Below are 56918 nucleotides of genomic sequence, written 5' to 3' on the forward strand. Positions count from 1 at the left end.
CGGTCCGACGACATGTCCATGCCGTAGACCTCCCACGGCGTGGTTTCCAGGATGCGGCGCGTCAGGTGATGGCCGATAAAGCCGTTGACGCCGAGGATCAGTACTTTCTTGCCTTGCATTGGATTTGACGAATGGCAGGGGAAATCGGGAGGCGCCGGCGCGGCTAGCGCGCGCCGGCGAGGGGGAAGTTGGCGACGGCCACGCGCCGCCAGTCGCGCGCGACGACATGCATCGGCACGCGCGCGCTCAGTTCAGAGAATGCCTGCGGCGAGAGCAGCGCGATGGCACGCGGGCCATGCTGCCAGGCATCGACGAAGGCATCGAGGGTCGGCAGCCACTTCTGCGGCTCCTGTCCGGCGCCGAACGCGAGCTCGTCGGCCTGCGCCACCATGGTGAGCGGATGGCGCAGGTAGAAGGGCAGGGTATGGTCGAGCATGCCGACGCCATAGAGCGGCATGCCGGGGCGCAGCACGCGTTCGATCGGCGCCACCATGTCGATGCCCGAGGCGGAGCGGCCGATCGCTTCATGGCCCAGCAATGCGGTGGAGAATGCCAGCAGCATGCCGAATGCATAGGCCGTGATGCTGGCCAGGCGGCCATGCCGCCGCAGCAGCCACAGCCCGATGGCGGCGCTGGTAATCACCAGCGCGAATGCCAGCGCCACCCATGCGGCATACGCGCGGTACAGCGCGTTGGGGGTGTTGTTGGAATCCAGCGTGGCCACGACCGGGCTTGCCAGCAGGCCGATCGCGCCCACCGCCAGCATGGCGCACAGCTGCCTGCGCCAGGGTTGGTCACCGGTCCGCGCCAGCGCTGCGCCCGCCAGGATCGCCAGTGCGGGAAACAGCGGCAGGATGTAGCCGGGCAGCTTCGAGCCCGACAGGCTGAAGAACACGAAGATCGACACCGCCCACAGCCCTGCCATCAGCGCAGGCTGGAACGGCCTGGACCCACCCGCGGCAACCACGCCGGTACGCTGCCCGACCGCGCGGACCATGCCGGGAACCAGCCCGAGCCACGGCAGGAAGCCGCCCACCAGCAGCGGCACGAAGTACCACAGCCCGCCCTTGCGCGCATGCACGGTCGAGGTGTATCGCTGCCAGTGCTCGTGGATAAAGAAAAAGCGCAGGAATTCCGGATTGCGCCGCGCCACCAGCCAGTACCAAGGCATCGCCACCAGCAGCATCAGGGCGATGCCGGCCGGCGCATGCAGGCGGCGCCACCGTGCGAGGTCGCGCGTCACGCAGGTGTACACCACCAGCACCAGTCCCGGCAGCGCCAGCCCGACCAGCCCCTTGGTCAGCACCGCCACGCCCATGGCCGCCCAGCACGCCAGCATCCAGCCGCGGCGTGCCGGCGCCGTGGCGTGCGGATGCTGGGCCAGCAGCATGCACGCGAGCACGCAGGCCATGCTGCCGGACAGCGTCATGTCCAGCGTATTGAAGTGCGCGGCGAGGTTCCACATGGGCGCGCTTGCCAGCACTAGTCCGGCCAGCAAGCCCGCACGCGCGCCGAACCAGCGCGCGGCGGCCAGCATCGATATTCCCAGCCCGGCGATGCCGGCCAGCGCCACGCACAGCCGCGCCTGCCAGTCGCCGATGCCGAACAGCGCGTACGACACCGCCGTGGCCCACATATGGAACGGCGGCTTCTCGAAGTACTTCAGCCCGTTGTAGCGGATCGTGACCCAGTCGCCCGTGCTCAGCATCTCGCGGGCGATCTCGGCATAGCGGCCCTCGTCGGGCCCGAGCAGGTGGCGCACGCCCAGCGTGCCGAACCAAAGCAGCGCGAACGCCAGCACCACCAGCCCGAGCGTCACCGCGGGCACGCCCGCCAGCCGCGTGGCATGCCACGGCGCGGCGGGCCGGGCGCTGATGAGCCCAGGCTCGGCGGCGAGGCGGTCGGAACGGTGCATGATGCGCAAACGGCTCGGCGTGAAAGGGAAGGGTGGGTGGTGGCGCGCGTGGCGGCGTGCAGGCGCTCGGCGGCAAGGCCATGTCCACGCTGACGGCCCGCGCCGCGTTGAACAGCGGGGCGCCTGCAAAGTGAGCGCAGGATAGTTCGCGAACCTTAATGGCACATTAAGGCGGGGCGCGCACAATACCGTGATACGTCCGGGTCACCCGAGAAAATGAGAATCCTTATTGTTGAAGACGACCCGATGCTGGGTGACGGGCTGCGGCGCGGCCTGCAGCTGCTCGACTATGCGGTCGACTGGTTCAGCACCGGCACCGAAGCCGACCATGCGCTCGGCGTGGTCCACTACGATGCCGTGGTGCTGGACCTGGGCCTGCCAGGGGAAGACGGCATGTCACTGCTCGCGCGCTGGCGTGCGCGCGGCAGCCGCATCCCGGTGATCGTGCTGACCGCGCGCGATGCGATCGACAGCCGCATCGGCGGCCTTGACGCCGGTGCCGACGACTACCTGGTCAAGCCGATCGCGCTCGATGAGCTGGCGGCCCGGCTGCGTGCCGTGACCCGCCGCGCCGCGGGCCTGTCGTCTCCAGTGTGGAAGCACGGCGCGCTGGAATTCCATCCGGCCGCGCGCCAGGCGTACTGGCAGGGCAAGCCCCTGGAGCTGACCAGCCGCGAAGCCATGCTGCTGGAGCTGCTGCTGGCGCACCCCAACCGGCTGCTGACGCGCGACTTCCTGCGCGACAAGCTCTACGACTGGCAGGGCGGCGTTGAAAGCAACGCGCTGGAAGTCCATATCCACCACCTGCGCCGCAAGATCCATCCGAAGATCGTGCGCACCTTCCGCGGCGCCGGCTACACGCTGGGCGCGGCCGAGGATTGCACATGACGTTGCAGCGCCGGCTCATCCTTGCGGTGCTGATCGCCGCGCCGGTGGTGTGGCTGTTGACCATCGGCATGACCTACGTGCGCGCCCGGCACGAGATCAATGAACTCTATGACACCGACATGGTGCGCATGGCGCTGCAGATGCATTCGGTGGTGCCGCTGGTGGATGTCGCCGCGGCGCCGTCGCGCACCCGGCTGCCAGAGCTGGTCGAGGGCGACCAGGGCGATGCGGGCCTGGGCGATCTCGCCATCGCCGCCTGGCTGCCGGACGGCAAGCCCTTGCATATCGATCCCGAGGGCGACCTGCTGCCGCGTGCGCCAGGAGTGAAGGGCTTTACCGACGTCACCATCGACAAGCAGTCCTGGCGGCTTTACTACCTCGATGATCCCGACACGGGCTGGCGCGTCTGCGTGGGCCAGCAACTGGCCGAGCGCAATGAGCTGATCCTGTCCTATATCGCCGCGCAGGTGCTGCCGTGGGCCGCAGGCCTGCCGGTGCTGATCGGCCTGTTGATCTGGTTCATGCGGCGCGCGATGGCGCCGGTGCGCGCGTTGTCGACCGATATTGAAGGCCGCGCCCCCCAAGACCGCCGGCCGCTCAGCCTGCAGGCAGTGCCGGGCGAACTGGTGCCGCTGGTGCACGCCATGAACCGCCTGCTGGCGCGCGTGTCGGATTCGATCGAGCATGAACGGCGCCTCACTGCCGATGCTGCCCATGAGATGCGCACGCCGTTGGCCGCGCTGAAGGCGCAGTGGGAAATCGCCGAGCGTTCGGCCGATGACGCCGAGCGCGCGCAGGCACGCGCCAACGTGGCCACCGGCATCGACCGCATCAGCCGGCTGGTGTCGCAGCTGCTGACGCTGAGCCGGCTGGAAGATGCTGCCGGCCTGCCGTCACGCCAGCCGGTCAACTGGATCCCGGTGGCGCAGCAGGCGCTGTCGGACTGCCTGGCTCTGGCGCAGCGGAAGCAGGTCGACGTCGAGCTGGAGTGGCCCCCGGAAGGGCAGGCGCCATTGCCGGTGGCGGGTGACGCCAACCTGCTGTCGCTGCTGCTGCGCAACCTGCTCGACAACGCCATCCGCTACAGCCCGCCGGGCGCGCTGGTGACCATCGATTTCCGGCCCGACAGCGTCACGGTGCTCGACCAGGGCCCGGGCGTCGCGCCTGACGTGCTGGCGCGGCTGGGCGATCGCTTCTTCCGTGGCGGATCGGGGCAGCGCGAGCAGGGCCACGGCCTCGGCATTTCGATCGCGCAGCGCGTGGCGCGGCTGCATGGGCTGGAGATTGCGTTCGCCAACCGCACCGATGGCGCCGGCAAGGGCCTGGCCGTTCGGATCGCGCACGGCGGCTGAAAACGACGACGCCCCGCACGGTCGCCCGTGCGGGGCGTCATGCCATCGGCTTGCGGGCTAGCGCTTGAGCTTGGCGAAGGCCGCGGCCATGGCGCCGGCCGGTTCCGCCTCGCGGCGGCCGCCGTTGAAGCCCTTGCCGCCGCCGTTGCGTTGGCCGCCGCGGTCACCACGGTCGCCGCCGGCACGCGCCGCGGCCTGGCCTGGCTCGTCGTCCAGGCGCATCGACAGGCCGATGCGGTTGCGCTTGACGTCGACCTCCATCACCTTGACCTTGACGATCTGGCCGGCCTTGACCACCTCATGCGCGTCCTTGACGAACTTGCTGGACAGTGCCGAGATGTGGACCAGGCCGTCCTGGTGCACGCCGATATCGACAAAGGCGCCGAAGGCTGCCACGTTGGTGACCACGCCTTCCAGCACCATGCCGGGCTGCAGGTCCTTCACGTCTTCCACGCCTTCCTGGAAGGTTGCGGTCTTGAACTCGGGGCGCGGGTCACGGCCCGGCTTTTCCAGCTCGGACAGGATGTCGCGCACGGTCGGCAGGCCGAAGGAGTCGTCGGTGAACTGCGTCGGAGACAGGCCGCGCAGCGCGTCGCGGTTGCCCATCACGTCGCGCAGGCCCTTCTTGACGTGTTCCAGGATGCGCTGCACCACCGGATACGCTTCCGGGTGCACCGAGGAGCGGTCCAGCGGATTGTCGCCGTCGTTGATGCGCAGGAAGCCGGCCGCCTGCTCGAAGGTCTTGTCGCCCAGGCGCGGCACCTTTTTCAGCGCATCGCGGTTGGCGAAGGCGCCATTGGCGTCGCGGAACTCGACGATATTGCGCGCCAGCACCGTGTTCAGGCCCGACACGCGCGCCAGCAGCGGCGCCGAGGCGGTGTTGACGTCCACGCCCACGGCGTTGACGCAGTCTTCGACCACGGCGTCCAGCGCCCGCGCCAGCTCGCGCTGGTTGACGTCATGCTGGTACTGGCCCACGCCGATCGACTTGGGATCGATCTTGACCAGTTCGGCCAGCGGATCCTGCAGCCGGCGGGCAATCGACACCGCGCCGCGCAGCGACACATCCAGGTCCGGGAATTCCTTGGCGGCCAGTTCCGACGCCGAATACACCGAAGCGCCGGCCTCGCTGACCACGATCTTGGTCAGCTTCAGCTCGGGCATCTGCTTCATCAGGTCCTGCACCAGCTTGTCGGTTTCGCGGCTGGCGGTGCCGTTGCCGATCGACACCAGCGCCACATTGTGCTGCCTTGCCAGGCGCGCCAGCGTGGCGAGCGAGCCGTTCCAGTCGCGGCGCGGCTCGTGCGGGTAGATGGTGGCGGTGTCCAGCAGCTTGCCGGTGCTGTCCACCACGGCGATCTTGCAGCCGGTGCGGATGCCCGGGTCGACGCCCATCACCGACTTGGGCCCGGCCGGCGCGGCCAGCAGCAGCTCATGCAGGTTGCGGCCGAACACCTTGATGGCTTCGTTCTCCGCGGTTTCGCGCAGCTGTGTCAGCAGTTCGGTTTCCAGGTGGGGCTGCACCTTGACGCGCCAGCACCAGCGGCATACGTCGCCCAGCCACTTGTCGGCCGGGCGGCCCAACTGCTGGATGCCGACATGGCGCGCGATCATGCCTTCGCACGGGTGCGGCACCATCGCGTCCTGTTCCTCGCCCAGGCCCAGCTTGACCATCAGCACGCCCGCGTTGCGGCCGCGGAACAGCGCCAGCGCGCGGTGCGACGGCACCGTGCGGATGGTCTCGCTGTAGGCGTAGTAGTCGCGGAACTTCTCTTCCTCGGCGGTTTCCTTGCCTTCCATCACGGTGGAGGACACCACGCCGTTGGTCCACAGGTGCTCGCGCAGCTTGCCCAGCAGTTCCGCAGTCTCGCCGAACTGCTCGGACAGGATGTCGCGCGCGCCGTCCAGCGCGGCCTTGACGTCAGGCACGCCGCTGTCGGCGGTCGGGTTGCCGTTGACGTACCTGGCGGCCTCGGCCTGCGGATCCAGCGTGGGATCGGCCAGCAGTGCCAGCGCCAGCGGCTCCAGCCCGCATTCGCGCGCGATCTGGGCGCGGGTGCGGCGCTTGGGCTTGTAGGGAAGGTAGAGGTCTTCGAGCGCCTGCTTGGTTTCGGCGGCCTCGATGGCGGCCTGCAGCTCGGGCGTCAGCTTGCCTTGCTCCTGGATCGACGCGAGGATGGCAGCGCGGCGGTCTTCCATGTCGCGCAGGTACAGCAGGCGCTCTTCCAGGTTGCGCAGCTGCGTGTCATCGAGGTTGCCGGTCACTTCCTTGCGGTAGCGGGCGATGAAGGGCACGGTGGCGCCTTCGTCGAGCAGCGCCACGGCCGCGGCCACCTGGCGGGGCTGCACGGACAGTTCAGCCGCGATGAGCGAGACGATCTTTTGCGAGACGGATGCGGGCAGGTTGGACATCGGAGAGCGCGGCGAGAAACGCAGTCAGTCGAAAGCGGGGCATTTTGCCACAAGCGCGCAAGGGATTCGCCAGGGCGCGCAGCGGGTGCGGGGCGGGCGGCGTCCCGCGCACGTCCGCAACGGCCCGGCAGGGCGGGCCGGTGCCCGGCCCGGATGCTAGAATCCGGTCATGACCGTCAAGTCCCGCCCGGCCGCCGCCAAGGCCACCATCCTGGCCATGCCAACCTTCGCCAACGTGCCTGAAACTTCCCTGTTCCGCTTCGGCCGCCTGGCTGCACTGGCCGTGGCTGCATGCGCCGTGCTGATGCCGCTGCGCGAGGCGCGCGCCCAGACTTCCGCGCCCGCGGCGCCACCCGCCGCCAACGGCCAGCGCGACTTTGCCGCCGAACGCAAGGCCGTCGAGGATTCGCGCGCCTGGACCAACTACCGCTTTGCCGCCGCCGAGCGCGAGTGCTACGGCAAGTTCTTTGTCAACCACTGCATCAACAGCGCCAAGGAAGTCCAGCGCGAGGAGCTGCAGGTGCTGCGCAAGCGCGAACTGGAGGTAGGCGAGGCCGAACGCGCCTACCGCGCCGCCGAGCGCGACCGCGAACAGGCGCTGCGCCGCGCCGAGTTCGAGGCCAGCCAGCCGAAGCGCTCGGCCAGCGAGCAGTCCAGCCGCGATGCCTTCCAGAAGAAGCAGCAGGAACAGCAGCTGCGCGAGGCGCAGCGCCAGGGCGAGGCGCCGCAGCGTGCCGCCAATGCGCAGGCGTACGAAAAGAAGCAGTCTGACTTCGATGCCCGCATGCAGGAGGCCCAGCAGAAGGGCGCCGACCAGGCCCGCCAGCGGCAGGAGAATGTCAAGGCATACGAGGCCAAGCAGCGCGACCTCGAACGGCGCCAGAAGGAGCTGGAAGAGCGCCGCGCCAAGGCGAAGGAGCAACAGGGGCAGGCATCGGCGCCGCGCCCGTTCGGCTTTTGAGGTCCGGCACCGTGACTGCGCAGCGGAGGCATAGATGGACAGCAACCTGAATACCCTGGAGCGGCGCATCATGGAGTTGCAGATCGAGCACCGCGACCTGGATTTCCTGATCGACCGCCTTGCCAACGATGCCGTCCATGACGAACTGCAGCTGCGCCGGCTGAAGAAGCGCCGCCTCAAGCTGAAGGACGCCATCACGCTGCTGCAGCTGCAGCTCGAACCCGACGTGCCGGCCTGAGCGCATTCGCGCCAGGCTTGCCGATCGCCGCCGGCGCTGTCCGGCGGCCCATACAACATTCTCCCCCTGCCTTGTCCGATCTTCCAGATTCTCCTGAGCCGTCCGAAGCCGTCAGCCTGACCGACGCCGGGTCGCCCGCGCCTGCCGCGCCCGCCGACGACGGCGCCAGCCGCGGCGCGGAACTGGCCACCATCTTTGCCGATACCGGCACGCTGGCCCAGGCGATTCCCGGCTACCGGCCGCGCGCCTCGCAGCACAAGATGGCCGAGGCCGTCGCCGACGCGATCGTGCAGAACGATTCCGTCATCGTCGAAGCGGGCACCGGCACCGGCAAGACCTACGCCTACCTGGTGCCGGCGATGCTGTGGGGCGGCAAGGTGATCCTGTCGACCGGCACCAAGAACCTGCAGGACCAGCTCTTCCTGCGCGACATCCCCACGGTGCGCCATGCGCTGAACGTGCCGGTCTCGGTGGCGCTGCTCAAGGGCCGCGCCAACTACGTCTGCCACTACCACCTGGAACGCGCGCAGGCCAACGGCCGCCTAGCGTCGCGCCAGGATGCGGCGTGGCTGCGCGACATCGGCCGCTTCATCAAGGAAACCTCCACCGGCGACAAGGCCGAGCTGGCGTCCGTTCCCGAGAACGCGCCGGTATGGCAGATGGTGACCTCCACGCGCGACAACTGCCTGGGATCGGAATGCCCGCATTACAAGGAATGCTTTGTGATGCGCGCGCGCAAGGAAGCGCAGCAGGCCGACGTGGTGGTGGTCAACCATCACCTGTTCTTTGCCGACGTGGTGCTGCGCGACACCGGCATGGCGGAACTGCTGCCGGCCGCCAACACCGTGATCTTCGACGAAGCCCACCAGCTGCCCGAGACCGCCACGCTGTTCTTCGGCGAGACGCTGTCCACCAGCCAGCTGCTGGAAATCGCCCGCGATACCGTGGCCGAAGGCCTGTCGCACGCGCGCGATGCGGTGGACTGGGTTGCGCTGGCCGCGCCGCTGGAGCGCGCCGCGCGCGACCTGCGCCTGGCCTTCAGCAAGGACAATGCGCGGCTGGCGCTGGGCCAGATCGAGGCCGACCGCCGTATCGCCGAGCCTTTCAACGAAACGCTCGATGCGCTGGACGAAGCCCTGTCAGACTTCGTCGAGATGCTCGAAAGCCAGGCCGAGCGTGCCGAATCGCTGCAGCAATGCCACCGCCGCGCGCTGGAGCTGGCCAACAAGCTGGCCGCGTGGCGCGCCGATGCCGCGCCCGCGCCGGCACCGCAGCCGACCGAGGGCGACGGCGAAGCCGCGCCGGCGCTGCCCGCCGGCCCTGAAACCGTGCGCTGGGTCGAGGTGTTCTCGCATACTGTGCAGCTGCACCGCACGCCGCTGTCGATCGCGCCGATCTTCACGCGCCAGCGCGACGGCCAGCCGCGCGCCTGGGTTTTCACCTCGGCGACGCTGTCGGTGAAGGGGAATTTCACCCACTACGCGGCGCAGCTGGGGCTCGACAAGGACCGCTCGCTGACGCTGCCCAGCCCGTTCGATTACGCGAAGCAGGGGCTGCTCTACGTGCCGCGCGATATGCCGCAGCCGCAGTCGCCGCAGTTCACCGACGCGGTGGTGCAGGCGGCATTGCCGCTGATCGAGGCCGCCGGCGGACGCACCTTCCTGCTGTGCACCACGCTGCGCGCCGTGCAGCGTGCCTCGGACCTGCTCTATGACGCGTTTGCCGAGCGCGGCCTGAACCTGCCGCTGCTGGTGCAGGGCCAGGCCAGCCGCACCGAATTGCTGGACCGCTTCCGCGAGCTGGGCAACGCGGTGCTGGTCGGAAGCCAGAGCTTCTGGGAGGGCGTGGATGTGCGCGGCGAGGCGCTGTCGCTGGTGATCATCGACAAGCTGCCGTTCGCGCCGCCCGACGACCCGGTGCTGGCCGCGCGCATGGAAGTGCTGCAGAAGAAGGGCCTGAGCCCGTTTGCCGTGCACCAGCTGCCGCATGCGGTGATCACGCTCAAGCAGGGGGCGGGGCGGCTGATCCGCTCGGAATCGGACCGCGGCGTGCTGGCGATCTTCGATACGCGGCTGGTCGAGAAGCCCTATGGCCGTCAGATCTGGCAAAGCCTGCCGCCGTTCACGCGCACGCGTGAGGCGGCGACGGTGGTGCGGTTCCTGGAGTCGCTGCGCGGTCCTGGCAAGGAGGCCGCGGCAGCGGACTGATCGCACAGGTGCCGGAAAAAGAAAAACGGGACGTATCGGAGGATACGTCCCGTTTTTTATGGCCTCTGGCCAGCCGGCGTCAGAACACTTCCCACCAGGACTTGTCCTTGCGGCGCGCGCCGTACTTGATGAAATCGCTGTCCGGGAAATTGCGCTCCATCACGCGTGCGGTGTCGTCGCGCAGGTCCTTCATTCCCATCGCGTCATATGAACGGACCATGATGTACAGCGCTTCTTCGTTGGCCGGAGCGCCGTCATAGTCCTTCAGCGCCTGCTGGGCGCGGTTGACGGCGGCGAGGTATGCGCCGCGCCGGTAGTAGTAGCGCGCGGCGTGCACTTCGTGCTGGGCCAGCGAGTTGACGATGTACTGCATGCGCAGCGTGGCGTCGGGGGTGTACTTGCTTTCCGGGTAGCGCGTGATCAGCGTATTGAACGCGTCATAGGCGGCGCGCGCGGCCTTGGGGTCGCGCTCGCTCAGGTCCTGGCCCGAGAAGCGGCCCAGCCAGCCCAGGTTGTCGTTGAAGTTGATCAGGCCCTTGAGGTAGTAGGCGTAATCGATATTGGGATGGTTCGGGTGCAGCTGGATGAAGCGGTCCACCGCGGCCAGGGCTGCTGCTGTTTCACCATCCTTGTAGTTGGCGTAGGCGGTATCGATCTGGGCCTGCTGTGCATAGCGCCCAAACGGATAGCGGCCTTCGAGCTTTTCATACAGCTTGACGGCACGCGTGTAGTCGCCGCCATCCAGCGCATCCTTGGCTTCCGAATATAATTTGTTGGCCGACCAGCCTGCGGTCTCGTCGGGTTGGTCCGCCAGCAGGCCGCATGCAGACAGCATGACGCAGCCGCCTGCGAGCAGAACCGCTCCAATTGTCGTGCGCCAGCGCGCGCGTTTCATGCTCTGCAATTGCATGGGCAATCGTATCCCGGATGAAGAAAAATAGCGTCAAGCATTATAGCCCAAGCCCCCAGCCCAACCCCGAAGCAGGAGCTGGCGTGGGAGGACTTCCACCAGAACGGGTGCGCGCAGCCGCGTCCGTGGCCGATTTCGAGGCCCATCCAGAGGAATTTGAAGACCTTGCCGAGGTGCCGCCCGGCGGCGCGGCGGCTGCCGAGCCGGCCGTGACCCTGTCGCTGGAGGTGGACAGCGCCTCGCATGGCGAGCGGCTCGATAAATTGCTCGCGCGTCACTTCAGCGAGTTTTCACGCAGCCGCCTGCAGCAGTGGATCGAAAGCGGCGCGGTGCGTGTCGACGGCCACGTGCGCCGTCCGCGCGACGCCGTGCAGATGGGCAACCGCATCGAAATCCAGCCGCAGGCCGCACCGGAATCGTCCGCTTTCTCGCCCGAGGACGTGCCGCTGGACGTGGTCTATGAAGACGACACCCTGCTGGTGATCAACAAGCCCGCCGGGCTGGTGGTGCATCCGGCTGCCGGTAACTGGAGCGGCACCGTGCTCAACGGGTTGCTGCACCGCGACCCCGGCGCAGCGTTGCTGCCGCGCGCGGGCATCGTGCACCGGCTCGACAAGGAAACCTCCGGCCTGATGGTGGTGGCGCGCTCGCTGACCGCGCAGACCGACCTGGTGCGCCAGCTGCAGGCGCGCACGGTCAAGCGCACCTATATCGCGCTGGTGTGGGGCCGCACCTATGACGAGGGCACCATCGACGCGCCCATCGGCCGCGACCCGCGCGAGCGCACGCGCATGGCGGTCGTGCATACCGCCAGCGGCAAGCCGTCGCGCACGCATTTCCGCACGCTGGCCACGGTGCCGCTGGGGCGGGGCTTCGTGTCGATGGTGATGTGCAAGCTGGAGACCGGCCGCACGCACCAGATCCGCGTGCATTTCGAGTCGATCGGCCACCCGCTGGTGGGCGACCCGGCCTACTTCCGCGCCACGCAGCGCGGGCAGCGCCCGGCGGTCCGCGCACCGCTGCCGGTGCCGTATGAGCGCCAGGCGCTGCATGCGTACCAGCTCGGCCTGGTGCATCCGGCCACCGGCAAGCGCATGTCGTGGACCGCGCAGCCGCCGCAAGACCTGCAGGCGCTGATCGATGCGCTGGATTTTGAAAGCGCGCAGGCCGACGAGGAAGAAGAAGGCTGGGACGAAGTCTGGGAAGGCGGCGAGGCCCACTGGGAATACGCTGGTGATGACGAGGACGACGATGACGATGAGCGCAGCGCCTGATCGCGCCTGGCTGGTCCCTGACTGGCCCGCGCCGGCGCGTGTGCGCGCGTTGTCAACCACGCGCCAGGGCGGTGTCAGCAAGGGCCCGTACGGGCTTGCCGGCGGCGCCCCCGGCGGCCTGAACCTGGGCACCCACGTTGGCGACGACGCCGCCGACGTGGCGCGCAACCGCGCGCGGCTGGCCGCCTGCCTGCCGTCGATGCCGCAATGGCTGGAGCAGGTGCATGGCTGCGCGGTCGCCACGGTCGACCATGTGGCGGCCCCGGGCGCGCCCGTGCCCCAGGCCGACGCGAGCCTGGCGGTGGTACCCGGCCAAGTCTGCGCCGTGATGACGGCGGATTGCCTGCCGGTGCTGCTATGCGATGCGCAGGGGACGGTGGTGGGCGCCGCGCATGCGGGCTGGCGCGGCCTGTGCAGCGGCGTGATCGAAGCCACGCTGTCACGGATGCAGGCCGCTGCCGGTGCCGCGCGCTGGCTGGCATGGCTGGGCCCGGCCATCGGCCCCGATGCGTTCGAGGTGGGTGCCGAAGTGCGCGATGCCTTCCTGGCCCAGGCACGCGCCGATGAACAGGTCGCGGTTGCCGCAGCCTTCCGCCCTGGTGCCCCGGGCAAGTACCTTGCCGACATCTATGCGCTGGCGCGCACGCGCCTGGCGCGCGCCGGCTGTACCGAGGTCTACGGCGGCGACGCCTGCACCGTGGCCGACGCCGGTCGCTTCTACTCCTATCGGCGCGATGGCGTGACCGGCCGCATGGCCAGCCTGGTCTGGCTGGCGGACTGAGCCCGCCGCTGCCTCACTCGTCCTTGCCCCTGGCCGCCTGTGCGCGCTCGGCTTCAGCCTTGCGTCGGCGGCGGCCGGGCGTGCCCATGATGTAGAGCACCAGCGCCACCGGCGCCATGCCATACATCAGGAAGGTGGCAACGCCTGCCACCACGTTGTGCTCGGTGATCGCCATCATCAGCGCCACGTAGAGCCAGCCAATGGCCACGATGTACATCAAAAATTCATCCTTCTCGCCTATGCTCTGGGGCCTCGGCAGATGCGAGCGCTGCATACCGTCCGGTAGGTCGGGAAGCGTGCAGTGCCGAGGCGGATTCCCGCATTGACAGCGCGTGCGTTGCAAGGCAACAATGGACTCAAATGTCTCGGAATCGCTGACGATTCCCAGGTTTCTCCGGCAAGCATAGCGCATGGCGTCTCCATGCGAGGATGTCGCGCTTGCCGGATAAAAGGGGAGCCGCTATCGGAATGGACGCAAGCCACGGCCGCAGCAGGTGCGGTCGAGGGCTTCCAGCCAGTTCCAGGGCAGATGTGCCGGCAGACCCTCCCGCTTTGGGGAGGCGCAAGCCGGGTCCATTCGGATAGCATCTCCCCATGCAAAGTGCCGGCCAGGGCAATGCCCGGAGCCGGTTCGAATAGTGACGGCAGAGAGACAATCAAATCATGGCGACCGGCAAAGGCGCGGCAGCTTCCACGCAGGAAGGCAAGTCCCAACCATTCAAGTTCACGCCGGGGCCATTCGATCCGGCCACATGGCTGGAATGGTCCCGCCAGTGGCAGGGCACTGAAGGCAACGGCCACGCGGCCGCGTCCGGCATTCCGGGCCTGGATGCGCTGGCAGGCGTCAAGATCGCGCCGGCGCAGCTGGGTGATATCCAGCAGCGCTACATGAAGGACTTCTCAGCGCTGTGGCAGGCTATGGCCGAGGGCAAGGCCGAGGCCACCGGTCCGCTGCACGACCGGCGCTTCGCCGGCGACGCATGGCGCACCAACCTCCCATATCGCTTCGCTGCCGCGTTCTACCTGCTCAATGCGCGCGCCTTGACCGAGCTGGCCGATGCCGTCGAGGCCGATGCCAAGACCCGCCAGCGCATCCGCTTCGCGATCTCGCAATGGGTCGATGCGATGTCGCCCGCCAACTTCCTTGCCACCAATCCCGAGGCGCAGCGCCTGCTGATCGAGTCGGGCGGCGAATCGCTGCGTGCCGGCGTGCGCAACATGATGGAAGACCTGACGCGCGGCAAGATCTCGCAGACCGACGAGAGCGCGTTTGAGGTCGGCCGCAATGTCGCGGTGACCGAAGGCGCCGTGGTCTTCGAGAACGAGTACTTCCAGCTGTTGCAGTACAAGCCGCTGACCGACAAGGTGCACGCGCGCCCGCTGCTGATGGTGCCGCCGTGCATCAACAAGTACTACATCCTGGACCTGCAGCCGGAGAGCTCGCTGGTGCGCCATGTGGTGGAGCAGGGACATACGGTGTTTCTGGTGTCGTGGCGCAATCCGGACGCCAGCATGGCCGGCAGCACCTGGGACGACTACATTGAGCACGCGGCCATCCGCGCCATCGAAGTCGCGCGCGACATCAGCGGCCAGGACAAGATCAACGTGCTCGGCTTCTGCGTGGGCGGCACCATTGTCTCGACCGCGCTGGCGGTGCTGGCCGCGCGCGGCGAGCACCCGGCCGCCAGCGTCACGCTGCTGACCACGCTGCTGGACTTTGCCGACACCGGCATCCTCGACGTCTTTGTCGACGAGGGCCATGTGCAGTTGCGCGAGGCCACGCTGGGCGGCGGCGCCGGCGCGCCGTGCGCGCTGCTGCGCGGCCTTGAGCTGGCCAATACCTTCTCGTTCCTGCGCCCGAACGACCTGGTGTGGAACTACGTGGTCGACAACTACCTGAAGGGCAACACGCCGGTGCCGTTCGACCTGCTGTTCTGGAACGGCGACGCCACCAACCTGCCGGGGCCGTGGTACTGCTGGTACCTGCGCCACACGTACCTGCAGAACGAGCTCAAGGTACCGGGCAAGCTGACCGTGTGCGGCGTGCCGGTGGACCTGGCCAGCATCGACGTGCCGACCTATATCTACGGCTCGCGCGAAGACCATATCGTGCCGTGGACCGCGGCCTATGCCTCGACCGCGCTGCTGGCGAACAAGCTGCGCTTCGTGCTGGGTGCGTCGGGCCATATCGCCGGTGTGATCAACCCGCCGGCCAAGAACAAGCGCAGCCACTGGACTAACGATGCGCTGCCGGAGTCGCCGCAGCAATGGCTGGCCGGCGCCATCGAGCATCACGGCAGCTGGTGGCCGGACTGGACCGCATGGCTGTCCGGGCAGGCCGGCGCGAAACGCGCCGCGCCCGCCAACTATGGCAATGCGCGCTATCGCGCAATCGAACCCGCGCCTGGGCGATACGTCAAAGCCAAGGCATGACGCTTGCATGAGTGCCGGCGTGCGTCATGCACGGCGCCGGCAGGCTTGCAGGTTCCCTCCCGTTTCCATTGAAAGGACTACACAATGACTGACGTTGTCATCGTATCCGCCGCCCGCACCGCGGTCGGCAAGTTTGGCGGCTCGCTGGCCAAGATCCCGGCACCGGAACTGGGTGCCGTGGTCATCAAGGCCGCGCTGGAGCGCGCCGGCGTCAAGCCGGAGCAGGTGAGCGAAGTCATCATGGGCCAGGTGCTGACCGCCGGTTCGGGCCAGAACCCCGCACGCCAGGCCGCGATCAAGGCCGGCCTGCCGGCGATGGTGCCGGCCATGACCATCAACAAGGTGTGCGGCTCGGGCCTGAAGGCCGTGATGCTGGCCGCCAACGCGATCATGGCGGGCGACGCCGAGATCGTGGTGGCCGGCGGCCAGGAAAACATGAGCGCCGCCCCGCACGTGCTGCCGGGCTCGCGCGATGGTTTCCGCATGGGCGATGCCAAGCTGGTCGACACCATGATCGTCGACGGCCTGTGGGACGTGTACAACCAGTACCACATGGGCATCACCGCCGAGAACGTGGCCAAGGAATACGGCATCACACGCGAGGCGCAGGATGAGTTCGCCGTCGGCTCGCAGAACAAGGCCGAAGCCGCGCAGAAGGCCGGCAAGTTTGACGAAGAGATCGTCCCGGTGCTGATCCCGCAGCGCAAGGGCGACCCGGTGGCCTTCAAGACCGACGAGTTCGTGCGCCAGGGCGCCACGCTGGACAGCATGTCCGGCCTCAAGCCCGCCTTCGACAAGGCCGGCACGGTGACCGCGGCCAACGCCTCGGGCCTGAACGACGGCGCCGCCGCGGTGGTGGTGATGTCGGCGGCCAAGGCCAAGGAACTGGGCCTGACCCCGCTGGCCACGATCAAGAGCTATGCCAACGCCGGTGTCGATCCCAAGGTGATGGGCATGGGCCCGGTGCCGGCCTCCAAGCGCGCCCTGTCGCGCGCCGAGTGGACCCCGCAGGACCTGGACCTGATGGAGATCAACGAGGCCTTCGCCGCGCAGGCGCTGGCGGTGCACCAGCAGATGGGCTGGGACACCTCCAAGGTCAATGTGAACGGCGGCGCCATCGCCATCGGCCACCCGATCGGCGCGTCGGGCTGCCGTATCCTGGTGACGCTGCTGCACGAGATGAAGCGCCGTGACGCGAAGAAGGGCCTGGCCTCGCTGTGCATCGGCGGCGGCATGGGCGTGGCGCTGGCAGTCGAGCGCAAATAAGGAAGGGGTTTTCCGGGGCCGCGCGCGGTTGGCGCGGACCCGGCGACGATAACGAAGAGCCAATCAAGGAGTGGACATGACTCAGCGCATTGCGTATGTGACCGGCGGCATGGGTGGTATCGGAACCGCCATTTGCCAGCGGCTGGCCAAGGATGGCTTTCGTGTGGTGGCCGGTTGCGGCCCCAACTCGCCGCGCCGCGAAAAGTGGCTGGAGCAGCAGAAGGCCCTGGGCTTCGATTTCATTGCCTCGGAAGGCAATGTGGCTGACTGGGACTCGACCAAGACCGCATTCGACAAGGTCAAGTCCGAGGTCGGCGAGGTTGATGTGCTGATCAACAACGCCGGTATCACCCGCGACGTGGTGTTCCGCAAGATGACCCGCGCCGACTGGGATGCGGTGATCGACACCAACCTGACCTCGCTGTTCAACGTCACCAAGCAGGTGATCGACGGCATGGCCGACCGTGGCTGGGGCCGCATCGTCAACATCTCGTCGGTGAACGGGCAGAAGGGCCAGTTCGGCCAGACCAACTACTCCACCGCCAAGGCCGGCCTGCATGGCTTCACCATGGCGCTGGCGCAGGAAGTGGCGACCAAGGGCGTGACCGTCAACACGGTTTCTCCGGGCTATATCGCCACCGACATGGTCAAGGCGATCCGCCAGGACGTGCTCGACAAGATCGTCGCGACGATCCCGGTCAAGCGCCTGGGCCTGCCGGAAGAGATCGCCTCGATCTGCGCCTGGTTGTCGTCGGAGGAGTCCGGTTTCTCGACCGGCGCCGACTTCTCGCTCAACGGCGGCCTGCATATGGGCTGACCTGCCGGCCTGGTTCAACCAGTCGGCAGCCGGCGCTGGCGCCCGCGTATTGCGGTGCAGCCAGCGCGGCGCACAAGGCGGCGGGCGTTTCGTTTCGCCGCCCGTTTCGCGGGCCGTCAAGGCCCGCGAATCGTTTCTGCCCGCGCGGCATTCCTCGCTTTTTGCGCCAATTCACCGGGTTTTCCTTAAGCCCGGTCGCTTTTCTTAGTGCCTTGTTGGGCATAGAATCAGGGCAGCGGCGCAGCCAGCACCATGTTCGTGCAGCGCGGCCCTCGCGGGGGCGAGGTTGCAGGCCGCCACGCGCAGCCATGCGCGAACGGGCCACCAGATGGCCGGCACGACAACAAGCAGATGGCGCGGGCGATACCGATTTGCGCACTGCACCCCATGCGGTGCAGCAGCGCGCAAACAGCGATGACACAAGGACAGAGCACCGATGGCCACGACCAAAAAAGGCGCAGAGCGACTGATCAAAAAGTATCCGAACCGCAGGCTCTACGACACCCAGACCAGCACCTACATCACCCTGGCCGACGTCAAGCAGCTGGTCATGGATTCAGAAGAATTCAAGGTCGTCGACGCCAAGTCTGGTGACGAACTGACCCGCAGCATCTTGCTGCAGATCATCCTGGAAGAAGAAACGGGCGGCGTGCCGATGTTCTCCAGCGCGATGCTGTCGCAGATCATCCGCTTCTACGGCCATGCCATGCAGGGCATGATGGGCACCTACCTGGAAAAGAACATCCAGGCCTTCATCGACATCCAGAACAAGCTGGCCGAGAACTCCAAGGGCCTGTATTCCGGCGAAACCTTCAGCCCCGACATGTGGTCGCAGTTCATGAACATGCAGGGCCCGATGATGCAGGGCATGATGAGCAACTACATCGAGCAGAGCAAGAACCTGTTCGTGCAGATGCAGGAGCAGATGCAAAGCCAGGCCAAAAATATGTTCGGGACGTTCCCGTTCAACCAGCCGGACAAGAAGTAAGACACTGGCAGCGGCGGGCGCTACACCCGCCGCATATCCCGCACGCTGGCTGGCACTCAGCCAGCGCTCGCATGCAGGCGGATGCCCAGCGCCCGCATCACCTTCCAGATCGTCCCGAACTCCGGATTGCCTTCGCCTGACAGCGAGCGGTAGAGGCTTTCGCGCGAAAGGCCCGTTTCGCGCGCCAGTCGCGTCATGCCGCGCGCACGCGCCACCACCCCGAGTGCGTAGGCAATGAATCGATCGTCGTCGCCGGCCTCGGCCAGGCAGGCATCCAGGTAGGCGGCGATCTCCTGATCGTTCCTCAGATGCTCGGCGGAGTCCCAGGGGCGGGTCGGTTCCTTCATGGCTCACTCCAGATCAAGATTGGCCGCCAGACTGCGTGCTCTTTCGATATCAGCGTGCTGGGTCGACTTGTTGCCTCCGCAGAGCAGGATCACAATTACCTGGCCGCGTTGCTGAAAGTAGATGCGGTAGCCCGGGCCGTGGTCCACGCGCATTTCGCTGACTCCACCGCCAAGGGCTTTAACGTTCCCCGGAATTCCTCGTTGAACCCGGAAATTTGGGTTGTCCGGATGCTGAGCATACCTTACCGTAGCCTATGGGCTACGGTATGAGAATCGCCGATCCCTGAAAACCGTGCAGATGCAAAGCAGGTAGAATGCGCGGTCTGCGTCCCCGGGCGCACGCAATCACGCAACTCTCTCCAGCGGCGGCTCAGTGTGGACTCGCCTTTTGTGCGCGAAAACCCATGCCCTCCGTTATCCAATATGCTCGTCCGCCCCTTAAGGCCCGGCTCTCTGCTTCGATGAAGGCTTCGCCATGAGCCGGCTGTTCCTGGCCCCCATGGAAGGGCTTGCCGACTACGTCTTGCGCGACGTGCTGACCGACACTGGCGGCTACGACGGCTGTGTGTCCGAGTTCGTCCGGGTGACCGGTTCGTTGCTTCCCGCCCGCGTCTACGAGCGCGATACGCCCGAAATCCTCGCCGGCGGCTATACCCGCAGCGGCACGCCGATGGTGATCCAGTTGCTCGGCAGCGATCCGGAATGGCTGGCGCGCAATGCGGCCTATGCCGCGACCTTGTCGCCGCATGGCATCGACCTGAACTTCGGCTGCCCCGCCAAGGTCGTCAACCGGCATGGCGGCGGTGCCATGCTGCTGACGAATCCTGAGTTGTTGAGCCGGATCGTCGCGTCCGTGCGCGCGGCGGTGCCGGCCCATATCGCCGTGACGGCAAAAATGCGGCTGGGCGTTTCCGATACCTCGCTGGCCATTGATTGCGCCACGGCGCTGGCCGAAGGCGGCGCGGCTTCGCTCGTCGTGCATGCCCGGACGCGGGACCATGGCTACCGGCCGCCGGCCCACTGGGACTGGATCGCGCGCATTGCGGCGGCGGTGGACGTGCCGGTGATTGCCAACGGAGATGTCTGGACCGTCGCCGACTGGGAGCGTTGCCGGGCCGTCAGCGGTTGTGCCGACGTGATGATCGGGCGCGGCGCCGTGTCCGATCCTTTCCTGGCCTTGCGCATTCGCGGGCTGATGGACGGTTCGCCGTCGGACCAGGAGTGGCCGCTGGTGCTGCGCCAGATCGCCACCTACCTGAAAAAGCTGCATGCCCGTATCGCGTCGTGCCATGAGCATGGGCGCGTGAAACTGTGGCTCAGCTATCTCAAGCGGACCTGGCCACAGGCCGCCGAACTGCATGCGGCCATCCGGCGCATGCAGGACTCGATGGAGATAGAGCGGGTCCTGGAAGGCCTGCCGGGAGCCGCGACCGCGCCGGAATGACGCAGCCTGGGCCACATGTATGGTGTCAGGCGCCGAGAATTCATGGCAAACGGTTAAAATGCGCGATTGGCTCACCGGCTGCCGGCCTTGTCCCCGCATATTCGCCGCGCCCGCCCCCACATTCGGATTGCACTGTGAAAAACCCTTCAGAATCAACGACCCAGAAAGACCATAGTCCGCGTGTGGGATTCGTTTCCCTTGGCTGCCCCAAGGCCCTGGTCGACTCCGAGCAGATCATCACCCAGCTGCGCGCCGAGGGCTATGCCATCAGCGGCACCTATGACGGCGCTGACCTGGTCGTGGTCAATACCTGCGGCTTTATCGACGAGGCCGTGCAGGAGAGCCTGGACGCCATCGGCGAGGCCCTGACCGAGAACGGCAAGGTCATCGTCACCGGCTGCCTGGGTGCGAAGAAGGATGCGGCGGGCCACGACATCGTGTCGTCGGTGCACCCCAAGGTGCTGGCCGTGACCGGCCCGCATGCGCTGGGCGAGGTGATGCAGGCGGTGCACACGCACCTGCCCAAGCCGCATGACCCGTTCACCGACCTGGTGCCGGCCGCCGGCATCAAGCTGACGCCCAAGCATTACGCCTACCTGAAGATCTCCGAGGGCTGCAACCACCGTTGCTCGTTCTGCATCATCCCGTCGATGCGCGGCGACCTGGTGTCGCGCCCGGTGGCCGAGGTCATGCTGGAGGCCGAGAACCTGTTCAAGGCCGGCGTCAAGGAGCTGCTGGTGATCTCGCAGGACACCAGTGCCTATGGCGTCGACGTCAAGTACCGCACCGGCTTCTGGAACGGCCGCCCGCTCAAGACCCGCATGACCGAGCTGGTGGCGGCGCTGGGCGAGCTGGCCGCGCAGTACGGTGCCTGGGTGCGCCTGCATTATGTCTACCCGTACCCGCACGTCGACGAGATCATCCCGCTGATGTCGCAGGGCCATGTGCTGCCGTACCTCGATGTGCCGCTGCAGCACGCGCACCCGGACGTGCTCAAGCGCATGAAGCGCCCGGCCAATGCCGAGAAGACCATGGACCGCATCAGCGCCTGGCGCGAGATCTGCCCTGAGCTGACCATCCGCAGCACCTTTATCGCCGGCTTCCCGGGCGAGACCGAGGCGGAGTTCCAGACCCTGCTCGACTTTATCGCCGAAGCCGAACTGGACCGCGTCGGCTGCTTCGCCTACTCGCCGGTGGAGGGCGCCACCGCCAATGACCTGCCGGGCGCGCTGCCCGACGAGGTGCGCGAGGAACGCCGCGCCCGCTTCATGGAAGTGGCCGAAGAGGTCTCGGCGCGCCGCCTGCAGCGCAAGGTCGGCCAGACCCTGCGCGTGCTGGTGGACGAGGTCAACCAGGATGGCGGCATCGGCCGTTCGTCCGCGGATGCGCCGGAAATCGACGGCCTCGTCTATATCGCGCCGCCGGAACGCCACGCCCAGCGCTATCGCGCCGGCGAGTTCGTCGACGTGAAGATCACCGGCGCCGATGGCCACGACCTGTGGGGCGAGGTCTGAAACGGGTTGATTAGGTAAAAGTACGCTCGTTCGATTTCGTCCGCGTCCCGCTATACTGTGCGGTGCAACATAACCTCATGGAGACAAAGTCATGACGCGTGAAGTGGTAGTGGTAAGCGGTGTCCGTACCGCGATCGGGACCTTTGGCGGCAGCCTGAAGGATGTGGCACCGGCGGAGCTGGGCGCACTGGTGGTGCGCGAGGCGCTGGCGCGCGCGCAGGTGTCGGGCGACGATGTCGGCCACGTGGTATTCGGCAACGTGATCCAGACCGAGCCGCGCGACATGTATCTGGGCCGCGTCGCGGCCGTCAACGGCGGGGTGACGATCAACGCCCCCGCGCTGACCGTGAACCGCCTGTGCGGCTCGGGCCTGCAGGCCATTGTGAGCGCCGCGCAGACCATCCTGCTGGGCGATACCGACGTCGCCATCGGCGGCGGCGCGGAAAGCATGAGCCGCGCACCGTACCTGGCGCCGGCAGCGCGCTGGGGCGCACGCATGGGCGACGCCGGCCTGGTCGACATGATGCTGGGTGCGCTGCACGATCCCTTCCATCGCATCCACATGGGTGTGACCGCCGAGAATGTCGCCAAGGAATACGACATCTCGCGCGCGCAGCAGGACGAGGCCGCGCTGGAATCGCACCGCCGCGCTTCGGCAGCGATCAAGGCCGGCTACTTCAAGGACCAGATCGTCCCGGTGGTGAGCAAGGGCCGCAAGGGCGACGTCACCTTCGACACCGACGAGCACGTGCGCCATGACGCCACCATCGACGACATGACCAAGCTCAGGCCGGTCTTCGTCAAGGAAAACGGCACGGTCACGGCCGGCAATGCCTCGGGCCTGAACGACGCCGCCGCCGCGGTGGTGATGATGGAGCGCGCCGAAGCCGAGCGCCGCGGCCTGAAGCCGCTGGCCCGCCTGGTGTCGTACGGCCATGCCGGCGTGGACCCGAAGGCCATGGGCATCGGCCCGGTGCCGGCGACGAAGATCGCGCTGGAGCGCGCCGGCCTGCAGGTGTCGGACCTGGACGTGATCGAAGCCAACGAAGCCTTTGCCGCACAGGCGTGCGCCGTGACCAAGGCGCTCGGTCTGGACCCGGCCAAGGTTAACCCGAACGGCTCGGGCATCTCGCTGGGCCACCCGATCGGCGCCACCGGTGCCCTGATCACGGTGAAGGCGCTGCATGAGCTGAACCGCGTGCAGGGCCGCTACGCGCTGGTGACGATGTGCATCGGCGGCGGGCAGGGCATTGCCGCCATCTTCGAGCGTATCTGAGGTTAGCCTTGCGCCTGGCTTCGCTGACGAAGAACCTCTGCGCGCTCGGCCTGGCCGCCGTGCTCGCGCTGGCGGGCACGGCGCAGGCAGCGCCGGCGACCGAGCTGTCGACCGGCCCGGTTAACACCGGGCCAGCCGGCGGCGAAGGCCTGGGCATCAACCAGGCCATTCGCGACGGCGAAGCGCGGCGCGGCGGCACCTCGCTTTCCACTGGCGCGCCAAAACCCCTGGCGCCGCGGCCGGAATATGCGTCGCTGCCGGTCTACGTCGGCAAGGTCGGCGACCAGCCGGTGCGGCTGCGCCTGGGCCCCAAGCCTGACGAGCGCGACAGCGTGCGTGGCGAATACGCCGGCCGTGGCGCCGGTGTGCGCCTGCTGGCAGGCGAGTGGGAGGACGGCGCCTTCCTGATGGAGGAGTCCGACGACGGCACCCGCGTATCGGGCAACTGGGAAGGCAGCATCGACGCCAGCGGCGCCGTGCGCGGCACCTGGACCGACGCGTTCAACCCGGCCATCGTGCTGCCGTTCTTTATCCGCCCTCTGGGCGTGCTGGTGATCCCCCCGTTCGACATGAGGCCCAACAGCGGCGTCACTTACGCGCCGCCGCCGCCGAAGTCCTCGATTTCCGGCTGGTAAGCCGCTTGCTGGTGTCCGCCGTTGCCATCGCCGGTGGCGCGGCCGGCATTTGCTGGTAAGCTCGGAGGCTCATCGAGTCTCATTCCTGACCGTGCCACGCTTCTGCCCGGGCGATGCCGCCGGGGCAGCGCGCCGTGTCCGGCCAGCAGCCAGCAAGGAAACCGCCGTGTCCGATTCGCCATCCGACAAGCCCGCGTCGCCCGCCCATTACCTGCAAACCGTTGCGGTCCAGCCCGAGCTGGAGATCGCGCCCGGCTTTGCCTCGTTCTCTCCCGCCACGCACCGCGGCTCCACCGTGGTGTTCCGCAACCTCGCCGAACTGCGCGCCCATGGCGACGGTGCCACCACCTACTGGCGCTATGGCCTGCACGCCACGCCCACCAGCGAGGCGCTGTGCCAGCACCTGGCGCTGCTGGAGGGCGCGCGCCACACGCTGCTGCAGCCGTCGGGGCTGGCGGCGATCTCGCTGGTCTACTTCGCGCTGCTCAAGAGCGGCGACGATGTGCTGGTGCCGCACAACGTCTACGGCCCCAACCGCGACCACGGCGAGTGGCTGGCACGCGAATTCGGCGTGACCGTGCGCTACTACGACCCGATGGACGCTGCTGCGATGGCGGCGATGATCCGGCCGAATACGCGCCTGATCTGGATGGAGTCGCCCGGTTCGGTGACCATGGAAGTGCCCGACAGCGACGCCATCGTCGCCGCGGCCAGGGCGCACGGCGTGCTGACCGCGATCGACAATACCTGGTCTGCCGGCATCTACTTCCGCCCGTTCGACAAGGGCATCGACATCTCGGTGCAGGCGCTGACCAAGTACCAGTCCGGCGGCAGCGACGTGCTGATGGGCGCGGTGCTGACCTGCGACGATGCGCTGCATGACCGCCTCAAGCGCACCCGCATGCTGATGGGCTGGGGTGTTTCCGCCGATGACTGCCACCTGGTGCTGCGCGGGCTGCCGAGCCTGCCGGTGCGCCTGGCCGCGCATGACCGTGCGGCCCGCGAAGTGGCGGAGTGGCTGCGCCAGCGGCCCGAGGTTGCGCGCGTGCTGCATCCGGCGCTGCCGGACTGCCCCGGCCACGCCAGCTGGCGGCGCGATTTCACCGGTGCCAGCGGGCTCTTTGCCATCATCCTGCGGGCACGCTATACACGCCAGCAGGTGGATGCCTTGGTCGAGGCGCTGCAGCTGTTTGCGATCGGCTGGTCCTGGGGCGGTGCCCACAGCCTGGCCGTGCCGTACCACGTGCAGGGCATGCGCCCGGCGGGCACCTGGCCGCCGGCCGGCTGGCAGGATACCGGCGAACTGGTGCGGCTTTATATCGGCCTGGAAGACACGCGCGACCTGATCGCCGACCTGCGCCAGGCGCTGGAGGCTACGCTGGCCGCGTAAGCGGCCTCAGGCCGGCTGTCTCAGGGCGAGATTGAGCTGGTCGACGACCTCGGCCCAGTCGGCGTCGTCCAGCAGCTCGTCGCGCAGCAGCGTGGCCTGGGCGGGGGTCCAGAACGGTGCCTCGGCCAGCTCGACATCGTCGGGCAGCGGGGCGTGCGTGCCGATAAAGCTGCGGATGCTGGCTTCGTCGGAGGCCAGGCCGAGTTGGGCGAACAGTTCGGAAAACTGGTGGAAGGTCGATTCCATGGCGGCAGGCTCGATGTTGTTGGCCTGAGATAGTGTAGGGCAGGGGCCGGGCTGGTGCTGCCCAGGAAACAAAAACGGACGCTGCTGCGTCCGTTCTTGCGTGCGGGCGCCATGCGCTCAGGGCGTATCCGTGCTGGGCATCGCCTTGGCGCCCGCGGTGGGCCTGGCGGTCTGGGCGGTCTGGGCGGCTTGGGCTGCCCGCGGCATCGCCCAGACCGACTCCGCCGGCCCACTGCGCGCGCGGCGCTGCGTGGCGCGGGCCAGGGCGACAAAGCCCGTGGCCAGCGCGATCGCGCCGATATCGAAGCCGGCGATGATCCAGTGCCCGCTGGGGATGCTGTGCAGCAGGTGGTCGCCGGTCAGGATCGCGTTCGCCAGCGGCACCGTCAGCCACGCCAGCGCGGCGGCGTAGAGCAGTTCCACCGCGGCGCGCACCGGCGGGCGCAGCAGCGCCCAGGCACAGGCCAGGACAAACACCGTGAAATACGTGTAGCTCACCGCGCGTTCCGGCCACAGCAGCGCCGCCGGGAAGCACAGCGCCACGCCGATGCAGCAGCCGATGCACACGCCGACCGTGCCCTGCGCCAGCAGCCGGTGCACGCGCGGCTGCTCGGCCAGGCGCAGCTTGCGCCGTGACTCGATCCACAGCAGGTTGCCCGAATAGAACAGGAAGGCGCCGGCGAGCCCGGCCAGCAGGTAGACCAGCCGCACCGGCAGCTCGCCGAAAGTGCCGAAATGCAGTGCGTACAGCGCGCTGTAGAGCCCGTGGTTGCTGTCGCGCGTGCCGGCGGTCTGGTTGGCGGTCAGCTGGCCCGCGTTGGGCTCGCCGCTGGCGGCATGGATGCCGACCGAGCCCAGGTTGCCGAGTGCCTGCGTGCTGGTGCCGCGCACCTCCACCACGGCGTTGGCGTCGCCATAGCGCTGGAAGCGGAACGACTCGGGCGTGAATCGCTCGCCGCCGTGCTCGCGCGCGATCTGCATCAGCGTTGCCGTGGGCATGGTCGGCACCGCGCGGTTGGCCGCGGCCACTTCCGGCACGGCGGTGGTGGCGCGGGGCACCGCCTCGAACAGGCGGCCATCGAAGGTCAGTGTGTTGAACGCCATCATCAGCACCAGCGACAGGCAGAACAGCGCGCCGGTGATGGCAAAGACCAGGTGGAAAGGCAGGCTGAACAGGCCCAGCACATTGTGGGTGTCCATCCAGAAGCGCTTCAGGTTGCGCCCGGGGCGCACTGCAAACAGGTCCTTCTTCAGCCGTGGCAGGTGCAGCAGCACGCCCGATACCAGTGCCAGCCCGTACAGCACCGAGATCGCGCCCATGAAATAGATGCCGCCGACCGGGATCCCCAGCGAGTAGTGCAGGCTGTTCAGGAATGCCGACAGTTCGCCGATCACCTGGTCGCGCGAGGTGTCGCGCTGCATCGCGGCGCCGCCGGCCAGGCGGGCGTCGGTGGTCATCTGCCACTCGCCGGCCTGGTCCTGCCAGTAGGCCGCGATATTGGGCTCTCCCTCCGACGGCATGATCACGTATGAGCTGGCCGCGGCCTCGGGGTGGATCGCGACCAGCTTCTGCATGAAGCGGTCGACCGCGGCCGGGTCGGTACTGGCCTCGAACTGCGCATTGCCTTTCAGCCGCGACGGCGACTGCCAAACGTGCAGCTCATGGTGGAACACGGTGACCGCCCCGGCAAAGAAGGCGATAAACAGGGCCCAGCCGGCCATCAGGCCGACCCAGGTATGCAGCGTCTGGTACAGGCGCAGGGTTGCGGTTTTCATGATGGCGTTCTCAGGAGGCGGCCAGTGCCGTCGGCGCCAGCCTGGCCAGGCGCAGCAGCCAGAGCGCGCCGAAGCAGAGCAGGTTGGCGCCGCCCAGCCAGACCCAGGCAGTGCGGCTGGAACGGAACAGCAGGCTGGCGCTGATGATGGCCACCCACACCGGCAGGCAGGCCACCACGGCCGCGACGATGCCGGTTTCCCAGCCGCCCGGCAGCCACAGGATCAACAGCGTGCACAGCGCCACCGCCAGCGGCAGCCCGAGCAGCGCACCGGCAAGCCATTTGGTGCCCATTGCGGAGCGGTCTGCGCTCATGCCCGTTGCTCCCGTGCTGCCCGGCGCTTGCGCGCGGCATAGGTGGCGATAAAGGGCCATACCGACAGCGCGCAGGGCACGGTCACCAGGCTGGCGGCAATGGCTGCGGGCCAGCCATCGGTGATGCTCCACAGCCAGGTGCTGACGACGACCAGGACCAGGCCCAGCCAGCCCAGCGTACGCGGTTGCGTGACCCTGCCGGGCGGCAGCAGGACCTGGTTGGGCGCGGCCAGGTACAGGCACGCAGCCGCAGCCAGGCCAAGAAGGACGGCCAGAACTTGCATGGAGAAATGACAGATAAACGAAACATTAATGGTAATGATTCGCATTTGAAGAGGCAAGCGCTAAGTAGACGTTGCGTCTCAGTGGGGATTCATCTGCACTTGGGGGAGGGACTTGCGCTGGCTGTGGCGACGAGTCGCAGGCGGCCCGCGCGGGTGGGGCCGGCCGGGCGCTTGCCGCCCGGCGCGCATTGCCGCGTTGTCCGCGGCCCGGGATCAGTGCGGGAACAGCGCCAGCAGGCCGTCCAGGCCGACGTGGTTGAACGCGACGCTGGCTTGCGTGCGCACCACCGGCTTGGCCCGGAATGCCACCGACAGGCCGGCCACGGCCATCATCTTCAGGTCGTTGGAGCCATCGCCCATGACGATGGCCTGGTCCGGCGTGGCTCCGATCCGGGCGCAGACTTCCTGCACGGTGCGGGCCTTGACGTCGGCGTTGACGATCTCGCCGACGACATTGCCGGTCAGCTTGCCGTCGACGATCTCCAGCGTATTGGCGCGGGTCACGTCGAGCTGGAGCCGTGCCTTGAGCTTCTCGGTGAAATGCACGAAGCCGCCCGACACCAGCAGCGTGCGCAGGCCCAGCGCCTGCACGGTCTGCAGCATGCGCTCGGCGCCCGGCGACAGCCGCAGGCGCTCTTCATAGACGCGGTCCAGCACGCTGGCGTCCAGGCCCTTGAGCAGGGCCACGCGGCGGCGCAGGCTTTCGTTGAAATCGGTGATCTCGCCGCGCATGGCGGCTTCGGTGATGGCCGAGACCTCGGCCTTGAGGCCGCAGAAATCTGCGATCTCGTCGATGCACTCGATCGTGATCAGGGTCGAGTCCATGTCCATCGCCACCAGGCGGAAGTCGGACAGCTTGCGCCCCGCGGGCACCACTGCCCAGTCGATCGCGCGCGGGCCGCAGAAATCGTCCAGCGCATCGCGCAGCGCCGGCGTCAGCGGCGCGCATTCCTCGGCGGCGGCGACGGTCTCGCTGCGCAGCACCAGTTCAGAGGCGCGGGCCAGGGTGCGGGCGGTGTCGAGGTCGGCTGGGGAAAGCGGGGCGGTGCTCTGGAGGATCAGGGGCATGGCGGATGAAGGTCGGGCGCTTGCCGCGCGGGGCTGCAACGCGGCAAAAGGGCTATTGTAGCCCCGCCGCCGCGCCCCGGGCGAGCCGCTCAGCGCTGCGCCATCACCATGTAGTCCACGGTCAGGCTGGACAGGGCGCGCACGCCGTTGATCAGCGCCGGCTCGTCCACATAGAACTCAGGCGAGTGGTTGGAAGGCGCCTTGGTCACATCCTGGCCCTTGGGCGTCACCCCGAGGTTGAAGAACAGGCCCGGGACCTTCTCCTGGTAGAACGAGAAGTCCTCCGACGCGGTCGCCTTGGGCGTGATCATCCAGTTGCCTTCGCCGGCCACGCGCTGCAGCGTGGGCGCCATCTTCTCGGTCAGGGCCGGCTGGTTGATGGTGGCGTTGTACAACTCCACCACGCGGAAGCTGGCCTCGGCGCCGGCGCTGGTGGCGATGGCCTCGGTGGTGCGCTTCATGCGGGCATGGATGTCCTTCTTCATGCCTTCGTCATAGGTGCGCACGGTGCCCATCATCTCGACCTTCTCCGGCACGATGTTCATGCGGTTGCCGCCGTGGATGGTGCCCACGGTAATCACCGACGGCTCCAGCATGGCGTTGACCTGGCGGCTCTGGATGGTCTGCAGGCCCATCACGATCTGCGACGCCACCACGATCGGGTCGATCCCGCCCCACGGCCGCGCGCCGTGGGTCTGGCGGCCCTTGACGTCGATCCAGAACTGGTCGGCCGCCGCCATCGAGGGGCCGCTGCGCCAGCCCAGCTTGCCCGATTCGATGCCGCTGCTCACGTGCAGGCCGAAGATCGCATCGACCTTGGGATTGTCCAGCACGCCCTCGGACACCATCTGCTTGGCGCCCCAGGTGTTGGAGCCATTCGGTTCGAAGTCGGCCGGGCTTTCCTCGGCCGGCTGGAAGATGAACTTGACCGTGCCGGGCAGCTGGTCCTTCATGCCGGCCAGCACCTCGGCGGTGGCCATCAGAATCGCCACGTGCGTGTCATGGCCGCAGGCGTGCATCACGTCCACTTCCTTGCCCAGGTACTGGCCCTTGGCCTTCGACGCGAACGGCACGTCCACGCGTTCCTTGACCGGCAGCGCATCCATGTCGGCGCGCAGCGCCACTACCGGGCCGGGCTTGCCGCCCTTGAGCACGCCGACCACGCCGGTCTTGGCCACGCCCGTCTTCACTTCCATGCCGAGCTTGCGCAGGTGGTCGGCCACGAGCTTGGCGGTGCGCGTCTCGTAGTTGCCCAGTTCCGGATGCTGGTGGATATCGCGGCGCCACGCGATGAGTTGTTTCTCGACGGCCTTGGCGCGGGTTTCGATCTGGGCGTGCAGGGTTTCGGCGCCTTGCGTCTGGGCCTGCGCGGTGTTGCAGAGCAGGCCGGTGGCGAGCGCCAGGGTGGCGAGCGCGAAGCGGGTGGTGGGACGGGATGCGGAATCACGGACAGCCATGCAAGGTCTCCTTCGTTGTTGTTGGTGTGATGCAGGCGGTGTGGCGGCGCGCGGCAAGTGCAAAGCGCCGGGAAAAGCGGATTGGTTGCTCCCCTCTCCCGCAAGCGGGAGAGGGGAGCAAAGCTCTGGCATGCCCGGCAGTCAGCTCACGCGCAAGCTGTCGACCACCTTGTGCAGGAACGCCTCGCAAGCAGCCAACTGCTCCAGCGCAACAAACTCATCCGGCTTGTGCGCCTGCTGGATATCGCCAGGCCCGCACACCACGGCCGGAATGCCGGCGCGCTGGAACAGGCCGGCCTCGGTGCCGTAGGCCACCTTGTTGGTGTCGCGGTCGGCGGTCAGCGCGCGCACCAGCTGCGTGATGGCTTCCTGTTCGGCCACGTCCAGCGACGGCGCGGCGGCGATCTTGCTCAGCGTCAGGCCGGCGTCGGCATGCTCGGCGCGCATCTTCGGCAGCAGCACGTCGTTGGCGTAGGCCTGGATGCGGGCGTAGATGGCTTCGGGATCCACGCCGGGCAGGTTGCGGAACTCGAACACGAACTCGCACAGTGCCGGGATGGTGTTCAGCGCGATGCCGCCCTGGATGGTGCCGGTCTGCGCGGTGGTGTAGGGCACGTCGAAGGCCTGGTCGTAGGGGCCGTTGGCCTTGAACTCATCGGCGATGTCGCGGATGAAGCAGATCAGGCGCGCGGCGTATTCGATCGCATTGACGCCGCGCGGCGTCAGCGACGAGTGCGCGGCCTGGCCCCTGACGCAGCAACGGTAGGCGTTGATGCCCTTGTGCGCCACGATCACGCGCATGCTGGTGGGTTCGCCGACGATGCAGCCGCCGGGCGTCACGCCGCGGTCGCGCAGTTCGGCCAGCAGGTAGGGCGCGCCCATGCAGCCGATCTCTTCGTCGAAGGACAGCGCGTAGTGGACCGGCTCGCGCAGCCTGGCCTGCAGGATGGCCGGCAGCAGCGACAGGCTGGTGCCGATAAAGCCTTTCATGTCGCAGGTGCCGCGGCCGTAGAGCTTGCCGTCGCGCACCACCGGCTTGAACGGGTCGGTGGTCCAGTCCTGGCCGTCCACCGGCACCACGTCGGTATGGCCGGAGAGCACGATGCCGCCGTTGGTATTGCCGTCGGCGGCGGGCACGGTGACGAACAGGTTGGCCTTGTCCTGCTGCGGGTTGTAGCTCAGATGCGGCTTCAGCCCCTTGGCCAGGAAATGGTCGCGCACCGACTCGATCAGGCCCAGGTTGGAGTTGCGGCTGGTGGTGTCGTACGCGACCAGCCGCTGGGTCCATTCAAGCGCGCTGCCGCGCGCGGCGGTTTCGGTGACGGGCTGACGGGAAGAAGCGGCTTGGGCGGGCATGGGGGCGTTATCGCTAACTTGTTAAGGAATCGATGCTACACCCGGCCGCGCGCCGCGTCCATGCAGGATACGCATGACCCCTACGCCAGTTGCCGCAACGTATGCTTGATGGTCTGCGCGCGGATCGCCACGTCCGGCATCTTGGCCTCGATGCGCAGCTTGTCCTGCCCGGCCAGCTTGATATGGCGGTTCTTCTGCACCAGGTCGATGATGCGCATCGCGTCGATCGGCGGGTTGGGCACGAACTGCACGCTGATGGTGGCCTCGCCCGCGTCGATCTTGCGCACGCCCAGCGGTGCCGCGGCGATGCGCAGCCGGTGGGTCTCGACCAGCGCCTGCGCCTGCGCCGGCAGTCGGCCGAAGCGGTCGATCAGCTCTTCCTGGATATCGTCCACGCGCTCGGCGGTCTCGCAGTTGGCCAGCCGCTTGTACAGCGACAGCCGCTCGTGCACGTCGGCGCAGTAGTCGTTGGGCAGCAGCGCCGGCGTGCCCAGGTTGATCTCGGTGGTCGCGGCCAGCGGCGCCATCAGGTCGGGTTCCTTGCCGGCCTTGAGCGCCTTGACCGCGGCGTTGAGCATGTCAGTGTAGAGCTGGAAGCCGATCTCGTGGATCTCGCCCGACTGCTTGTCGCCCAGCACCTCGCCCGCGCCGCGGATTTCCAGGTCATGCATGGCCAGGTAGAAGCCCGAGCCCAGTTCCTCCATCTGCTGGATCGCTTCGAGCCGGCGCTGCGCCTGCTTGGTCAGGCCCTCGACATCATGCACCAGCAGGTAGGCATAGGCCTGGTGGTGCGAGCGCCCGACCCGGCCGCGCAGCTGGTGCAGCTGCGCCAGGCCGAACTTGTCCGAGCGGTGGATCAGGATGGTGTTGGCGGTCGGCACGTCGATGCCGGTCTCGATGATGGTGGTGCACAGCAGGATGTTGTCGCGGCGCGCGACGAAGTCGCGCATCACGCGCTCCAGCTCGCGCTCATGCATCTGGCCGTGCGCGACGGCAATGCGCGCCTCGGGCACCAGCTCGGCCAGCCGCGCGCGCTTGTTCTCGATGGTCTCGACCTCGTTGTGCAGGAAGTAGACCTGGCCGCCGCGCTTGAGCTCGCGCAGGATGGCCTCGCGGATCACGCCGTCTTCCTCGCGCCGCACGAAGGTCTTGATCGCCAGCCGCTTCTGCGGCGCGGTCGCGATCACCGAGAAGTCGCGCAGGCCTTCCAGCGCCATGCCCAGCGTGCGCGGGATCGGCGTGGCGGTCAGGGTCAGCACGTCGACCTCGGCGCGCAGGGTCTTCAGCGCCTCCTTCTGGCGCACGCCGAAGCGGTGTTCCTCGTCGATGATGACCAGCCCCAGGCGCTCGAACCTGACCTGGTCGGACAGGATCTTGTGGGTGCCGATGACGATGTCGACGGTGCCTTCGTTGATCTGCCTGATGGCCGCGTCGATTTCCTTCTTGGTCTTGAAGCGCGACAGCTCGACGATGCGCACCGGCCATTCGGCGAAGCGGTCGGACAGCGTCTGGAAGTGCTGCTCGGCCAGCAGCGTGGTCGGCGCCAGCATCGCCACCTGCTTGCCGCCCAGCACCGCGACAAAGGCCGCGCGCAGCGCCACCTCGGTCTTGCCGAAGCCCACGTCGCCGCACACCAGCCGGTCCATCGGCTTGCCCGAGGTCATGTCGGCGATCACCGCGGCAATCGCGGCGGCCTGGTCCGGCGTTTCCTCGAAGCCGAAGCTTTCGGCGAAGGTCTCGTAGTCCTTGGGCGAGAGCGGGAAGGCAAAGCCCTCGCGCGCGGCGCGGCGCGCGTACAGGTTGAGCAGCTCGGCGGCGGTGTCGCGGATCTGCTGGGCTGCCTTGCGCTTGGCCTTGTCCCACTGGCCCGAGCCCAGGTGGTGCAGCGGCGCGGTATCGGGATCGGCGCCGGAATAGCGCGAGATTACATGCAACTGGTGCACCGGCACATACAGCTTGCTGCCCTTGTCGTAGTCCAGGTGCAGGAATTCCTCGTCGCCCTGGCCCATGTCGAGCGTGACCAGGCCCTGATAGCGGCCGATGCCGTGCTCGCTGTGCACCACCGGGTCGCCGATCTTCAACTCGGCCAGGTCGCGCACCATCGAGTCGACGGCGGAGGCCTGCTCCTGCTTGCGGCGGCCGGTGCGGCGCGCGGTGCCGGCGTACAGCTCGGCCTCGGTGACAAAGGCGATCCGCCCCTGCGGCAGCGCAAAGCCGCTCTGCAGCGGCGCCACCGCGATCGAGAAATGCGCTTCGCCGGCCAGGAACGCGGCAAGGTCGTCCACCGGCTGCGGGCGCAGGCCGCTTTCGGCAAAGAGCTGCAGCAGGGTCTCGCGCCGCCCGGCCGAGTCGGCGCACATCAGCACGCGGGTCTGCTGGTCGAGCAGCAGCGCTTCCAGGTTGACCAGCGGATCATCGGCGCGGCGGTTCACCGCGACGTCGGGCAGGATGGCCGAGAACGCGGCCTGGTCCGCGTTCGCTTCGGCCTGCAGCACCAGGCGCGCCATCGGCTTGGCGGCGACGAAGAACTGCTCCTCGGACAGGAACAGGTCCGCTGGCGGCAGCAGCGGGCGCTCGCGGTCGTGCCGCATGAAGTTGTAGCGCTGCGTGGTGTCGGCCCAGAAGCGGCGGATGGCCTCGTCGACATTGCCGGCGAACGCGAGCTGCGTATCGGCGGGCAGGTAGTCGAACACGGTCGCGCTCTGCTCGAAGAACAGCGGCAGGTAGTACTCGATGCCGGCCGACGGCACGCCGTTGCCGATGTCCTTGTAGATCGGCGACTTGGTTGGGTCGCCTTCGAACAGCTCGCGCCAGCGGCCGCGGAAGGCGGTGCGCGCGGCTTCGTCGAGCGGGAACTCGCGCCCGGGCAGCAGCCGCACCTCCTTGACCGGGTACAGGCTGCGCTGGGTGTCGGGGTCGAAGGCGCGGATGGTCTCGATCTCGTCGCCGAACAGGTCGATCCGGTACGGCAGCGCCGAGCCCATCGGGTACAGGTCGATCAGGCCGCCGCGCACGCTGTATTCGCCGGGGCGCATCACCGCGCTGACGTGCTCGTAGCCGGCCAGCGTGAACTGGGCCTTGAGCGCCGCTTCATCCAGCCGCTCGCCCTGCTTGAAGAAGAAGGTGTAGGCGGCCAGGAACGCGGGCGGCGCCAGCCGGTACAGCGCGGTGGTGGCCGGCACCAGCATCACGTCGCATTGCCCGGTCTGGATGTCGTGCAGCGTGGCCAGGCGCTCTGATACCAGGTCCTGGTGCGGCGAGAAGCTGTCGTAGGGCAGGGTTTCCCAGTCGGGCAGCAGGCGCACGCGCAGTTCGGGCGCGAACCAGGGGATTTCCTCGGCCAGGCGCTGGGCATCGACCGCGTGGGAGCAGACTACGGCCAGCATCGGCGCGCGCTCGCGGTGCTGCCGAGCGTACGCGGCCACAGCCAGCGCATCGGCCGAGCCGCGCAGGCCCGCCACGCTGTGGCGCAGCCCCGGCTTGACCAGCGGCAGGTTGACAAAGGGGAAGGCGGGCTTGGCGTCAGGCATGTCGGCAGCGGGGCGTTCAAAACGACGACACCCCGCCGGCATTGCGGGCGGGGGTCGGGGCAGGGGACCTCAACGGCCCGTGGCGCCTGCCGGGCACGCGTCAATGCGGAATGGCGCGGCATGGCGACGGGCAAGGGCCGTATTATAGAATGCGCACCGGTTGTCCCGCTGGCCATGCCGGCCAGCAGGCGCCCGCGCCTCTTTCACTCAACGCCGATCCTGTGCCCGCTCGCCGCTTTGCCCTGATTCCCTGTGCCGGTACCGGCAGCCGCGCCGGCGGCGCCGTTCCCAAGCAATACCAGACCGTGGCCGGCCGGCCGATGATCTGGTACGCGCTGGCGGCGTTCTCGGCGTGCGACGCCATCAACGCCACCGCGCTGGTGCTGGCGCCCGACGACATGCCGCTGGAATCGCGCTTCGGCGCGGCCGCCTTTGCCGGGCTGCGCTTCGATACCGCCTTTGTCGGCGGCGAGACCCGCCATGCCTCGGTGCTGGCCGGGCTGCACCACCTGGCGCAGCTGGGCGCGACCGACAGCGACTGGGTGCTGGTGCACGATGCCGCGCGCCCGGGCCTGACCCCGGCAATGATCCATGCGCTGGTGCGCGCGGTGGAAAGCGACGGCGACGACGACCCGGACGCCGCCATCGGCGGCATCCTGGCGGTGCCGGTGCCCGACACGCTCAAGCGCGCCCAGGACGACGCCCGTATCGGCGCCACGGTGCCGCGCGAGGGCCTGTGGCAGGCGCAGACGCCGCAGATGTTCCGCCTGGGCGTGCTGCGCCAGGCGCTGCAGGACGCCATGGCGGCCGGCGCGGTGGTGACCGACGAGGCCAGCGCGATCGAGCGTCTGGGGCTGCATCCGCGGCTGGTCAACGGCTCGCTGCGCAATTTCAAGGTGACCTACCCGGAGGACTTCGCACTGGCCGAAGTGCTGCTGGGCAACGATGGCAAAGGAGCCTGACCGCATGATGCCTTTCGATATCCGGGTGGGACAGGGCTATGACGTCCACGCGCTGGTGCCCGGCCGCAAGCTGATCCTGGGCGGGGTCGAGATTCCGCACGACCGCGGCCTGCTGGGCCATTCCGATGCGGATGCGCTGCTGCACGCGGTCACCGACGCGCTCTTCGGCGCGGCCGCGCTGGGCGATATCGGCCGCCATTTCCCCGACACCGACGCGCAGTTCGCCGGCGCCGACAGCCGCGTGCTGCTGCGCGAGGCCGCGCGCCGCGTGCGCGAGGCGGGCTATGAAATCGGCAATGTCGATGCCACCGTGATCGCGCAGGCGCCCAAGCTGGCGCCGCATATCGGGGCGATGGTGGCGAACCTGGCGGAGGACCTGGGGATTGCGCGCGGGCGTTGCAACGTCAAGGCCAAGACCAACGAGAAGCTGGGCTTCGAAGGGCGCCAGGAGGGCATCGTGGCGCAGGCCGCGGTGCTGCTCTGGCGCGCCTCGGTGGGCGACGCGCAGGACTGATCAGGGGCGCGCCGCGTCTGGCGCCGTGGCGTTTTCCGGCGGGATGGCGTAGGTATAGTCGATCAGGCGGGCCATTGCGCCGGTGCGCGCACCGGCTTCGGTGCGCTTGGTGAAGCCCATCTGCTGGCACAGCCGGATGGCCGATGCCATTTCCGGCATGGTGCGCACCACCAGCGTTGACGCGCCGATATCGCGCGCGCGCTGGATGCAGATCTGCATCAGCGTGCGGCCCAGGCCCAGGCCGCGCGCCTGCGGGCTGACCGACAGCAGCCGGGCTTCCGGCTGGGTCAGGGTGATGGTGCTGCCGTCCAGTGCCGGCAGCGTGGCGCCCGGATGGCAGAACAGCACGGCGCCCATGATGCCGTGATCGGTCTCCGCCACCCACCATTCCATATCCGGATGGCTGGTCGCCAGCACTGCCTGCATGCCGCGCTGGAACGACGCGCGGCAGTCTTCCATGATGGCCAGCTCATATTGCCCGTAGGCTTGTTGCGTGACGGCGGCGATGTCGCCCCAGTCATGCACCGCCGCGAGGCGGTAGTGGAAACGGGGGGAAGTCGGCGAAGGCAGGGTCATGGCAGCCTGAAAGTGCGTGTCCTGCCTGGATTGTAGGCCGATCGCCGCACCTGTGCAGCCCTGGCGCGGGGCGGTTGCAGGATGGGAACAGCCGGCAACTCCTGATGGGAAGCTGCCGGCTGCTGTGCTACGGCGCCCGTGGCAGGGCGCCGCGGAGGGCGCGGGGGCGCGCTGTGGCGGGGCTTATTGCGCGGCGATCACGTTGGCGGCGGCCACGATCACGGCGGCAATGCGGCCGACATCGCGCAGTTGCTGCGCGGTCATGCCCTGTTCATTCTTCAGCAGCTGGTAGTGCGACTTCACGCAGAAGTGGCACTTGCCCACGATCGAGGCGGCCAGTGCGTACATCTCGAAACGGCGCTTGTCCACGCCGCCATGGGTGGCATAGGCGTTCATGCGCAGGCCGGCCGGCTGGCTGGCCAGGTCGGGATCGTCGGCCATTTCGACGTACGGGTACCAGGTGTTGTTCATGCCCATCAGCGCGGCCGCGGTCAGCGCGCCGTTGGTTTCCTCGGGCGACAGCACGCCGGCGTTGCGGATGGCATCCACCAGCACCTTGCTCTGCGCCGCAAATGCCGCCGCCAGTGCCACACCGACCGCATCGTTGCCTTCCAGCGAAGAGCGCGCGATGGTGCCGTCCACGTTCAGGCGGATGTCCTTGGCGTAATCGGGGATGAGATTCTTAATCGTGCTGAGGAATTCCATTTATTTCTCCTATCGATAGGGGCCCAAAAAACCCGCGCAAGCGGGTTTTGATGCGGAGGGCAGCGCCCTCCGCGAATCGCCAAGGTGTGTCTGGCGACTGATAGCAAATTACAGCGTGGCGCCACCAACGGCACGGTTGCACGGGCACAGCTCGTCCGTTTGCAAACCGTCCAGGATACGCAGGACTTCTTCCGGGTTGCGGCCCACGTTCAGGTTGTTCACCGACACATGCTGGATCACGTTGTCCGGGTCGACGATGAAGGTCGCGCGCAGGGCAACGCCGGCAGCGTGGTCACGCACGCCCAGCTGGTCGATCAGCGAACCGGTCACGTCGGCGAACTGCCACTGGTTCAGCTTGTTCAGGTCCTTGTGTTCGCGGCGCCATGCCAGCTTGACGAATTCGTTGTCGGTCGAGCCGCCCAGCACGATCGCGTCGCGGTCGGCGAAGTCGCCGTTCAGCTTGGCGAAGGCAACGATTTCGGTCGGGCAGACGAAGGTGAAGTCCTTCGGGTAGAAGTAGATGATCTTCCACTTGCCTTCGAACGACTTTTCGGTGATGTCTTCGAAAGCCGACTGGCCGTTCTCTTCGTGATTGTTGAAACCCGGCTTGACACCGACGACGTGGAAGGCTTCGAGCTTGTCACCAACGGTCTTCATAGACTATCTCCTGATACGGTTGCAATGAGAGCGGTGCTGCTGCCGCGCGGCTGGCGTGGGCCGGCTACGCGGCTTACCGCGACAAAACGTGATTATGCGTCATCACCAGGTGCCGGGCTAATTGATATTCTCAAAGAGCCCGATAGGCAAGCCATGTGACGCCTGGAGCGAATCCCGGCATGGGAAGCCGCGGCATCAGCCAGGCGGCTTCGATACGGAAGGGCAAGTATGCCATGCGCGCTGGGCCCGCTTATGGCAAGTTGGTGACGATTGCGGCGAGTTCAACCCGCCGTGTTCAGGCCGGACGCATGACGGGCTCCACTCGTTGCGCCCGGAAGATCACCAGCGTGGCAACCAGTCCGCACAGCGCGGCGAACATCAGCCACAGCCCCGGCGCCGCCTTGTTGCCGGTGGCGTGGATCAGCCAGGTCGAGATTGCCGGGGTGAAGCCGCCGAACAGCGCGGTGGCCAGGCTGTAGGCCAGCGAGAAGCCGGTGGTGCGCACCGCGGGCGGCATGATCTCGGTCAGCGCCACCACCATGGCGCCGTTATAACTGCCGTACAGGAACGACAGCCACAGCTCCACCATCAGCAGCCGCGAGAACGACGGCTCGGCCACCAGCCATGACACGGCGGGGTACGCGGTCAGCAGCGTTGCCACGGTGAAGAACACCAGCAGTGGCTTGCGTCCGATGCGGTCCGACAGCGCGCCCATCAGCGGCAGCCAGATGAAGTTGGACAGGCCCACGCACATGGTGACGATCAGGTTGTCGGTGTCGTCCAGCTTCAGCACGGTCTTGCCGAAGGTCGGCGTGTATGCGGTGATCATGTAGAACGACACCGTGGTCATCACCACCATCATGCAGCCGGCCAGGATGATGCGCCAGTTGTCCAGCATCGAGCGGTAGATCTCGTCGATGGCGGGGCGGTGCTTGCGCGCCTTGAAGGCCTCGGTCTCTTCCAGCGAACGGCGGATCAGGAACAGGAACGGCACGATCAGGCAGCCCACCAGGAAGGGAATGCGCCAGCCCCATTCATCCATTTGCGCCGGAGCCAGCGTGGCGTGCAGGATCACGCCCAGCAGGCCGGCGAAGATCACCGCCACCTGCTGGCTGCCCGATTGCCACGCGACATAGAAGCCCTTGCGGCCAGGCCTGGCGATTTCCGACAGGTAGACCGAGACGCCGCCCAGCTCAACACCCGCGGAGAAGCCCTGCAGCAGGCGCCCGGCCAATACCAGCAGCGGCGCGGCCACGCCAATGGTGGCGTAGCCCGGCACGCAGGCAATCGGCAACGTGCCCATGGCCATCAGCGCCAGCGTCATGATCAGGCCCTTGCGGCGGCCATGGCGGTCGATGTAGGCGCCCAGCACGATCGCACCCAGCGGCCGCATCAGGAAACCCGCGCCAAAGGTGGCGAGCGAAAGCATCAGCGAGGCGAACTCGTTGCCGCTGGGAAAGAAGGTCCTGGCGATGGCGGCCGCGTAGAAGCCGTACACCATGAAGTCATACATTTCCAGGAAGTTGCCGCTGACGACGCGGAACACGGTGCGGAACCCGTGCTGCCCGGCGGGGGTAGCTGCGGAGGTATCTGACATGGCTGTCTCTCAGGCACCGCCGGCGGTCCCGGCGGCATGATGGTTCGGAGAAGTCAGCCAGGCGTGCGCGGGTCACGCCGTGTGGGAAGGATTTCGCCGCGCGCCTGATGACGGGCGCCAGTGTGCGCCGCGACCCTGTCATTGCCCTGACGAATGCCTTTCAGAAGGCTATCAAATGCTGTCGAAAACCTGTCAATGCGCCGCGGATGGCGCTCAGGCCGCGCTCAGCTGACGCTCAGGCGCGCCGGAAGCAGGCGCTGACCACCAGCCCCGTGGCCGGGGCGGGGCGGTTGGCCAGCAGCAGCCGGCCGCCGTTGCGCTGCATGATGCGGTTGACGATGGACATGCCCAGCCCGGCGCCCTTGGCCTCGCTGCGCGCGGCGTCGAGCCGGTAGAAGGGCCGCGTCAGCAGCGACAGCTGGCCGTCGGGCACGCCGTTGCCGTGGTCGGCCACGGTCAGCACGGCTTCCTTGTCGTCCACGCGCGTCGAGATCTCGACCACGGCCATGCCGCTTTGCTCGTCCTTGGCATAGCGGCGCGCGTTCTCGACCAGGTTGTCCAGGATGCGCTGCACTTCCATCCGGTTGGCCACGGCCATCACCGGCTCATTGGCGCGCACGTGCACGCGCACGTCGTCGTGCGCGGCGTAGACGCCCACGGCATCATGCACCAGCGCCGACAGGTCAACCGGTTCCACGGTTTCCAGCGGCGGGCGCGCGTAGTTGAGGAACTGTCCGATGATGGCGTCCATCTGCTCGATGTCGGCGATCATGGCGTCGCGCGTGGGGGTGTCCATCGGCGACATCTCGGTTTCCAGGCGCAGGCGCGTCAGCGGCGTGCGCAGGTCGTGCGAGATGCCGGCCAGCATCACCACGCGGTCGTCGTCGAGCTGGCGCAGGTCGCGCACCATCTGGTTGAAGCTGTGGTTGGCCAGCGCCACCTCACTGGCGCCGTGCTCTGGCAGCGGCGGCGGGTCGCCGCCGGCGCCGATCGCGCGGGCGGCGTTGGCCAGCCGCTTGAGCGGGTAGTTGACGCGCGCGGTGATAAAGGCCGCGCCGATGATCGACAGCAGCAGCGCGGCAATACTCCACCACAGCCACTGGATGCCGGGCACGCGCTCGAAGCGCTCGGGGCTGATCGCCACCCAGTAGTCGTCGCCCTCGATCTCGAAGCTGACCCACACGCCGGGAATGTCGTTGACGGTGGTGGCCAGCACCGTGTCCTCGCCCAGGCGGCTGCGGATCTCCTGCTGCACCAGGGTGGTCAGGAACGGGTTGGCGGTGGGCGCGGCGAAGTCGTCGTCCTTCTCGCGCGGATAGACCTTGATGCCTTCGTTCTGCACCAGGTCGAGCAGCAGGAAGCGCCGCCGCGCGGGGTCGGAATAGAGCAGCGCGGCGCGCGTGAGCTTGACCACGCTGACCACCTGCATGGCGATCTGCTGCGCGCGCGGGGCGCGTTCGAACAGCCGGTAGCTCTGGAACCAGATGCCCAGCGAAATCGCCAGCAGCAGGGCGATAAGCATGAAGGTTCGCCAGAACAGCGAACCAAAGAACCGCGTTGCGGTTCTGCCGATAACGGTCGCCACGATGGGAACAGCGGCCGTAATCGGTTACTTCACGCCATCGGGGATGAAGACGTAGCCCAGGCCCCACACCGTCTGGATAAAACGGGGGTTGCTCGGGTCCGGCTCGATCAGCTTGCGCAGGCGCGAGATCTGCACGTCCAGGCTGCGGTCGAAGACTTCATATTCACGGCCGCGCGCCATTTCCATCAGCTTCTCGCGCGACAGCGGCTGGCGCGGATGGCGGGCGAACACCTTGAGGACCGAGAACTCGCCGGTGGTCAGCGTGATTTCCTCGTCGTTCTTGGTCAGCGTGCGCGTGGCCAGGTTCAGCACGAAGTCGCCGAAGGCGAAGGTCTCGGGCGTTTCCGACGGGGCGCCGGGCACTTCGGCCGGGCCCTTGCGGCGCAGCACCGCGTGGATGCGCGCAATCAGTTCGCGCGGGTTGAAGGGTTTGGGCAGGTAGTCGTCGGCGCCCATCTCCAGGCCGACGATGCGGTCCACGTCCTCGCCCTTGGCGGTGAGCATGATGATCGGGGTCTGGTCATTGGCCCCGCGCAGCCGGCGGCAGATCGACAGGCCGTCTTCACCCGGCATCATCAGGTCCAGCACCAGCAGGTCGAAACGCTCGCGCAGCCAGAGCTTGTTCATCGCGGTGGCGTTTTCCGCCACCAGCACGGTGAAACCCTGTTCGCCCAGATAGCGGCGCAGCAAATCGCGCAGACGCGGGTCATCGTCGACGACAAGAATCTTGTGGCTGGTATTTTCCATGGCGGTATCTTAGCGACTATCGCTTTCGCTCAAAATGGCTTAACAAAACGTTACATACTTTACCCCGTGGTATGGCAGTGTGCACCAATCGTGCGATTACACTGCGCAATCCGTCTTTTTGGGCGCCATGCGCGGCAGATTTCCACGCATTTGCACCAGACGAGCCACTGCCTCGCCCAGCCTGCCTCGCCCGCGCTGGCGCGATGCTTGCAGAGGGTGCGGCGCCGGACGGGGTACCGGAATTCCCGGCTTCAGGGCAGTCCGTCCAGTCTGTCCAAAGACTGCTTTTTCCCGAAGCCAAAGATCGCCATTATCAATGAAAGTGAACCGAACCCGGCACGGGCATCCGCAGCATGGTATCGCCGGCGCCTGCCTTGCGCTGGCGCTGGCCGTGCTGGCGCTGTGCATTCCGGCCGGGACGGTGCAGGCGCAATCGGCCGGCATGGCCAACCTGCTCAAGCGCCACCCGTCGACCCAGGCCAGCGATCCCGGCAACAGCCAGCGCGAGGCGCGGGCCCGTGCCGAGCGCCATCGCGCCGAGCAGCGCGACGCCGAGCGCCGGCGCGGTGACGAACGCGGCGGCTCGCGCCTGTCGCCGGACGAGCGCCGCAAGCTGCGCAAGAACCTTTACGACTTCGGGCGCGATATCTACCAGGGCGGCTGATCCGTTCTTATCGTGCCGCGCCCTCCATGGTACGCCACTGTGGCGCTTAGCCGCGCGGCTGGAAGTGCCGCAGGAAATCCACGAAGACCTCCGCCGCCAGCTGGGCATCCTCCGCCGTGATGGTTTCCAGCGGGTTGTGGCTGATGCCGCCGTTGCCGCAACGCACGAACAGCATGGCCACGTCGGTGATGCGCTGCATCATCATGGCGTCGTGGCCGGCGCCGGAGGGCAGCTCGAAGGCCTGCAGCCCGCGCTTCTTCAGCACCGCCCCGAACTGGTCCATCAGCCAGCGCGCGCACGGCGCGTTGTTGACCGGCGGCACGCGCTCCACCTGGGCGGCCAGCCCGCGCCGTTCCGCGATCTGGCCGATGCCGGCCACGATGTCGGCGATGGCGGCCTCGCGGATGCCATCCTCGCCGGCGCGAATATCCATCGAGAAGGTGCAGGCCGCCGGGATGACATTGCTCGACCCGTTGGGCACCTGCAGCTGACCCACCGTGCCGACCAGCGTCGGCGCCGCCGTGCAGCGCTGCTCCACCAGCAGGATCATCTCCGCCGCGCCCGCGGCGGCGTCGCGGCGCATGCCCATCGGCGTGGTGCCGGCGTGGCTGGCCAGGCCTTCGACCCGCACCGCAAAGCGGCTGCTGCCCGCGATCTGGGTGACCACGCCCAGCGGCAGGCCGTGGTGCAGCAGCACCGGGCCCTGCTCGATATGCACTTCGACAAAGCCCAGCAGCGACGCCGGATCGACCGCGGCGGCGCGCAGGGCCTGCAGATCGCCCGCGCCGGGCAGGTCCGATGCCGCCAGCGCCTCGCGCAGCGTGATGCCGTCCGCGTCCTGGCGCTCCAGCAGGGTGGGATCGAAGCGGCCCGCCAACACGCTGCTGGCCAGGAAGCTGGTCTTGAAGCGCAGGCCTTCCTCTTCGGCGAACCCCACCACTTCAAAGTGATAGGGCAGGCGGATGCCGGCCTGGTTGAGCGCGCCGACCACGGCGATCGGCAGCACGATGCCAAGCCGTCCGTCATAGCGCCCGCCATTGCGCACGGTGTCGAAGTGCGAGCCGGTCATCAGCACGCGCGCGTCGGGCACGGCCGGGTCGGCCGCATAGCGGCCGATGACGTTGCCGATGGCGTCGATCCGCACCTGCATGCCGGCCGCCTCCATCCACTGCGCAAGCCGGGCCTGCGCGGCGCGGTGGGCCGGGGTCAGGTAGGCGCAGGTGAGGCCGCCTTCCATGTCGGAGAAACTGGCGAGCTGGTCGGCGTGGGCAAGGATGGTGTCGCCGAGGGAGGCGGATGTCTGCGTCATGGCGGTACGGCTTGGCGGGTCGGACAGAAAAGAGAGCAGGACGCTAGCTGTTGCGCACCCAGGTCTTCCAGGCAATCCACAGCTTGCGCAGCGGGGTCAGCGCGATGCGCTGGTTCAGCACCTGGAACTGGCTGGCTTCCAGTTCGTCGAGCAGCGCGTGGTAGATCGCGCCCATCAGCAGGCCGGCACGCTGGGCGCGGCGGTCCTGCTTCGGCAGCAGCGCCAGTGCCTCATGGTACAGCGCGCGGGCACGGCCGGCGTGGTACTGCATCAGCGCGACAAAGCGCTCGGAATGCTGACCCTTCAGGATCTCGGATGCAGGCACCTGGAACTGCTGCAGGGTATTGACCGGCAGGTAGATGCGCCCGCGCCGGGCGTCCTCGCCGACGTCGCGCAGGATATTGACCAGTTGCAGCGACTGGCCAAGCTTCTCGGCAAACACCAGCGTCCGCGGGTCGGTATAGCCGAACAGCCGCGCGCTGAGCGTGCCGACCACGCCGGCCACGCAATGGCAGTAGCGGGCCAGCCCGGGCTCGTCCAGGTAGCGGGTCTGGGTCAGGTCCATTTCCATGCCTTCCAGCACTTCGGACATCTCGCCCTGGGGCAGGCCGGCGCTGCGCACATGCGGCTGCAGGGCCTTGGTGGTCGGGTGGGTCGGCTCGCCCTCGAACAGGCGGCGCAGTTCGGCGCGCCACCAGTTCAGCTGCTGGTGGGCCAGGCCTGCGTCATGGCTGTCGTCGACCACGTCGTCGACTTCGCGGCACCAGGCGTACAGCGCGGTGATGGCGCGGCGGCGCTCGGCCGGCAGGAACAGGAAGCTGTAATAGAAGCTCGAGCCGCTCTGGGCGACTTTCTCTTGGCAATACTGATCGGGCGTCACGCCGGTCTCGGGTCGAAGATTTGGGGGGAAGCGCCAGCGGCGCGGCGGATTGTAGCATCGCGCCGGGCAGGGTATGGTCGCGCATGCCGAAGCCTGTCGGCGCAGTTCACCAGCCCGGAACGGCAACTGAGTCTTCATTCCAGCGGTTTCGTCGCCTGCCGTTTGACGCACCCGGGGGTCGTCGTTATATTACTGACCGGAAAGTTATTTATTGCCGATGCCGGCTGCGCGCGGCCATTCCGCGCGCCCCGACGACTTCCCGGGCGCAGGGGATTTGCGGTCACCGGCCAGTCTTGTCAGTTGTTCCGTCCGACTCGTTGCCTACCGATGCCAGTGCTTTGCCAAGTGCCGGAAGTTGCGGCTGCAGATTCTCCTGTTGTTACGATGCCGCCGCGCCACCTCGGTCGAGGCGTGACCGTAGCCGCACTTTTGATGGCCAGCCTGCTGGCCCTGACCGGCTGCGGCAAGAAGGCCGAGCCGGCGCCGGAGGTGCGCCCGGTGCGCCTGATGCAGCTGAGCCCGCACAACGGCAAGACCGCCTTCGAGTTCTCCGGCGACGTGCGCCCGCGCGTGGAGTCGCGGCTGGGCTTCCGCGTCGGGGGCAAGATCGCCGCCAGGCTGGTGGATGTGGGCGCGGTGGTCAGCAAGGGCCAGCCGCTGGCGCGCCTGGATCCCACCGACCTGTCGCTGGCCGAGGCCGGCTCGCGCGCCCAGTTCGAGGCCGCGAAGACTGACCGTGACCTGGCCGCCGCCGACCTGAAGCGCTACAACGACCTGTTCGCCAAGGGCTTCATCAGCGCTGCCGAGCAGCACCGGCGCCAGGCCAACTATGACGCCGCCGAATCGCGGCTGCGCCAGGCCCAGGCCGGGCTGCGCAGCCAGTCCAACCAGACCGGCTACTCGGTCCTGCATGCCGATGCCGACGGCGTGGTCACGGCGATCGATGCCGAGGTGGGCCAGGTGGTGACGCCCGGCCAGCCGGTGGTGCGCGTGGCGCAGACGGCAGAGAAGGAAGTCGCGATCGGCCTGCCCGAAGACCAGGTCGACCTGCTGCGCGGCATTACCGACGTGACCATCCATACCTGGGCCGAGCCGCAGCGCACGCTGCCTGGCCGCGTGCGCGAGATTGCCGCGGCGGCCGACCCGGTCACCCGCACCTATGCCACCCGCGTGACGGTGCCGAACCCGCCCGCCGACCTCAAGCTCGGCATGACCGCGGTGGTGACCTTCATGCGCAGCGGCGCCACCGCGGCCATCCGGGTGCCGCTGACCGCGCTGCTGCAGGAGCAGGGCCGCAACCAGGTCTGGATCTATGACGCCGCCGCCGGCACGGTCAAGCCGGTGCCGGTGACGCTGGGCGAGGCCATCGGCAACGAGGTGGAGGTGCGCCAGGGCCTGGCCCCGGGCCAGACCATCGTCACCGCCGGGGTGCACCTGTTGCGCGCGGGCCAGAAGGTGCGCCCGCTGCAGACGGTTGCGCCTGCGGGAGGGCCTGCATCGGCCCCGGCATCGGCACCGGCCGCCACCCCGAAGCAGGGGTGAGCGGATGGATCATTCCCGCTTCAACCTGTCGCGCTGGGCACTCGAGCACCAGCCGCTGACCCGCTACCTGCTGGTGGTGCTGCTGCTTGGCGGCATGCTGGCATTCTTCCAGCTGGGCCAGGACGAGGATCCGCCCTTTACCTTCCGCGTGATGGTGGTGCAGGCCTTCTGGCCCGGCGCCACCGCCGAGCAGATCGCCGTCCAGGTGACCGACAAGATCGAGCGCCAGCTGCAGGAAGTGCCCTATGCGGACAAGATCCGCAGCTTCTCCAAGCCGGGCGAGACCACGGTGATCTTCCAGCTCAAGGACACCTCGCCGGCAAAGGAGACCGCGCAGGTCTGGTACACCGCGCGCAAGAAGATCGGCGATATCCAGCAGACGCTGCCCGCGGGCGTGCGCGGGCCGTTCTTCAATGATGAGTTTGGCGACGTGTACGGCACCATCTACGCGCTCTCGGCCGACGGCTTCAACTACAAGGAGCTGCGCGAGTACGCCGACCTGGTGCGCCAGGAACTGCTGCGCGTGCCGTCGGTGGCCAAGGTGTCGCTGATCGGCCTGCAGGACGAGAAGGTCTTCATCGAGTTCAACCAGGCGCGCTTCGCCCAGCTGGGGCTGGATATCAACGCCATCGCCGACCAGATCTCGCAGCAGAACAACCTGACCGGCAGCGGCGTGCTGGTCACCCCGACCGACAACCTGCAGGTGCGCCTGTCCGGCCAGTTCGCCAGCGTGGAGGACCTGGAGAACCTGGTGCTGCGCGGGCCCAACGGCATCGCCAATATCCGCCTGGGCGACATCGCGCACGTCTACCGCGGCTATGTCGACCCGACCCAGACGCGCATGCGCTTCAACGGCAAGGACGTGATCGGGCTGGGCATTTCGATGCAGAAGGGCGGCGACATCATCGAACTGGGCAAGAACCTGCGCGCCGCGTTCGACCGGCTGCGCACGCAGTTGCCGGTGGGAATCGAGATGGACCAGGTGCAGGACCAGCCGAAGGCGGTCCAGCGTTCGGTGGGCGAGTTCGTGCACGTGCTGATCGAGGCGGTGGTGATCGTGCTGGCGGTCAGTTTCGTCTCGCTGGGGCTGCACACCAAACCGCTGCGGCTGGACGCGCGCCCGGGCCTGGTGGTGGCGCTGACGATCCCGCTGGTGCTGGCGGTGACCTTCCTGTTCATGAATATCTTCGGCATCGGGCTGCACAAGATATCGCTCGGCGCGCTGATCGTGGCGCTTGGGCTGCTGGTGGACGACGCCATCATTGCGGTCGAGATGATGGTGCGCAAGCTGGAAGAGGGCTTTTCCAAGATGGAGGCGGCCACCTTCGCCTATACCTCCACCGCGATGCCGATGCTGACCGGCACGCTGATCACCGCGGCCGGCTTCCTGCCGGTGGGCCTGGCGCGCTCGACGGTGGGCGAATACACCTTCGCGATCTTTGCGGTGACGGCGCTGGCGCTGGTGCTGTCGTGGCTGGCCGCGGTCTATTTCACGCCCTACCTGGGCTACCTGCTGCTCAAGACCCGCGGCCCCGGCGCGGGCGAGGCCCACGAGGTCTTCGACACGCCGTTCTATGCGCGCTTCCGCCGGCTGGTGGACTGGTGCGTGAGCTGGCGCAAGGTGGTGATCGCGATCACGCTGGTGGCCTTCGGGCTGGGCATCTACGCCTTCAAGTTTGTCGAGAAGCAGTTCTTCCCGGACTCCAGCCGCCCCGAGCTGATGGTGGAGCTGTGGATGCCCGAGGGCACCAGCTTTGCCCAGATGGAAACCGAGGCCAAGCGCTTCGAGCAGCTGGTCGGCAAGGACAAGGAAGTCGAGAGCCTGACCACCTTCGTCGGCACCGGCGCGCCGCGCTTCTACCTGCCGCTGGACCAGATCTTCCCGCAGACCAATGTGGCGCAGGTGATCGTGATGCCGGTCAGCACCGAGGTGCGCGATGCGCTGCGCCGCCGCATCATCAAGCTGATGGATGCCGAATTCCCGTACCTGCGAGGCCGCGTCAAGCTGTTGCCCAACGGGCCTCCGGTGGCCTATCCTGTGCAGTTCCGCGTGATCGGGCCGGACGCAGCCGGGGTACGCCAGCTGGCCGACCAGGTCAAGGCCGAGATGCGCGCCAACCCCAATACCGTCGGGGTCAACGACAACTGGAATGAGAACGTCAAGATGCTGCGCCTGGAGATCGACCAGGACAAGGCGCGCGCACTGGGCGTGACCACCAATGCCATCGCCCGCGTCACGCAGACCGTGCTCACCGGCGTGCCGGTGGGCCAGTACCGCGACGGCGACAAGCTGATCGACATCCTGATGCGCACCCCGCGCAATGAGCGCGATGCGATCTCGGACCTGAACAACATGCTGGTGCCGACCAACACCGGGCGCATGGTGCCGCTGACGCAGGTGGCGCGCGTGACGCTGCGCTCGGAACCGGGCGTGGTGTGGCGCGAGAACCGCGACTTCGGCGTGACCGTGCAGGCCGATGTGGTCGACGGCATCCAGGGCCCGACAGTGACCGCGCAGATCAACCCGAAGCTGGACCAGCTGCGCGCGCAGCTGCCGCCGGGCTACCGCATCACCGTGGCCGGCGCGGAGGAAGAGAGCGGCAAGGCGGGCGCCTCCATCGCGGCGCAGTTGCCGCTGTGCATCTTCATCATCTTCACGCTGCTGATGCTGCAGCTGCACAGCTTCTCGCGCGCGACCATGGTGTTCCTGACCGGCCCGCTGGGCCTGATCGGCGCCGCCGCCACGCTGTTGCTGCTGCGCGCGCCGATGGGGTTTGTGGCGCAGCTGGGCATCACCGCGCTGCTGGGCATGATCATCCGCAACTCGGTGATCCTGGTCGACCAGATCGAGCAGGACATCAGCGCCGGCGTGCCGCAGTGGACCGCCATCGTCGAGGCCGCGGTGCGCCGCTTCCGCCCGATCATCCTGACCGCCGCCGCGGCGGTGCTGGCGATGATCCCGCTGTCGCGCTCGATGTTCTGGGGGCCGATGGCGGTGGCGATCATGGGCGGGCTGATCATTGCCACGGTGCTGACGCTGCTGTTCCTGCCGGCGCTGTATGCGGCGTGGTTCCGCGTCAAGCGGCCGGAGAACGGGGTGTCGGCGCTGGCGAGTTGAGGCGCGGCGCGGTTCAGGCTGTGGCTTCGCGGAAGCCGCGGGCCGGTCCTGGCGAAACGATGCCGGCATCGACCTCGCCGTCGGCATGCCGCGTGCCCCTTGCCTTACTGGTTCACGCCTTGTGCGCCATGATCCGCTCCGCCAGTGCCACCAGGCTGCGGTCACTGCCCGCCGGCCCCAGCAGCGAGATGCCGAGCGGTGCGCCGTCGCGGCCGGCCAGCGGCAGGTTCAGCTGCGGGAAGCCGCTCAGCGGCGTCAGGCACAACGTCTGGGCGGCGAGGTTGCGGTAGGTCTCCAGGGACTCGATCGGTTCGGCGCGCAGCGGCGCGATATCGGGCATGGTCGGCAGCACCAGCACGCCGTCCGGCCCCAGCAGGCGGCCCAGGTGCGCGGTGAAGTCGCGGCGTACGGCACTGGCTTCGTCGAACTGGCTGCGGGTGACGGCCTTCGAGAAGGCGAAGCGTGCCGCGACATCGGCACCCAGCTCCAGCCCGTGTTGCTCGATCAGTTCGCCGTCGCTGCGCCACGCCTCCCAGCCCTGCACGTAGCGGAACGCCCACCACAGGTCGGACAGCGGCCGGTCGGCCACGGTGGCAGGCGCGGCCCGGCCCAGCGCGGTTTCGATCCGGGCGACAGCCGGCGCCAGCGCGTCGCGGGCCTCCGGGGTCGGCTGGGCGAACAGGTCGGTGGCAAACAGCAGCCGCGGCGCGGCCGGCAGCGGCGCCGGGTCCGCGCCGAACAGCACCTCGGCCACGCGCGCGAAGGTGCCGATGTCGCGCGCAAAGAAGCCGCAGGTGTCCAGGCTTTCGGACAGCGGCAGGCAGCGTTCCAGCGAAATGCGCCCATGCGTGGGCCGGATGCCGAACAGGCCGCAATGGCTGGCCGGCGCGCGCACCGAGCCGCCGGTGTCGGAGCCCAGCGCAAAGTCGCACAAGCCGTTCGATACCGCCGAGGCCGAGCCCGACGACGAGCCGCCGGTGATGCGCTCCGGTGCCGCGCCGTTGACCGGGCGCCCGTAGTGGGCGTTCTGGCCGTTCATGGAGAAGGCCAGCTCGTCAGTGTGGGTCTTGCCGACGAAGGCGGCGCCGGCGTCCAGCAGCCGCTGCACCGCCGGTGCGGTCGCGGCCTTGATGCCCGAGCGCGCCAGCACGTGCGGATTGCCGCCGCCGGTCGGATAGCCAGCTACGTCGAACAGGTCCTTCACGGCAAAGCTCAGGCCCCGCAGCGGGCCGCTGGCGGCGTGCGGGACGGCGATCTGTGGGTACGGCATGAAGGCACGGGCAGGATGGGTGGCAAGCGTCATGGGTGGCCTGGAATACGTTGGGGTTCTGGGATGGGGGTCATGCCGCGGTGGCGACCGCGGGCTCGGCGGCCAGCACGCAGCTGACGCGGTGCCCGGTGCCGACGGTGACCGCCTGCGGCACCTCGGCCAGGCATTGCGGGCGCGCATGCGGGCAGCGCGGTGCAAAGGTGCAGCCTGGCGGCAGCGCGGCCAGGTCGGGCGGGGCGCCGCCGATGGCCTGCAGCCGCTGGCCGCGGTCCATGCCATGCTGGCGGCTCTGCAGCAGGGCGATGGTGTAGGGGTGGCGCGCCGCGCGCAGCAGGGTGCGGATCGGGCCTTCTTCGACAATGCGCCCGCCGTACATCACCGCGACGCGGTCGGCGATCTCCACCGCGGCGCCGATATCGTGGGTGACGAAGACGATGGACAGCCCCAGTTCGCGCTGCAGCTCGCGCAGCAGGATCAGCACCTGGATCTGCACGGTGGCGTCCAGCGCGGTGGTAGGCTCGTCGGCCAGCAGGATCCTGGGCCGCGCCGACAGTGCCAGCGCGATCATCGCGCGCTGGCGCATGCCGCCCGACAACTCGTGCGGATACGCTGCCATCCGCCGCTCCGGGCTGGGAATGCGCACGGACTCGAGCGCCTGCAGCGCGCGCGAGCGCGCCTCGGCGGCCGAGACCTTGTCGTGGGTGCGGATGCATTCGACGATCTGCTGGCCCACGGTGTAGACCGGGTCCAGCGCCAGCAGCGGCTCCTGGAACACCATCGCCATGGTGCCGCCGCGCAGCCGGGCCAGCGCGCGCTGGTCGAGCGCCATCACGTCGGCGCCGTCGACGCGGATCTGGCCTGCCATGCGGGTGCGGCGCGGCGGGTGCAGACGCATCAGCGCGCGCAGCGTGACGCTCTTGCCGGAGCCGGATTCGCCGATCAGGGCCACGGCCTCGCCGGCGCCCACGTCGAGCGAAACGCCGTTGACGGCGCGGATGGTCTTGCCGCCGCCGGAGAAGGTGACGTGCAGGTCCCGCACCGAGATCATCGGCGCGCCGGGTGTGCCTTGCGGGTTGGTGGACATGGTGGGCTCCTCAGGGTGCGGCGGCCAGCAGGCAGGCGACCGGATGCCCGGCCACCAGGTCGGTCAGCTGCGGCTCGCGCCGCGCGCACACGTCCTGCGCCATGGCGCAGCGCGGATGGAAGCTGCAGCCGGACGGCGGGTTGATCGGGTTGGGCGGGTCGCCCGCCAGCGGCGCGACCGCGGTGCGGCGGTCGGGGTCCATCGACGGCATCGACGTCAGCAGCGCGCGCGTGTACGGGTGCGCCGGGTGCCGATAAAGGGTCTCGGTATCCGCGATCTCCACCACCTTGCCCAGGTACATCACCATCACGCGGTCGCACAGGTAGCGGATCACGTTGAGGTCGTGGCTGATGAAGACGTAGGTCAGGTCGAACTCGGCCTTCAGGTCCAGCAGCAGGTTCAGCACCTGCGCCTCCACCGACTTGTCCAGTGCCGAGACCGCCTCGTCCAGGATCACCAGCCGCGGGCGCAGCGCCAGCGCGCGGGCAATGTTGACGCGCTGGCGCTGCCCGCCCGACAGCTCGTGCGGGTAGCGCCCGGCAAAGCGTGCCGGATCGAGCCCGACGCGCTGCAGCAGGTAGCGGGCGCGCTCGGTGGCTTCGCGCGCCGGCACGCCATGGACGCGTGGCGTGAAAGCGATCGACTCCTCGATGGTCAGGCGCGGGTTCAGCGACGAATAGCTGTCCTGGAACACCATCTGCACCTGGCTGCGGAACTGCTTCATCGGCAGCTGGGCCGAGCCCACGCCCTGCGCGTCGAAGATCAGCTCGCCGCGGTCCTGCTGCGTCAGCTGCATCAGCAGCCGCGCGGTGGTGGACTTGCCGCAGCCGGACTCGCCGACCACGCCCAGGGTCTCGCCCTTGAGCACGTCGAAGCTGACGCCATCGACCGCGCGCACGGACGCGGCGCGCGCGCGCAGGCCGGGCAGGCCGGACTTGATGGGAAAGTGCTTGACCAGCTGGTGGGCAATCACCAGCGGCTGCGCCGGGCCGCCGACATCGCGGCCGGCCTGTGGCGAAGGGGCCTGCATCAGTGCTGGCATGGTTCAGTCCTTGATTTCCATGGCCGAGCGGATGCCGTCGGCCAGCAGGTTGAACGAGACCGAGGTCAGGAAGATCATGGCGCCGGGCAGGGCGGCAACCCACGGCTGGGTGTAGATGGCCGTGCGCAGCGTGTTGAGCATCAGGCCCCACTCCGGCTCCGGCGGCTTGACGCCCAGGCCCAGGAAGGACAGCCCGGAGGCCAGGATCATCGACACCGAGATCAGGCTGGTGGCATAGACGAAGATCGGTCCAAGCACGTTGTTGAGCACATGGGCGCGCACGATGGTCAGCGACGATGCCCCGGAAGCACGCGCCGCATCGACAAACTCGCGGTTGCGCACCTGGGTGGTCACGCTCTCGGCCACGCGCACGATCTGCGGGATAAAGACGATGGTCAGCGACAGCAGCGCATTGCCCACGCCCGCGCCCAGCGTGCCCGACAGCGCGATCGCCAGCAGCACCGACGGGAAGGCGTACAGGATGTCGGTGAGCCGCATGATCACGGTGTTGGTCCAGCCGCCGGCATAGCCTGCGACGATGCCGAGTGCGCTGCCGATGACAAAGGCCAGCAGCACCGGCGTGATGCCCATGAACAGCGACAGCCGCGCGCCCAGCATCAGCCGCGACAGCATGTCGCGTCCCAGCTCGTCGGTGCCGAGCGGGAAGTGCTCGGTGCCGATCGGCTTGAGGCGCTTGAGGATCGATGCCGCGTACGGGTCCGCCGGCATCAGCACCGGGGCGAACAGCGCCATCAGCACCAGCCCCAGCAGCACCAGCGCGGCCAGCATGGCCAGCCGGTTGCGCAGCAGGCGCCGGCCCACCGTGGTCCAGTAGCCGGGCGAGCGCTGCACCGCGGCGGCGGCCGGTGATTGATCGACAGTCATGTCCATGGCGGTCTCCTCAGTTGCGCTGGATGCGCGGGTCGAACAGCGTCTGCAGCGCATCGACCAGCAGGTTGAGCAGCACGAAGAACACGGCCAGCACCAGGATGGTCCCCTGCAGCAGCGGGAAGTCGCGCTGGAAGATGGCGGAGTTGAGCAGGAAGCCGGTGCCGGGCCACGAGAACACGGTCTCGATCAGGATCGAGCCGCCCAGCAGGTAGCCCAGCTGCAGGCCCATCACCGACAGCGCGGTCGGCGCCACGTTCTTGAGCACATGGCGGAACACTGCCAGGTCGGACAGGCCGCGCGCGCGCAGGCCGACGATGAACTCGTTGGCCAGGATCTCGGCCACCAGCGCGCGCACCGTGCGTGCCACGATGCCCATCGGGATCACCGACATGGTCACCGCCGGCAGCAGCATGTACTGCATGTGCTCCCAGTCCCATGCCCAGTCGCCCGAACCGCCCGGCCCGGCGCCGGTAGCCGGCAGCCAGCCCAGCAGCACCGAGAATGCGATCACCAGCACCATGCCGAGCCAGTAGTGCGGGATGCTGACGCCCAGCACCGACAGCAGCGAAGCGGTGCGGTCGGCCACGGAGTCGCGCAGGTAGCCGGCGACAAAGCCGAACAGGCAGCCGAAGCTGAAGCCGATCAGCGTGGCCACGGTGGCCAGGCGCAGGGAATTGACCACGGCGGCGCCGACTTCGGCCATCACCGGGCGGCTGGTGGCGATGGACGTGCCCAGGTCGCCTTGCAGCGCGCGGCCCAGCCAGTGCACGAATTGCTCCAGGAAGGGCTTGTCGAAGCCATAGAGTGCGGTCAGCTGGCGGCGCAGCTCTTCCGAGGCGTCGGGCGGCAGCACCGACACCAGCGGATCGCCGGGGGCGATATGGACCAGCGAGAAGCACAGCAGCGCCACCCCGAGCAGGATGGGGATGGCATAGAGGATGCGGCGGAACAGGTATTGCATGGGAGGATCCGGCAAGTTGGGGCGTGCGTGCGCCGTGCGCGGCACGCGGGGAAGACCGGGCGGGATTGCCGGGCCGCGCGGCGGCGGGGCTGCCGCGCGGCGTCCGTCGGGCGCGGCCGGGATCAGTCCATCGACATCGTCGCGATATCGATAAACCAGCTCTGCGGCTGCACCACGCCCTTGACCTTCTTCGAAATCGCGCGCGGGCCGACGTCGTGCGCGATCAGCACGAACGGCGACTCCTCGACGATGCGGGCATGCAGCCTGGCCAGCGCCGCGTCGCGCGATTTCTCGTCAAACGAGGTGCGCGCGTTCTCGATCAGCTTGTCGAACTCGGCATTGCCGAAGTAGCCCCAGTTGTTCGAGACCGGCGGCTGGGTCTTGGTGCTGACAAAGCGCACCATGGCGAAGAACGGGTCCATTGCCGCAAAGCTGACGTTGATGGCATTGGCGCCGTGCGCGCTGGCGTCCTTGGCGCCGACGCGCCAGTTGGTGAAGAGGGTGTTCCACTCGACCACGTCGAAGTCGACGTCGATAAAGCACTCCTTCAGGTTCTGCTGCACGTATTCGTTCATCGGCAGCGGCTGCATCTGGCCGGAACCCGACGCCGACACCTGCACCTTCACCTTGACCGGTTTGGCGGCGGAGTAGCCGGCCTCCTGCATCAGCTTTTTGGCAGCGGCCGGGTCGTACTTGATATCGAACTTGGGATTGCCCCACCACGGGTTGCCGGCTTCGACGATGCCCTTGGCCTCGGCCATGTAGCCGCCCAGCAGCGTCTTCAGCCCGCTGCGGTTGACGCACAGGTTGGCGGCCTGGCGCACGCGCTTGTCCAGCCATGGCGAGCCGGGCGCGAACGACAGCTGCCACGGCCACATATGCGGCTGCGCATTGGCATAGACCTGGAAGCCGCGGCTCTTGATTTGGGCGATGGCGTCGGGTGCCGGGGCTTCGATCCAGTCGACCTGGCCCGACAGCAGCGCGGCGGTGCGCGCGTTGGCCTCGGGCATCGGCACCATCACCACCTTGTCGATCTTTGGCACGCGCTTCGTGTCCCAGTATTGCGCATTGCGCACCACTTCCAGGCGCTCGCGCGGCACGAAGCGGCTCATCCTGAACGGCCCGGTGCCGGCGGCATCGGCGGCAAACGCGACCCAGGCCTGCTTGGAGCGCTCGACCGGATCGGTGACCGAGGCCGGCACCGCGGCGAATTTCTTCTCCCACTGCGTGGGCGAGGCCATGAACAGGTTGGTCAGGTTGTAGGGCAGGAACGAATCCGGCTCGGAGGTGACCAGCTCCACGGTGAGGTCGTCGATCTTCTTGGCCGTGCGCAGCGTCGGCATGCGCGAGGCGGTCACGCCGACCTGGCTGGGATCGAACTGCCTGGCGGTCTTGTCCAGCACTTTGCCGACGTTCCAGACCACGGCATCGGCGTTGAACGGGGTGCCGTCGTGGAACTTGACGCCGGGGCGCAGCTTGAACACCCATCTGGTCTTGTCGGCGGCGTCGACCTTCCATTCGGTGGCCAGGCCCGGGATCAGCAGGCTGGGGCCGTTGCCCCGGGACAGGTCCCATTGGGTGAGGCCGTCGTACATCGGGATGCCGGAGAAGCGGTTGCCCTCGAAGCCCTGGTCGGGCTGGCCGAGCGTGCGCGGGATGTCGGCGGCGGTCATGCCGATGCGCAGCACCTTGTCGGCATGGGCGGCACCGGGCAGCGCGAGCAGCGACAGCACGGC

The 56918-nt window shown here is 68.0% G+C and carries 50 protein-coding genes (1 of these 50 running past the window's edge); 21 read left to right on the forward strand and 29 right to left on the reverse strand.

Annotation, left to right across the window (positions count from 1 at the left end):
* Together AC1Q6V_RS19325 and AC1Q6V_RS19330 are read right to left on the reverse strand one after the other, a co-directional pair.
* The coding region (locus tag AC1Q6V_RS19325; protein WP_492300876.1) for an NAD-dependent epimerase/dehydratase family protein at positions 1 to 212 on the reverse strand (212 nt) is incomplete at its 3' end.
* The gene (locus tag AC1Q6V_RS19330; protein ID WP_439668745.1) at positions 164 to 1915 is read right to left on the reverse strand and encodes a glycosyltransferase family 39 protein; all 1752 of its coding nucleotides are present in this window, start codon (positions 1913 to 1915) and stop codon (positions 164 to 166) included. The genes AC1Q6V_RS19330 and AC1Q6V_RS19325, both read right to left, overlap by 49 nt.
* A gap of 216 nt (positions 1916 to 2131) precedes the next feature.
* Between AC1Q6V_RS19330 and AC1Q6V_RS19335 the strand changes: the two genes are divergently transcribed.
* Positions 2132 to 2803, forward strand: a complete 672-nt coding sequence (locus AC1Q6V_RS19335; protein WP_037023317.1) for a response regulator — start codon at positions 2132 to 2134, stop codon at positions 2801 to 2803.
* Positions 2800 to 4155 (forward strand): ATP-binding protein, encoded by a 1356-nt coding sequence (locus tag AC1Q6V_RS19340; protein WP_010810142.1) that lies wholly within the window; start codon positions 2800 to 2802, stop codon positions 4153 to 4155. The genes AC1Q6V_RS19335 and AC1Q6V_RS19340 overlap by 4 nt, the downstream gene beginning before the upstream one ends.
* 57 nt (positions 4156 to 4212) lie before the next feature.
* On the opposite strand, the gene AC1Q6V_RS19345 is transcribed toward AC1Q6V_RS19340, so the two are convergent.
* Entirely contained in the window at positions 4213 to 6567 is a 2355-nt protein-coding gene (locus tag AC1Q6V_RS19345) for a Tex family protein (RefSeq protein WP_454750811.1), read from the reverse strand.
* A gap of 169 nt (positions 6568 to 6736) precedes the next feature.
* Between AC1Q6V_RS19345 and AC1Q6V_RS19350 the strand changes: the two genes are divergently transcribed.
* The 3 genes from AC1Q6V_RS19350 to yoaA all read left to right on the forward strand — a co-directional run bounded on the left by AC1Q6V_RS19350 (position 6737) and on the right by yoaA (position 9973).
* On the forward strand, positions 6737 to 7528 hold the full coding sequence (locus AC1Q6V_RS19350; RefSeq protein WP_454750812.1) for a hypothetical protein: 792 nt from the start codon (positions 6737 to 6739) through the stop codon (positions 7526 to 7528).
* A 34-nt stretch (positions 7529 to 7562) separates the two neighbouring features.
* On the forward strand, positions 7563 to 7766 hold the full coding sequence (locus AC1Q6V_RS19355; RefSeq protein ID WP_010810139.1) for a DUF465 domain-containing protein: 204 nt from the start codon (positions 7563 to 7565) through the stop codon (positions 7764 to 7766).
* Between the two features lie 71 nt (positions 7767 to 7837).
* Positions 7838 to 9973 (forward strand): DNA repair helicase YoaA, encoded by a 2136-nt coding sequence (yoaA, locus tag AC1Q6V_RS19360; protein ID WP_010810138.1) that lies wholly within the window; start codon positions 7838 to 7840, stop codon positions 9971 to 9973.
* Between the two features lie 79 nt (positions 9974 to 10052).
* Here the strand turns inward: yoaA and AC1Q6V_RS19365 are convergent, their stop codons facing one another.
* Positions 10053 to 10883 carry an outer membrane protein assembly factor BamD gene (locus AC1Q6V_RS19365; protein ID WP_011615082.1) on the reverse strand — a complete coding sequence of 277 codons (831 nt, stop codon included), beginning with the start codon at positions 10881 to 10883 and terminating at the stop codon, positions 10053 to 10055.
* A gap of 17 nt (positions 10884 to 10900) precedes the next feature.
* On the opposite strand from AC1Q6V_RS19365, the gene AC1Q6V_RS19370 reads away from it, so the two are divergent.
* A complete protein-coding gene (locus AC1Q6V_RS19370) occupies positions 10901 to 12157 on the forward strand; it encodes an RluA family pseudouridine synthase (RefSeq protein WP_454750813.1) in 1257 nt (418 codons plus the stop codon).
* Positions 12141 to 12938, forward strand: a complete 798-nt coding sequence (pgeF, locus tag AC1Q6V_RS19375) for a peptidoglycan editing factor PgeF (protein WP_041687280.1) — start codon at positions 12141 to 12143, stop codon at positions 12936 to 12938. The genes AC1Q6V_RS19370 and pgeF overlap by 17 nt, the downstream gene beginning before the upstream one ends.
* Before the next feature lie 13 nt (positions 12939 to 12951).
* Here pgeF and AC1Q6V_RS19380 read toward each other — a convergent pair whose 3' ends face one another.
* The gene (locus AC1Q6V_RS19380) at positions 12952 to 13155 is read right to left on the reverse strand and encodes a hypothetical protein (RefSeq protein ID WP_010810134.1); all 204 of its coding nucleotides are present in this window, start codon (positions 13153 to 13155) and stop codon (positions 12952 to 12954) included.
* Positions 13156 to 13601: 446 nt separating this feature from the next.
* On the opposite strand from AC1Q6V_RS19380, the gene AC1Q6V_RS19385 reads away from it, so the two are divergent.
* From AC1Q6V_RS19385 to phaR, 4 genes are all read left to right on the forward strand, one after another.
* Positions 13602 to 15371, forward strand: coding sequence for a class I poly(R)-hydroxyalkanoic acid synthase (locus AC1Q6V_RS19385; RefSeq protein ID WP_454750814.1), 1770 nt, complete (start codon positions 13602 to 13604; stop codon positions 15369 to 15371).
* 84 nt (positions 15372 to 15455) lie between these two features.
* A complete protein-coding gene (locus tag AC1Q6V_RS19390) occupies positions 15456 to 16637 on the forward strand; it encodes an acetyl-CoA C-acetyltransferase (protein WP_010810132.1) in 1182 nt (393 codons plus the stop codon).
* A 76-nt stretch (positions 16638 to 16713) separates the two neighbouring features.
* A complete protein-coding gene (locus AC1Q6V_RS19395) occupies positions 16714 to 17454 on the forward strand; it encodes a 3-ketoacyl-ACP reductase (RefSeq protein WP_010810131.1) in 741 nt (246 codons plus the stop codon).
* A gap of 436 nt (positions 17455 to 17890) precedes the next feature.
* Positions 17891 to 18442 carry a polyhydroxyalkanoate synthesis repressor PhaR gene (phaR, locus tag AC1Q6V_RS19400; protein ID WP_010810130.1) on the forward strand — a complete coding sequence of 184 codons (552 nt, stop codon included), beginning with the start codon at positions 17891 to 17893 and terminating at the stop codon, positions 18440 to 18442.
* A 56-nt stretch (positions 18443 to 18498) separates the two neighbouring features.
* Here phaR and AC1Q6V_RS19405 read toward each other — a convergent pair whose 3' ends face one another.
* Positions 18499 to 18789, reverse strand: coding sequence for an addiction module antidote protein (locus AC1Q6V_RS19405; protein WP_010810129.1), 291 nt, complete (start codon positions 18787 to 18789; stop codon positions 18499 to 18501).
* Between the two features lie 3 nt (positions 18790 to 18792).
* A complete protein-coding gene (locus AC1Q6V_RS19410; RefSeq protein WP_439671584.1) occupies positions 18793 to 18942 on the reverse strand; it encodes a type II toxin-antitoxin system RelE/ParE family toxin in 150 nt (49 codons plus the stop codon).
* A gap of 322 nt (positions 18943 to 19264) precedes the next feature.
* On the opposite strand from AC1Q6V_RS19410, the gene AC1Q6V_RS19415 reads away from it, so the two are divergent.
* The 5 genes from AC1Q6V_RS19415 to AC1Q6V_RS19435 all read left to right on the forward strand — a co-directional run bounded on the left by AC1Q6V_RS19415 (position 19265) and on the right by AC1Q6V_RS19435 (position 25048).
* On the forward strand, positions 19265 to 20233 hold the full coding sequence (locus tag AC1Q6V_RS19415) for a tRNA dihydrouridine synthase (RefSeq protein WP_010810127.1): 969 nt from the start codon (positions 19265 to 19267) through the stop codon (positions 20231 to 20233).
* A 134-nt stretch (positions 20234 to 20367) separates the two neighbouring features.
* Positions 20368 to 21747, forward strand: a complete 1380-nt coding sequence (rimO, locus tag AC1Q6V_RS19420; protein ID WP_454750815.1) for a 30S ribosomal protein S12 methylthiotransferase RimO — start codon at positions 20368 to 20370, stop codon at positions 21745 to 21747.
* A 91-nt stretch (positions 21748 to 21838) separates the two neighbouring features.
* A complete protein-coding gene (gene bktB / locus AC1Q6V_RS19425; RefSeq protein ID WP_011615089.1) occupies positions 21839 to 23023 on the forward strand; it encodes a beta-ketothiolase BktB in 1185 nt (394 codons plus the stop codon).
* An 8-nt stretch (positions 23024 to 23031) separates the two neighbouring features.
* Positions 23032 to 23658: a hypothetical protein gene (locus AC1Q6V_RS19430; protein ID WP_010810124.1), complete on the forward strand. Its 627-nt coding sequence runs from the start codon at positions 23032 to 23034 to the stop codon at positions 23656 to 23658.
* 166 nt (positions 23659 to 23824) lie between these two features.
* Complete coding sequence (locus AC1Q6V_RS19435; protein WP_010810123.1) at positions 23825 to 25048, forward strand: cystathionine beta-lyase; 1224 nt, start codon at positions 23825 to 23827, stop codon at positions 25046 to 25048.
* Between the two features lie 6 nt (positions 25049 to 25054).
* Here the strand turns inward: AC1Q6V_RS19435 and AC1Q6V_RS19440 are convergent, their stop codons facing one another.
* From AC1Q6V_RS19440 to mfd, 8 genes are all read right to left on the reverse strand, one after another.
* Positions 25055 to 25294: a DUF2789 domain-containing protein gene (locus AC1Q6V_RS19440; protein WP_010810122.1), complete on the reverse strand. Its 240-nt coding sequence runs from the start codon at positions 25292 to 25294 to the stop codon at positions 25055 to 25057.
* Positions 25295 to 25411: 117 nt separating this feature from the next.
* Positions 25412 to 27070, reverse strand: coding sequence for a PepSY-associated TM helix domain-containing protein (locus tag AC1Q6V_RS19445; RefSeq protein ID WP_010810121.1), 1659 nt, complete (start codon positions 27068 to 27070; stop codon positions 25412 to 25414).
* 10 nt (positions 27071 to 27080) lie between these two features.
* Positions 27081 to 27383, reverse strand: a complete 303-nt coding sequence (locus AC1Q6V_RS19450; RefSeq protein WP_011615092.1) for a hypothetical protein — start codon at positions 27381 to 27383, stop codon at positions 27081 to 27083.
* Positions 27380 to 27667, reverse strand: a complete 288-nt coding sequence (locus AC1Q6V_RS19455; protein ID WP_010810119.1) for a hypothetical protein — start codon at positions 27665 to 27667, stop codon at positions 27380 to 27382. Before AC1Q6V_RS19455 ends, AC1Q6V_RS19450 begins: the two co-directional genes overlap by 4 nt.
* A 213-nt stretch (positions 27668 to 27880) precedes the next feature.
* Positions 27881 to 28735: a phosphoserine phosphatase SerB gene (gene serB / locus AC1Q6V_RS19460; RefSeq protein ID WP_439668752.1), complete on the reverse strand. Its 855-nt coding sequence runs from the start codon at positions 28733 to 28735 to the stop codon at positions 27881 to 27883.
* Positions 28736 to 28824: 89 nt separating this feature from the next.
* Complete coding sequence (locus AC1Q6V_RS19465; protein WP_439668753.1) at positions 28825 to 30192, reverse strand: amidohydrolase; 1368 nt, start codon at positions 30190 to 30192, stop codon at positions 28825 to 28827.
* Positions 30193 to 30333: 141 nt separating this feature from the next.
* Entirely contained in the window at positions 30334 to 31548 is a 1215-nt protein-coding gene (argE, locus tag AC1Q6V_RS19470; protein WP_010810116.1) for an acetylornithine deacetylase, read from the reverse strand.
* A gap of 80 nt (positions 31549 to 31628) precedes the next feature.
* Positions 31629 to 35078, reverse strand: a complete 3450-nt coding sequence (gene mfd, locus AC1Q6V_RS19475; protein ID WP_058697288.1) for a transcription-repair coupling factor — start codon at positions 35076 to 35078, stop codon at positions 31629 to 31631.
* 149 nt (positions 35079 to 35227) lie between these two features.
* On the opposite strand from mfd, the gene ispD reads away from it, so the two are divergent.
* Together ispD and ispF are read left to right on the forward strand one after the other, a co-directional pair.
* Positions 35228 to 36040, forward strand: coding sequence for a 2-C-methyl-D-erythritol 4-phosphate cytidylyltransferase (gene ispD, locus AC1Q6V_RS19480; RefSeq protein ID WP_010810114.1), 813 nt, complete (start codon positions 35228 to 35230; stop codon positions 36038 to 36040).
* 4 nt (positions 36041 to 36044) lie between these two features.
* On the forward strand, positions 36045 to 36554 hold the full coding sequence (gene ispF / locus AC1Q6V_RS19485; protein WP_010810113.1) for a 2-C-methyl-D-erythritol 2,4-cyclodiphosphate synthase: 510 nt from the start codon (positions 36045 to 36047) through the stop codon (positions 36552 to 36554).
* On the opposite strand, the gene AC1Q6V_RS19490 is transcribed toward ispF, so the two are convergent.
* The 6 genes from AC1Q6V_RS19490 to ompR all read right to left on the reverse strand — a co-directional run bounded on the left by AC1Q6V_RS19490 (position 36555) and on the right by ompR (position 42421).
* Positions 36555 to 37130 carry a GNAT family N-acetyltransferase gene (locus tag AC1Q6V_RS19490; RefSeq protein ID WP_010810112.1) on the reverse strand — a complete coding sequence of 192 codons (576 nt, stop codon included), beginning with the start codon at positions 37128 to 37130 and terminating at the stop codon, positions 36555 to 36557.
* 183 nt (positions 37131 to 37313) lie between these two features.
* On the reverse strand, positions 37314 to 37835 hold the full coding sequence (locus tag AC1Q6V_RS19495; protein WP_010810111.1) for a carboxymuconolactone decarboxylase family protein: 522 nt from the start codon (positions 37833 to 37835) through the stop codon (positions 37314 to 37316).
* A gap of 108 nt (positions 37836 to 37943) precedes the next feature.
* On the reverse strand, positions 37944 to 38492 hold the full coding sequence (locus tag AC1Q6V_RS19500; RefSeq protein WP_010810110.1) for a peroxiredoxin: 549 nt from the start codon (positions 38490 to 38492) through the stop codon (positions 37944 to 37946).
* Between the two features lie 295 nt (positions 38493 to 38787).
* Complete coding sequence (locus AC1Q6V_RS19505; RefSeq protein ID WP_454750816.1) at positions 38788 to 40089, reverse strand: MFS transporter; 1302 nt, start codon at positions 40087 to 40089, stop codon at positions 38788 to 38790.
* A 235-nt stretch (positions 40090 to 40324) separates the two neighbouring features.
* Positions 40325 to 41674, reverse strand: coding sequence for an ATP-binding protein (locus AC1Q6V_RS19510; protein ID WP_011615097.1), 1350 nt, complete (start codon positions 41672 to 41674; stop codon positions 40325 to 40327).
* A gap of 24 nt (positions 41675 to 41698) precedes the next feature.
* Entirely contained in the window at positions 41699 to 42421 is a 723-nt protein-coding gene (ompR, locus tag AC1Q6V_RS19515; protein ID WP_010810107.1) for an osmolarity response regulator transcription factor OmpR, read from the reverse strand.
* A gap of 316 nt (positions 42422 to 42737) precedes the next feature.
* On the opposite strand from ompR, the gene AC1Q6V_RS19520 reads away from it, so the two are divergent.
* A complete protein-coding gene (locus AC1Q6V_RS19520) occupies positions 42738 to 43085 on the forward strand; it encodes a hypothetical protein (protein WP_010810106.1) in 348 nt (115 codons plus the stop codon).
* A gap of 46 nt (positions 43086 to 43131) precedes the next feature.
* On the opposite strand, the gene AC1Q6V_RS19525 is transcribed toward AC1Q6V_RS19520, so the two are convergent.
* Positions 43132 to 44394, reverse strand: a complete 1263-nt coding sequence (locus AC1Q6V_RS19525) for a Zn-dependent hydrolase (RefSeq protein WP_010810105.1) — start codon at positions 44392 to 44394, stop codon at positions 43132 to 43134.
* A 43-nt stretch (positions 44395 to 44437) separates the two neighbouring features.
* Positions 44438 to 45274, reverse strand: a complete 837-nt coding sequence (hpnD, locus tag AC1Q6V_RS19530; RefSeq protein WP_454750817.1) for a presqualene diphosphate synthase HpnD — start codon at positions 45272 to 45274, stop codon at positions 44438 to 44440.
* A 327-nt stretch (positions 45275 to 45601) separates the two neighbouring features.
* Here hpnD and AC1Q6V_RS19535 point away from each other — a divergent pair, with 327 nt between their 5' ends.
* On the forward strand, positions 45602 to 46816 hold the full coding sequence (locus AC1Q6V_RS19535) for an efflux RND transporter periplasmic adaptor subunit (protein ID WP_037023310.1): 1215 nt from the start codon (positions 45602 to 45604) through the stop codon (positions 46814 to 46816).
* A 4-nt stretch (positions 46817 to 46820) separates the two neighbouring features.
* Positions 46821 to 49934: an efflux RND transporter permease subunit gene (locus tag AC1Q6V_RS19540; RefSeq protein WP_454750818.1), complete on the forward strand. Its 3114-nt coding sequence runs from the start codon at positions 46821 to 46823 to the stop codon at positions 49932 to 49934.
* Positions 49935 to 50046: 112 nt separating this feature from the next.
* Here AC1Q6V_RS19540 and AC1Q6V_RS19545 read toward each other — a convergent pair whose 3' ends face one another.
* From AC1Q6V_RS19545 to AC1Q6V_RS19570, 6 genes are all read right to left on the reverse strand, one after another.
* Positions 50047 to 51237, reverse strand: a complete 1191-nt coding sequence (locus AC1Q6V_RS19545) for an amidase (protein WP_010810101.1) — start codon at positions 51235 to 51237, stop codon at positions 50047 to 50049.
* A gap of 37 nt (positions 51238 to 51274) precedes the next feature.
* Positions 51275 to 52288 (reverse strand): ABC transporter ATP-binding protein, encoded by a 1014-nt coding sequence (locus tag AC1Q6V_RS19550; RefSeq protein WP_439668761.1) that lies wholly within the window; start codon positions 52286 to 52288, stop codon positions 51275 to 51277.
* Positions 52289 to 52298: 10 nt separating this feature from the next.
* Entirely contained in the window at positions 52299 to 53330 is a 1032-nt protein-coding gene (locus AC1Q6V_RS19555; protein WP_454750819.1) for an ABC transporter ATP-binding protein, read from the reverse strand.
* A gap of 3 nt (positions 53331 to 53333) precedes the next feature.
* Positions 53334 to 54221, reverse strand: coding sequence for an ABC transporter permease (locus tag AC1Q6V_RS19560; protein ID WP_010810098.1), 888 nt, complete (start codon positions 54219 to 54221; stop codon positions 53334 to 53336).
* 10 nt (positions 54222 to 54231) lie between these two features.
* A complete protein-coding gene (locus AC1Q6V_RS19565; RefSeq protein ID WP_010810097.1) occupies positions 54232 to 55182 on the reverse strand; it encodes an ABC transporter permease in 951 nt (316 codons plus the stop codon).
* Between the two features lie 122 nt (positions 55183 to 55304).
* Positions 55305 to 56918: the 3' portion of an ABC transporter substrate-binding protein gene (locus AC1Q6V_RS19570; protein ID WP_454750820.1), read on the reverse strand. 9 nt of this gene lie beyond the right edge of the window; the window shows 1614 of its 1623 coding nt (coding positions 10-1623); its start codon lies off the right edge, out of view; it ends in the stop codon at positions 55305 to 55307.

This window comes from Cupriavidus sp. GW823-FHT07B10 (assembly GCF_058794355.1).

Coding starts and splice junctions, on each gene's coding strand:
- AC1Q6V_RS19330 (WP_439668745.1), bottom strand. CDS start 1,915: ATGCACCGTTCCGACCGCCTCGCCGCCGAGCCTGGGCTCATCAGCGCC.
- AC1Q6V_RS19335 (WP_037023317.1), top strand. CDS start 2,132: ATGAGAATCCTTATTGTTGAAGACGACCCGATGCTGGGTGACGGGCTG.
- AC1Q6V_RS19340 (WP_010810142.1), top strand. CDS start 2,800: ATGACGTTGCAGCGCCGGCTCATCCTTGCGGTGCTGATCGCCGCGCCG.
- AC1Q6V_RS19345 (WP_454750811.1), bottom strand. CDS start 6,567: ATGTCCAACCTGCCCGCATCCGTCTCGCAAAAGATCGTCTCGCTCATC.
- AC1Q6V_RS19350 (WP_454750812.1), top strand. CDS start 6,737: ATGACCGTCAAGTCCCGCCCGGCCGCCGCCAAGGCCACCATCCTGGCC.
- AC1Q6V_RS19355 (WP_010810139.1), top strand. CDS start 7,563: ATGGACAGCAACCTGAATACCCTGGAGCGGCGCATCATGGAGTTGCAG.
- AC1Q6V_RS19365 (WP_011615082.1), bottom strand. CDS start 10,883: ATGCAATTGCAGAGCATGAAACGCGCGCGCTGGCGCACGACAATTGGA.
- AC1Q6V_RS19370 (WP_454750813.1), top strand. CDS start 10,901: ATGAAGAAAAATAGCGTCAAGCATTATAGCCCAAGCCCCCAGCCCAAC.
- pgeF (WP_041687280.1), top strand. CDS start 12,141: ATGAGCGCAGCGCCTGATCGCGCCTGGCTGGTCCCTGACTGGCCCGCG.
- AC1Q6V_RS19380 (WP_010810134.1), bottom strand. CDS start 13,155: ATGTACATCGTGGCCATTGGCTGGCTCTACGTGGCGCTGATGATGGCG.
- AC1Q6V_RS19385 (WP_454750814.1), top strand. CDS start 13,602: ATGGCGACCGGCAAAGGCGCGGCAGCTTCCACGCAGGAAGGCAAGTCC.
- AC1Q6V_RS19390 (WP_010810132.1), top strand. CDS start 15,456: ATGACTGACGTTGTCATCGTATCCGCCGCCCGCACCGCGGTCGGCAAG.
- AC1Q6V_RS19395 (WP_010810131.1), top strand. CDS start 16,714: ATGACTCAGCGCATTGCGTATGTGACCGGCGGCATGGGTGGTATCGGA.
- phaR (WP_010810130.1), top strand. CDS start 17,891: ATGGCCACGACCAAAAAAGGCGCAGAGCGACTGATCAAAAAGTATCCG.
- AC1Q6V_RS19405 (WP_010810129.1), bottom strand. CDS start 18,789: ATGAAGGAACCGACCCGCCCCTGGGACTCCGCCGAGCATCTGAGGAAC.
- AC1Q6V_RS19410 (WP_439671584.1), bottom strand. CDS start 18,942: ATGCGCGTGGACCACGGCCCGGGCTACCGCATCTACTTTCAGCAACGC.
- AC1Q6V_RS19415 (WP_010810127.1), top strand. CDS start 19,265: ATGAGCCGGCTGTTCCTGGCCCCCATGGAAGGGCTTGCCGACTACGTC.
- bktB (WP_011615089.1), top strand. CDS start 21,839: ATGACGCGTGAAGTGGTAGTGGTAAGCGGTGTCCGTACCGCGATCGGG.
- AC1Q6V_RS19440 (WP_010810122.1), bottom strand. CDS start 25,294: ATGGAATCGACCTTCCACCAGTTTTCCGAACTGTTCGCCCAACTCGGC.
- AC1Q6V_RS19445 (WP_010810121.1), bottom strand. CDS start 27,070: ATGAAAACCGCAACCCTGCGCCTGTACCAGACGCTGCATACCTGGGTC.
- AC1Q6V_RS19450 (WP_011615092.1), bottom strand. CDS start 27,383: ATGAGCGCAGACCGCTCCGCAATGGGCACCAAATGGCTTGCCGGTGCG.
- AC1Q6V_RS19455 (WP_010810119.1), bottom strand. CDS start 27,667: ATGCAAGTTCTGGCCGTCCTTCTTGGCCTGGCTGCGGCTGCGTGCCTG.
- serB (WP_439668752.1), bottom strand. CDS start 28,735: ATGCCCCTGATCCTCCAGAGCACCGCCCCGCTTTCCCCAGCCGACCTC.
- AC1Q6V_RS19465 (WP_439668753.1), bottom strand. CDS start 30,192: ATGGCTGTCCGTGATTCCGCATCCCGTCCCACCACCCGCTTCGCGCTC.
- argE (WP_010810116.1), bottom strand. CDS start 31,548: ATGCCCGCCCAAGCCGCTTCTTCCCGTCAGCCCGTCACCGAAACCGCC.
- mfd (WP_058697288.1), bottom strand. CDS start 35,078: ATGCCTGACGCCAAGCCCGCCTTCCCCTTTGTCAACCTGCCGCTGGTC.
- ispD (WP_010810114.1), top strand. CDS start 35,228: ATGCGCACCGGTTGTCCCGCTGGCCATGCCGGCCAGCAGGCGCCCGCG.
- ispF (WP_010810113.1), top strand. CDS start 36,045: ATGATGCCTTTCGATATCCGGGTGGGACAGGGCTATGACGTCCACGCG.
- AC1Q6V_RS19490 (WP_010810112.1), bottom strand. CDS start 37,130: ATGACCCTGCCTTCGCCGACTTCCCCCCGTTTCCACTACCGCCTCGCG.
- AC1Q6V_RS19495 (WP_010810111.1), bottom strand. CDS start 37,835: ATGGAATTCCTCAGCACGATTAAGAATCTCATCCCCGATTACGCCAAG.
- AC1Q6V_RS19500 (WP_010810110.1), bottom strand. CDS start 38,492: ATGAAGACCGTTGGTGACAAGCTCGAAGCCTTCCACGTCGTCGGTGTC.
- AC1Q6V_RS19505 (WP_454750816.1), bottom strand. CDS start 40,089: ATGTCAGATACCTCCGCAGCTACCCCCGCCGGGCAGCACGGGTTCCGC.
- ompR (WP_010810107.1), bottom strand. CDS start 42,421: ATGGAAAATACCAGCCACAAGATTCTTGTCGTCGACGATGACCCGCGT.
- AC1Q6V_RS19520 (WP_010810106.1), top strand. CDS start 42,738: ATGAAAGTGAACCGAACCCGGCACGGGCATCCGCAGCATGGTATCGCC.
- AC1Q6V_RS19525 (WP_010810105.1), bottom strand. CDS start 44,394: ATGACGCAGACATCCGCCTCCCTCGGCGACACCATCCTTGCCCACGCC.
- AC1Q6V_RS19535 (WP_037023310.1), top strand. CDS start 45,602: ATGCCAGTGCTTTGCCAAGTGCCGGAAGTTGCGGCTGCAGATTCTCCT.
- AC1Q6V_RS19540 (WP_454750818.1), top strand. CDS start 46,821: ATGGATCATTCCCGCTTCAACCTGTCGCGCTGGGCACTCGAGCACCAG.
- AC1Q6V_RS19545 (WP_010810101.1), bottom strand. CDS start 51,237: ATGACGCTTGCCACCCATCCTGCCCGTGCCTTCATGCCGTACCCACAG.
- AC1Q6V_RS19550 (WP_439668761.1), bottom strand. CDS start 52,288: ATGTCCACCAACCCGCAAGGCACACCCGGCGCGCCGATGATCTCGGTG.
- AC1Q6V_RS19555 (WP_454750819.1), bottom strand. CDS start 53,330: ATGCCAGCACTGATGCAGGCCCCTTCGCCACAGGCCGGCCGCGATGTC.
- AC1Q6V_RS19560 (WP_010810098.1), bottom strand. CDS start 54,221: ATGGACATGACTGTCGATCAATCACCGGCCGCCGCCGCGGTGCAGCGC.
- AC1Q6V_RS19565 (WP_010810097.1), bottom strand. CDS start 55,182: ATGCAATACCTGTTCCGCCGCATCCTCTATGCCATCCCCATCCTGCTC.